Annotated in this window: 36 protein-coding genes (1 of these 36 running past the window's edge); 19 read left to right on the top strand and 17 right to left on the bottom strand. The window is 75.9% G+C overall.

Features of this window, described 5'->3' with window-relative positions; translation table 11 throughout:
- The 3 genes from ACWEQL_RS10005 to ACWEQL_RS09995 form a co-directional block, all read left to right on the top strand.
- Positions 1-352, top strand: partial view of an acyl-CoA carboxylase subunit beta gene (locus ACWEQL_RS10005; RefSeq protein WP_452149713.1) — the final stretch only. 1,247 nt of this gene lie to the left of the window's left edge; only the last 352 of its 1,599 coding nucleotides appear in the window; its start codon lies beyond the left edge, outside the window; it ends in the stop codon at positions 350-352.
- Positions 353-465: 113 nt separating this feature from the next.
- Positions 466-2,502, top strand: a complete 2,037-nt coding sequence (locus ACWEQL_RS10000) for an acetyl/propionyl/methylcrotonyl-CoA carboxylase subunit alpha (RefSeq protein WP_452149712.1) — start codon at positions 466-468, stop codon at positions 2,500-2,502.
- Positions 2,503-2,522: 20 nt separating this feature from the next.
- Positions 2,523-3,773 carry an acyl-CoA dehydrogenase family protein gene (locus tag ACWEQL_RS09995; protein ID WP_452149711.1) on the top strand — a complete coding sequence of 417 codons (1,251 nt, stop codon included), beginning with the start codon at positions 2,523-2,525 and terminating at the stop codon, positions 3,771-3,773.
- Between the two features lie 88 nt (positions 3,774-3,861).
- On the opposite strand, the gene ACWEQL_RS09990 is transcribed toward ACWEQL_RS09995, so the two are convergent.
- The gene (locus ACWEQL_RS09990) at positions 3,862-4,563 is read right to left on the bottom strand and encodes a class F sortase (RefSeq protein ID WP_452149710.1); all 702 of its coding nucleotides are present in this window, start codon (positions 4,561-4,563) and stop codon (positions 3,862-3,864) included.
- Positions 4,550-5,338 carry a hypothetical protein gene (locus ACWEQL_RS09985; RefSeq protein WP_452149709.1) on the bottom strand — a complete coding sequence of 263 codons (789 nt, stop codon included), beginning with the start codon at positions 5,336-5,338 and terminating at the stop codon, positions 4,550-4,552. Before ACWEQL_RS09985 ends, ACWEQL_RS09990 begins: the two co-directional genes overlap by 14 nt.
- A 209-nt stretch (positions 5,339-5,547) precedes the next feature.
- On the opposite strand from ACWEQL_RS09985, the gene ACWEQL_RS09980 reads away from it, so the two are divergent.
- The 3 genes from ACWEQL_RS09980 to ACWEQL_RS09970 all read left to right on the top strand — a co-directional run bounded on the left by ACWEQL_RS09980 (position 5,548) and on the right by ACWEQL_RS09970 (position 10,468).
- The gene (locus tag ACWEQL_RS09980) at positions 5,548-7,131 is read left to right on the top strand and encodes a 4-coumarate--CoA ligase family protein (RefSeq protein WP_452149719.1); all 1,584 of its coding nucleotides are present in this window, start codon (positions 5,548-5,550) and stop codon (positions 7,129-7,131) included.
- 55 nt (positions 7,132-7,186) lie between these two features.
- On the top strand, positions 7,187-7,807 hold the full coding sequence (locus tag ACWEQL_RS09975) for a TetR/AcrR family transcriptional regulator (protein ID WP_452149708.1): 621 nt from the start codon (positions 7,187-7,189) through the stop codon (positions 7,805-7,807).
- A 180-nt stretch (positions 7,808-7,987) separates the two neighbouring features.
- Complete coding sequence (locus tag ACWEQL_RS09970) at positions 7,988-10,468, top strand: SpoIIE family protein phosphatase (protein WP_452149707.1); 2,481 nt, start codon at positions 7,988-7,990, stop codon at positions 10,466-10,468.
- Positions 10,469-10,490: 22 nt separating this feature from the next.
- Here ACWEQL_RS09970 and ACWEQL_RS09965 read toward each other — a convergent pair whose 3' ends face one another.
- The 7 genes from ACWEQL_RS09965 to ACWEQL_RS09935 all read right to left on the bottom strand — a co-directional run bounded on the left by ACWEQL_RS09965 (position 10,491) and on the right by ACWEQL_RS09935 (position 17,536).
- Positions 10,491-12,074, bottom strand: a complete 1,584-nt coding sequence (locus tag ACWEQL_RS09965) for an MFS transporter (protein WP_452149706.1) — start codon at positions 12,072-12,074, stop codon at positions 10,491-10,493.
- Positions 12,071-12,808 carry a TetR/AcrR family transcriptional regulator gene (locus ACWEQL_RS09960; RefSeq protein ID WP_452149705.1) on the bottom strand — a complete coding sequence of 246 codons (738 nt, stop codon included), beginning with the start codon at positions 12,806-12,808 and terminating at the stop codon, positions 12,071-12,073. Before ACWEQL_RS09960 ends, ACWEQL_RS09965 begins: the two co-directional genes overlap by 4 nt.
- A gap of 230 nt (positions 12,809-13,038) precedes the next feature.
- Positions 13,039-13,431, bottom strand: a complete 393-nt coding sequence (locus tag ACWEQL_RS09955; RefSeq protein WP_452149704.1) for a cell division protein SepF — start codon at positions 13,429-13,431, stop codon at positions 13,039-13,041.
- 268 nt (positions 13,432-13,699) lie between these two features.
- Entirely contained in the window at positions 13,700-14,215 is a 516-nt protein-coding gene (locus ACWEQL_RS09950) for a DinB family protein (RefSeq protein ID WP_452149703.1), read from the bottom strand.
- 154 nt (positions 14,216-14,369) lie between these two features.
- Positions 14,370-15,161, bottom strand: a complete 792-nt coding sequence (locus ACWEQL_RS09945) for a TVP38/TMEM64 family protein (protein WP_452149702.1) — start codon at positions 15,159-15,161, stop codon at positions 14,370-14,372.
- A gap of 122 nt (positions 15,162-15,283) precedes the next feature.
- On the bottom strand, positions 15,284-16,186 hold the full coding sequence (locus ACWEQL_RS09940) for a dienelactone hydrolase family protein (protein WP_452149701.1): 903 nt from the start codon (positions 16,184-16,186) through the stop codon (positions 15,284-15,286).
- A 99-nt stretch (positions 16,187-16,285) separates the two neighbouring features.
- Positions 16,286-17,536, bottom strand: coding sequence for an MFS transporter (locus ACWEQL_RS09935; protein ID WP_452149700.1), 1,251 nt, complete (start codon positions 17,534-17,536; stop codon positions 16,286-16,288).
- Positions 17,537-17,655: 119 nt separating this feature from the next.
- On the opposite strand from ACWEQL_RS09935, the gene ACWEQL_RS09930 reads away from it, so the two are divergent.
- The 8 genes from ACWEQL_RS09930 to ACWEQL_RS09895 all read left to right on the top strand — a co-directional run bounded on the left by ACWEQL_RS09930 (position 17,656) and on the right by ACWEQL_RS09895 (position 24,602).
- Positions 17,656-18,846: an ROK family transcriptional regulator gene (locus ACWEQL_RS09930; RefSeq protein ID WP_452149699.1), complete on the top strand. Its 1,191-nt coding sequence runs from the start codon at positions 17,656-17,658 to the stop codon at positions 18,844-18,846.
- A 187-nt stretch (positions 18,847-19,033) separates the two neighbouring features.
- Positions 19,034-19,450, top strand: coding sequence for a TOBE domain-containing protein (locus ACWEQL_RS09925; RefSeq protein WP_452149698.1), 417 nt, complete (start codon positions 19,034-19,036; stop codon positions 19,448-19,450).
- 172 nt (positions 19,451-19,622) lie between these two features.
- Complete coding sequence (locus ACWEQL_RS09920) at positions 19,623-20,042, top strand: hypothetical protein (protein ID WP_452149697.1); 420 nt, start codon at positions 19,623-19,625, stop codon at positions 20,040-20,042.
- Positions 20,039-20,815, top strand: a complete 777-nt coding sequence (locus ACWEQL_RS09915) for a glycerophosphodiester phosphodiesterase (RefSeq protein WP_452149696.1) — start codon at positions 20,039-20,041, stop codon at positions 20,813-20,815. Before ACWEQL_RS09920 ends, ACWEQL_RS09915 begins: the two co-directional genes overlap by 4 nt.
- On the top strand, positions 20,812-21,984 hold the full coding sequence (locus ACWEQL_RS09910; RefSeq protein ID WP_452149695.1) for a winged helix DNA-binding domain-containing protein: 1,173 nt from the start codon (positions 20,812-20,814) through the stop codon (positions 21,982-21,984). The genes ACWEQL_RS09915 and ACWEQL_RS09910 overlap by 4 nt, the downstream gene beginning before the upstream one ends.
- 66 nt (positions 21,985-22,050) lie before the next feature.
- Complete coding sequence (locus tag ACWEQL_RS09905; protein ID WP_452149694.1) at positions 22,051-23,142, top strand: AI-2E family transporter; 1,092 nt, start codon at positions 22,051-22,053, stop codon at positions 23,140-23,142.
- Between the two features lie 111 nt (positions 23,143-23,253).
- Positions 23,254-24,195 carry a Vgb family protein gene (locus tag ACWEQL_RS09900; RefSeq protein ID WP_452149693.1) on the top strand — a complete coding sequence of 314 codons (942 nt, stop codon included), beginning with the start codon at positions 23,254-23,256 and terminating at the stop codon, positions 24,193-24,195.
- Positions 24,196-24,224: 29 nt separating this feature from the next.
- Positions 24,225-24,602, top strand: a complete 378-nt coding sequence (locus tag ACWEQL_RS09895; RefSeq protein ID WP_452149692.1) for a hypothetical protein — start codon at positions 24,225-24,227, stop codon at positions 24,600-24,602.
- Here the strand turns inward: ACWEQL_RS09895 and ACWEQL_RS09890 are convergent.
- The 6 genes from ACWEQL_RS09890 to ACWEQL_RS09865 form a co-directional block, all read right to left on the bottom strand.
- Positions 24,582-25,187, bottom strand: a complete 606-nt coding sequence (locus tag ACWEQL_RS09890; RefSeq protein WP_452149691.1) for a GAF domain-containing protein — start codon at positions 25,185-25,187, stop codon at positions 24,582-24,584. The genes ACWEQL_RS09895 and ACWEQL_RS09890 overlap by 21 nt on opposite strands.
- Entirely contained in the window at positions 25,184-26,212 is a 1,029-nt protein-coding gene (locus tag ACWEQL_RS09885; protein WP_452149690.1) for a S8 family peptidase, read from the bottom strand. The genes ACWEQL_RS09890 and ACWEQL_RS09885 overlap by 4 nt, the downstream gene beginning before the upstream one ends.
- A complete protein-coding gene (locus ACWEQL_RS09880) occupies positions 26,209-29,703 on the bottom strand; it encodes an adenylate/guanylate cyclase domain-containing protein (protein WP_452149689.1) in 3,495 nt (1,164 codons plus the stop codon). The genes ACWEQL_RS09885 and ACWEQL_RS09880 overlap by 4 nt, the downstream gene beginning before the upstream one ends.
- 37 nt (positions 29,704-29,740) lie before the next feature.
- Positions 29,741-29,941 (bottom strand): aroma-sacti cluster domain-containing protein, encoded by a 201-nt coding sequence (locus ACWEQL_RS09875; protein WP_452149688.1) that lies wholly within the window; start codon positions 29,939-29,941, stop codon positions 29,741-29,743.
- Positions 29,941-30,735 carry an iron-containing redox enzyme family protein gene (locus ACWEQL_RS09870; protein ID WP_452149718.1) on the bottom strand — a complete coding sequence of 265 codons (795 nt, stop codon included), beginning with the start codon at positions 30,733-30,735 and terminating at the stop codon, positions 29,941-29,943. The genes ACWEQL_RS09875 and ACWEQL_RS09870 overlap by 1 nt, the downstream gene beginning before the upstream one ends.
- Positions 30,736-30,911: 176 nt before the next feature.
- Positions 30,912-31,997 carry a radical SAM protein gene (locus tag ACWEQL_RS09865; RefSeq protein ID WP_452149687.1) on the bottom strand — a complete coding sequence of 362 codons (1,086 nt, stop codon included), beginning with the start codon at positions 31,995-31,997 and terminating at the stop codon, positions 30,912-30,914.
- A 516-nt stretch (positions 31,998-32,513) separates the two neighbouring features.
- Between ACWEQL_RS09865 and ACWEQL_RS09860 the strand changes: the two genes are divergently transcribed.
- From ACWEQL_RS09860 to lanKC, 3 genes are all read left to right on the top strand, one after another.
- Entirely contained in the window at positions 32,514-32,684 is a 171-nt protein-coding gene (locus tag ACWEQL_RS09860; protein WP_452149686.1) for a hypothetical protein, read from the top strand.
- 340 nt (positions 32,685-33,024) lie between these two features.
- On the top strand, positions 33,025-34,275 hold the full coding sequence (locus ACWEQL_RS09855; RefSeq protein WP_452149685.1) for an MFS transporter: 1,251 nt from the start codon (positions 33,025-33,027) through the stop codon (positions 34,273-34,275).
- 136 nt (positions 34,276-34,411) lie between these two features.
- Positions 34,412-37,054 (top strand): class III lanthionine synthetase LanKC, encoded by a 2,643-nt coding sequence (lanKC, locus tag ACWEQL_RS09850; protein ID WP_452149684.1) that lies wholly within the window; start codon positions 34,412-34,414, stop codon positions 37,052-37,054.
- On the opposite strand, the gene ACWEQL_RS09845 is transcribed toward lanKC, so the two are convergent.
- Together ACWEQL_RS09845 and ACWEQL_RS09840 are read right to left on the bottom strand one after the other, a co-directional pair.
- Positions 37,015-38,868 (bottom strand): BTAD domain-containing putative transcriptional regulator, encoded by a 1,854-nt coding sequence (locus ACWEQL_RS09845; protein WP_452149683.1) that lies wholly within the window; start codon positions 38,866-38,868, stop codon positions 37,015-37,017. The genes lanKC and ACWEQL_RS09845 overlap by 40 nt on opposite strands.
- A gap of 343 nt (positions 38,869-39,211) precedes the next feature.
- On the bottom strand, positions 39,212-42,331 hold the full coding sequence (locus tag ACWEQL_RS09840; protein ID WP_452149682.1) for an AAA family ATPase: 3,120 nt from the start codon (positions 42,329-42,331) through the stop codon (positions 39,212-39,214).
- A 559-nt stretch (positions 42,332-42,890) separates the two neighbouring features.
- Here ACWEQL_RS09840 and ACWEQL_RS09835 point away from each other — a divergent pair.
- Both ACWEQL_RS09835 and ACWEQL_RS09830 read left to right on the top strand, forming a co-directional pair.
- Entirely contained in the window at positions 42,891-56,162 is a 13,272-nt protein-coding gene (locus ACWEQL_RS09835; protein ID WP_452149681.1) for a MupA/Atu3671 family FMN-dependent luciferase-like monooxygenase, read from the top strand.
- The gene (locus tag ACWEQL_RS09830; RefSeq protein WP_452149680.1) at positions 56,159-57,610 is read left to right on the top strand and encodes a condensation domain-containing protein; all 1,452 of its coding nucleotides are present in this window, start codon (positions 56,159-56,161) and stop codon (positions 57,608-57,610) included. The genes ACWEQL_RS09835 and ACWEQL_RS09830 overlap by 4 nt, the downstream gene beginning before the upstream one ends.
- Positions 57,611-57,671 lie beyond the last annotated feature (61 nt).

Here is a 57,671-nt window from a genome sequence, read left to right as displayed (position 1 = left end):
GCACTACGGGATGTGCGGGCGGGCGTACGACCCGCGGTTCCTGTTCGCCTGGCCGAGCGCCAAATCGGCGGTGATGGGCCCCCAGCAGCTCGCGGGGGTGCTGTCGATCGTCGCCCGGCAGTCCGCCGCCGCCAAGGGGCGGCCGTACGACGAGGACGCCGACGCGGCGATCCGGGCGATGGTCGAGCAGCAGATCGAGGCGGAGTCGCTGCCGGTCTTCCTCTCCGGGCGGCTGTACGACGACGGGGTGATCGACCCGCGCGACACCCGGACGGTGCTCGGCCTCTGCCTCTCCGCGATCCACAACGCGCCCGTGGAGGGCGCGCGCGGCTACGGCGTCTTCCGGATGTGACCGGTGCGGGGGAGACGGCGGGGAGGGGCCGGGAGACACGCCGGGAAGCACCCGGGAGCACGCCGGGGAGCAGCCGGGAGAGACGGTACGGACGGACGAGGAGCACCCACCACATGATCACCACCCTGCTGGTCGCCAACCGCGGCGAGATCGCCCGCCGGGTCCTGCGTACCTGCCGCGACCTCGGCATCGCCACCGTGGCCGTGCACTCCGACCCGGACGCCGACGCCCCGCACGTGCGCGAGGCCGACACCGCCGTACGGCTGCCGGGCGCGGCGCCGGCCGACACCTACCTGCGCGGCGACCTGATCGTCCGGGCCGCGCTGGCCGCGGGCGCGGACGCCGTCCACCCGGGGTACGGATTCCTGTCGGAGAACGCCGAGTTCGCGCAGGCCGTCCTCGACGCCGGGCTGACCTGGGTCGGCCCGCCGCCCGCCGCCATCGCCGCGATGGGATCCAAGACCGCCGCCAAGGCGCTGATGGCGGCCGCGGGCGTGCCCGTGCTCACCGCGGTCGCCGAACCCACCGAGGGCGACCTGCCGTTGCTGGTCAAGGCGGCCGCGGGCGGCGGCGGACGCGGGATGCGGGTGGTCCGCCGGCTGGACGAGCTGGCCGCGCAACTGGACGCGGCCCGGGCGGAGGCGGCCAAGGCCTTCGGCTCGGACGAGGTGTTCTGCGAGCGCTACCTGCCGCGCGGCCGCCACGTGGAGGTCCAGCTGCTCGCGGACGGGCACGGCACCGTCTGGGCGGTCGGCGAGCGTGACTGCTCGCTCCAGCGGCGTCACCAGAAGGTGATCGAGGAGGCGCCGGCACCCGGCCTGCCGGAGGCGGTCCGGGCCGAGCTGCACGCGGCCGCCGTCACCGCGGCCCGCGCGATCGGCTACACCGGCGCCGGCACCGCCGAGTTCCTGCTGGAGGACGACGGGCGCTTCCACTTCCTGGAGATGAACACCCGTCTACAGGTGGAGCATCCGGTGACCGAATGCGTCACCGGGCTCGACCTGGTGGCCCTCCAACTGCGGGTCGCCGAGGGCGAACCACTGCCCGACGCGACCCCGCCGGCCCCGCGCGGCCACGCCATCGAGGCCCGGCTGTACGCGGAGGACCCGGCGGCCGACTGGCGGCCCCGTACCGGCACCCTGCATCTGCTCGAACTCCCGGGCACCATAACCGAGTTCACCACCGCGGCGGAGCGCGACAGCGGTGTGCGGCTGGACTCCGGGGTCACCGCCGGCTCCGTCATCGGCGTCCACTACGACCCGATGCTCGCCAAGGTCATCGCCTGGGCGCCCACCCGGGCGGCGGCCGCCCGCCTGCTGTCCACCGCGCTCGCCCGCGCCCGGATCCACGGGCCGGGCACCAACCGGGAGTTGCTCACCGCGGTGCTGCGTCACCCGGAGTTCCTGGCGGGCCGGGTGCACACCGCCTTCCTCGCCGACCACCTCCCGGAGCTGGTCAAGACCGCTCCCGACCCGCTGCCCGCGCTCGCCGCCGCCCTCGCCGACGCCGCCGCGCGCCGCTCCGCCCTGCCCTCGGGCTGGCGCAACCTGCCCTCGCAGCCGCAGGTCAAGCGCTACGCCGAGGCGGACGCCGGCCGCAGCGGTGTCACCGGCCGCGGCGGCGACGGCGGTAGGGATGCCACCGGGTACGAGGTGCGCTACCGCCTCACCCGTCGGGGCCTGGTCGCGGACGGCCACCCGGACACCGTCCTGGTCGAGCACACGCCCACCCGGGTGGTGCTGGAGGTGGCCGGCCTGCGCCGCACGTACGAGATCGCGGTGTACGGCGACCGCGTGTACGTGGACTCCCCGGCCGGCGCCACCGCGCTGACCGCGCTGGACCGCTTCCCCGATCCCGCCTCCCACACCGAACCGGGCGCCCTGCTCGCGCCGATGCCCGGCACGGTGGTGCGGATCGCCGCCGCCGTCGGCGACACCGTCACGGCCGGCCAACCGCTCCTCTGGCTGGAGGCGATGAAGATGGAACACCAGGTCACCGCCCCCGCCGACGGCGTCCTCACCGAACTGCGCACCGCCCCCGGTGAGCAGGTCGAACCCGGCGCCCTGCTCGCCGTCGTACAGCCACAGCCACAGCCACAGCCACAGCCAGAGCCAGAGCCATCGACCGGAACACTCCCCGACACCCAGTGACCGCACGGAAGGACCCTCGCATGTCCGCACCGCGCACCACCCCCGAAGCCCCCGAAGCCCCTGAAACCCCCGAAGCCGCCGGAACCCCCGGAACCCCCGGGGACGGCCCCGCCGGCGCCCTGATCGAGACCCCCGAGCGGCGGGCCCTGCGCCGCGCCGTCTCCGACCTCGGCCGCCGCTACGGATCCGGCTACTACCTCGCCAAGGCCCGCGCCGGCGAGCCGGCCGAGGAGCTGTGGGCGGAGGCCGGCAAGGCCGGCTACCTCGGCGCCAACCTGCCCGCCGAGTACGGCGGAGGGGGTGGCGGCATCGCCGACCTCGCGATCGTGCTGGAGGAACTCGGCGCCGCCGGCTGCCCGTTGCTGCTCCTCATCGTCTCCCCGGCGATCTGCGGCACGGTCATCGCCCGCTACGGCACCGAGGAGCAGAAGCGCCACTGGCTGCCGGGCCTGGCCGACGGCACCCGCCGGATGGCCTTCGGCATCACCGAACCCGACGCCGGCTCCAACTCCCACCGCATCACCACCACCGCCCGCCGCGACGGCGAGGACTGGCTGCTCACCGGCCGCAAGGTCTTCGTCTCCGGCATCGACCACTGCGACGCGGTGCTGTTCGTCGCCCGCACCGAGGACGCCGCCACGGGCCGGCTCCGGCCCTCCCTGTTCATCGTCCCGCGCGAGGCGGCGGGCTTCGAGTACCGGCCGATCCCGATGGAACTCGTCGCCCCGGAGAAGCAGTTCCAGGTGTTCCTGGACGATGTGCGGCTGCCCGCCGAGGCCCTGGTCGGCGATGAGAACGCCGGACTGCTCCAGCTGTTCGCGGGCCTGAACCCCGAGCGCGTCATGACCGCCGCGTTCTCGCTCGGCCTGGCCCGCCAGGCGCTCGACAAGGCCGTCGACTACGCCCGCACCAGGAAGGTCTGGTCCACCCCGATCGGCGCCCACCAGGGGCTGGCCCATCCGCTCGCCCGGTGCGCCATCGAGATCGAACTCGCCCGGCTGATGACCCAGAAGGCCGCCCTGCTCTACGACGCCGGTGACGACCAGGGCGCCGGTGAGGCCGCCAACATGGCCAAGTACGCGGCCGGCGAGGCCGCCGCCCGTACCGTCGACCAGGCCGTGCAGACCCTCGGCGGCAACGGGCTCACCCAGGAGTACGGGCTGGGCGCGCTGCTCGCCGCCACCCGGGTCGGCCGGGTGGCCCCGGTCAGCCGCGAGATGGTGCTCAACTACGTGGCCCAGCACACCCTGGGCCTGCCCCGCTCGTACTGAGCCACCCGGCACACCCCGGACCCGCCCCGGCAACGGCCGAAGCCGAGGCCGGACAGGGACGAGGCCGGACAGGGACGAGGCCGGAGGCTCAACCCCGGACGGAGGTGAGATGCGCGAACACCACGGTGTTGGACGTGTAGCCGGTGCGCCGGTCGAAGGCGCCGCCGCAGGTGATCAGCCGCAGTTCGGGACGCGGGGTGTCGCCGTACACGGCGGTGTCCGGGAAGGAGCCCTTCGGGAAGACCTGGACGGCGTCCACCGTGTACACGGCGGTGCGGCGGTCCTTGCGGACGACCTCGACGGTGTGGCCGCGGCGCAGCAGCCCCAGCCGGTAGAAGACGGCCGGGCCGGAGCGGGTGTCGGCGTGGCCGACGGCGATCGCGTTGCCGGGGCCGCCGGGCGCCGCGCCGTCGCGGTACCAGCCCACCAGGTTGCGCTGGTCGACCGGCGGGGTGGCGAGGTGCCGGGCCTGATCGAGGCCGAGGGCGGTGACCGGCGCGTCCACCTTGATGGCGGGGATCCGGACGCGGGTCGCGGGGGAGTCCGGCAGCGGCGGCGGGCCGGGTTCCGGCTGCCGCACCGGCACCGCGCCGAGGGCTCCCGGGGGTGTCGCGGGCGCCCCCGGGGCGGCGGCCCCGGCGGGGGCGGGGGGCTGTGGGGGCCCGCCGTCCCCGCCGGCGCCGTCCGTCACCAGCCAGGCCCCGGTGGCGACGGCGACGGCGACGGCCCCGACCGTGAGACGGCCGGGGCCGGAGCCGGGGCGCCGGCGGCGCTGGTCAGGACGTGCCATCGCCTGCCGAGCGCCGGCGCAGCGTCCGGACGGCGAAGGCGGTGGCCGCGGCCAGCAGCGCCGCGCCGCCCAGCACCTGGGCGGTGTCCGGTCCGGACGTGCCGCCGCCACCGGTGCCGACCCCGCCGACCGGCGCGGGCCTGGGCGAGTGGGTGGCCCAGGGGACTGAGGGGGAGGGCGAGCCGGACGGCGAGGGGGAGCCGGAGCCGGAGGCGGACGGCGAGGGGCGGGCCGATCGCGTGGGCGGGGCGCTGGTCGTGGCGCTCGGGCTCGGGGGGTTGGAGAACCGCGTCGGGGTCCCCGAGGGCGCGCTGCTCGCGCAGTTCACGTCGAACACCTTCTGCTTGGCCGCGCCGTTCTCGCCGACGAAGGTCCACTCCAGCTTGTAGTGGCCGTCCGGCAGCGAGTAGGTGCTGCTGGCCCCGGAGCCGCCGGTCAGCACCACGGCGCCGCCGAGCACCACGGCGTTGCCGGTCGGCGGCTGCTGCGAGATGGTCCAGGTGACGAGCTCGATCGTGTCGAAGTCGAACGCGGCCAGGTAGAACCGGCAGACCTTCGGGTCGTTGTTCCGGCTGTTCGGCGCGGTGGCGCTGTCATGGATCTTGACGTCGCCGTTGTCGCCCGGGGCGGCGGAGGCCGTCGGTACCGGTCCGAGGGTGAGGGCCGCGGCCGTCGCGCCGACGAGCGCCAGCCGGGGCGCCAAGGCGCGGGTACGGGTACGGGTACGGGTGCGGCGGGCCCGGGTGGGACGGGCTCTGGGGAGGGGGTGTTCCACGATCGCTCCAGGGTTCGGGGCCGTGCTCTGGGGAGGGGGCGGACGGCCCGTCGGACCACCGTCCGCCCGGGATCGGGGGGCGGCAAGCGTGCCACGCGCCCCTCCCCGCTCGTTCGTCATATCGGCGCAACGGACGCCCCCTGTCCGGGCGCCCCCGTCACGGGCACTCTTGGACGGCCCGTCAGTTGACCCTAGGGAGGCACACCTTGGTGTTCCGCAGCGAGTTCCCCGACGTCGACCTCGTCGACCTCCCGATCCACGACGCCGTGCTGGGCGGCGCCGAGGCGTTCGGTGATCTGCCCGCCCTGGTGGACGGCGTGACCGGCGAGTCGGTGAGTCACGCCCGGCTCGGCGCCGCGGTGCGCCGGGTCGCCGCCGGGCTGGCCGAGGCGGGGCTGCGCAAGGGTGACGTCCTCGCGCTGTTCAGCCCCAACACCGTCGGCTACCCGATGGCCTTCTACGGCGCCACCCGGGCCGGGGCGACCGTCACCACCGTCTCCTCGCTCTCCACCTCAGGCGAGCTCACCGCGCAGCTGCGCGACAGCCGCGCCCGCTGGATCGTCACCGTCTCGCCGTTCCTGCCGGTCGCCCGCGAGGCCGCCGGCAAGCTCGCCGCCGAGGGCCGTCCGATCGCCGAGATCATCGTCCTCGACGGCGCCGAGGGCCACCGCTCGCTCGCCGACCTGCTCGCCGCGACCGGCCCCGAACCCGAGCCGGCCATCGACCCCGGCGAGGACGTGGCGGTCCTGCCGTACTCCAGCGGCACCACCGGTCTGCCCAAGGGCGTGATGCTCACCCACCGCTCGATCGCCACCAACCTCGCCCAGACCGACGCCCTCTACCGGCCCGCCGTCGGCGAACGCGTCCTCGCCGTGCTCCCGTTCTTCCACATCTACGGCCTCGCCGCACTGCTCAACCAGCCGCTGCGCTGCGGCGCCACCGTGGTGGTGCTGCCCCGCTTCGACCTCGAACAGTTCTGCCGCACCGTCCAGGAGCAACGCGTCGAGGCCCTGATCGTCGCGCCGCCGATCGCCCTCGCCCTCGCCAAGCACCCCGTCGTCGACCGCTACGACCTCTCCTCCGTGCGCTACCTGCTGTGCGCCGCCGCCCCGCTGGACCGCGAGCTCGCCGACGCCTGCGCCCGCCGCCTCGGCCTGCCGCGCCTGCTCCAGGGCTACGGCATGACCGAGCTGTCCCCCGTCACCCACGTGGTCTCCCCGGACGACGCCGACCCGTCGCCCGGCTCGGTTGGCCGGATGGTCCCCTCCACCGAGCTGCGGGTCGTCGCCCTCGACGGCAGCGGCACCGACCTCGGCCCCGGCGAGCGCGGCGAACTGCTGATCCGCGGCCCCCAGGTGATGAAGGGCTACTTCGGCCGCCCCTCCGACACCGCCGCCACCGTCGACGCCGACGGCTGGCTGCACACCGGCGACGTCGGCCACGTCGACGGGCGCGGCTACCTCCACGTCGTCGACCGGGTCAAGGAACTGATCAAGTACAAGGGCTACCAGGTCGCCCCCGCCGAACTGGAGGCCGTCCTGCTCACCCACCCGCAGATCGCCGACGCCGCCGTCATCGGCGTCCCGGACGCGGACGGCACCGAGTGCCCCAAGGCCTTCGTGGTCCGCGCGCCCGGCAGCACCCTCACCGGGCCGGAGGTGACCGCCTTCGTGGCCGGCCGGGTCGCCCCGTACAAGAAGGTCCGCGCGGTGGAGTTCCTGGACGCCGTGCCCAGGTCGCCGGCCGGCAAGATCCTCCGCCGCGAGCTGCGCGCCCGCGGGTCGGCCCGCTGAGCATGGCAGGATCGGGCGCGACCGCGCCCCGCACCGGAACGGACCGCCACCGCCGATGACCGCCCACGCCGCCGCCCGCACCCCCCAGCAGGACCGTAGCCGCGCCACCCGCCGGCGGTTGCTGGCGGCGGCCGTGGACTGCCTCGCCGAGCTCGGCTGGAACGGCAGCACCGTCGCCGTCGTCGCCGAACGCGCCGGAGTCTCCCGCGGCGCCGCCCAGCACCACTTCCCGACCCGCGAGGACCTCTTCACCGCCGCCGTCGAACACGTCACCGCCGAGCGCCTCGCCGCCGTACGGGCCCACGCCGACCACCTGCCCCCGCCCGGACCGGAACGCACCGAGGCCGTCGTCGACATGATCGTGCGCCTGTACACCGGACCGCTCTTCCGCGCGGCCCTCCACCTGTGGGTCGCCGCCGCCACCGAGGAGCCGCTGCGCGCCCGGATCATCGCCCTGGAGGGGCACGTCGGACGCGAGGCCCACCGCGCCGCCGTCGAGTTCCTGGACGCCGACGAACGGACCCCCGGCATCCGGGAGAGCGTCCAGGCCACCCTCGACCTCGCCCGCGGCCTGGGCCTGGCCAACCTGCTCACCGACGACGGTGCCCGGCGAACCGGGGTGATCCGCCAGTGGGCGAGCGTCCTGGAGAGTACGCTGCGGCCGGTAGGCCCATGACGGCCGTCCACCGAGACCGATCGGAAAGTCCCTGACAAAGGGGTCGCCGGGCGGCCGATGTCCGTGCAGTCTGGGAGAAACGACCTCGGCGGGTACGGTACCGCGCGCCACAGGAGACCCCTGGGCCACGCATGGAACCGCCCCCGACCGGGAACGAGTCGAACGGGGTGTTGCCTGATCATGCGCGGATTCGACTGGGACGCCGCTACCGGCGCGGCCGCCGACCGGCCCGGGGAGCGGCCGGGGAGCCACCCGGCACGCCTCGACGGCCACCGCCTGGTCCCCGTCGCCACCGCGCTCCTCCAGGACGACGGAACGATTCTCCACTGGAGCGAGGACGCCGAGGCCCTGCTCGGCTACACCGCCGCCGAGGCCGTCGGCAACCAGGCCGCCCGCCTGCTCGTCGAAGAGGCCGAACGCCCCGGCATCCTCTCCCTCTTCGAACGCATCATGAGCGGCAAGGGCTGGTCCGGCGTCGTCCCCGTCCGCCACCGCGACGGCCACCCCGTCGAGCTGGAGTTCCGCACCTACCCCATCGCCGGCCCCGGCAGCACCCTGCTGCTGCTCGCCACCGCCTCCGACGTCGAGGCCCTGCACCGCGTCGAGGCCGACCTCGCCGTCCTCGACGGCATCTTCGGCCAGTCCCCGATCGGCATGGCCGTCTACGACACCGGGCTGCGCTACGTACGGCTCAACGAGGCACTCGCCCGGATGAACGGCGTCCCCATCGCCGACCACGTGGGCCGGCGGATCAGCAGCGTCCTGCCCGGCATCAACAGCGCCGAGATCGAACAGACCATGAGACAGGTGCTCGCCACCGGCAAGCCCGTGGTCGACGCCCGTTCGCACGGCCGCGTCCCCGGCGACCCCCGCCGCGACCGCGCCTGGTCCGCCTCCTACTTCCGCCTGGAGGACTCCACCGGCCGGGTCTTCGGCGTCTGCTCCTCCATCATCGACGTCACCGAACGCTTCCAGGCCGAGGCCCGCGCCGCCCGCGCCCAGGAACGCCTCGCCACCATCGCCGAGGCCACCGCCCGCATCGGCACCACCCTCGACCTCCAGCGCACCGCCGAGGAACTCATCGAGGCCGTCGTCCCCCGCTTCGCCGACTTCGCCACCATCGACCTGCTGGAACCCGTGCTGCGCGGCGCCGAACCCTCCGCCATCCCCTCCGACCGGCCGATCAAACTGCGCGCCGTCGCCGTCGGCGAGTCCTACGAGTCCGGCCTCACCCACGCCGTCGACACCGTCGGCGAGGTCACCGAGTACAGCCCCGACCGCAGCTACACCCAGTGCCTGCGCAGCGGCCGCCCCCTGCTGCGCAGCCACGTCGACGAGAGCGTGCTGCGCGGCCTGGTCGCCACCGAGGAACGCGTCGCCCCCGGCGTCGAGGCCGGCATCCACTCGTACCTGATGGTCCCGCTGACCGCGCGCGGCATGGTCCTCGGCGGATCCGAGTTCATCCGGATGCGCAACCCCGAGCCGTTCAGCGACGCCGACGTCGCCCTCGCCGAGGAACTCGTCGCCCGCACCGCCCTCGCCATCGACAACGCCCGCCTCTACCGGCGCGAACGCGAGACCGCCCTCACCCTGCAGCGCAGCCTGCTGCCCCAGGAGATCCACCGCACCCTCGGCCTGGAGATCGCCTACCGCTACCTGCCCAGCAGCGTGGTCAGCGAGGTCGGCGGCGACTGGTTCGACGTGGTGCCGCTCTCCTGCGGCCGGGTCGCCCTGGTCGTCGGCGACGTCATGGGCCACGGCATCCGGGCCGCCGCCACCATGGGCCAGCTGCGCACCGTGGCCCGCACCCTCGCCACCCTGGACATGCCGCCCGAGCAGGTGCTCAGCCGGCTCGACGAGACCGCCTCCGGCATCGGCGAAGGCCAGTTCGCCACCTGCATCTGCGCCGTCTACGACCCGCTGGAACGCACCGTCCAGGTCGCCTCCGCCGGCCACCTGCCGCCGGTCTGGGTCGGCCCAGACGGCGTGCCCCGCCGGGTCGACCTGCCGCCCGGCGTCCCGCTCGGCGTCGGCGGCGTCGCCTTCGAGTCCATCGAGTTCACCCTCCCCGAGGGCGGCATGGTCGCCCTCTACACCGACGGCCTGGTCGAGCGGCGCGGCCAGGACCTCGACGCCGGCATCGACATGCTCGCCCGTACGCTCGGCGGCCCCGGCCGCACCCTGGAGGAGACCTGCGACGCCGTCCTCGGCGCCCTGGTCACCGACGGCACCGACGACGACATCGCGATGATCATGGCCCGGGTGCTGCCGCTGCCCGCCGGCCGGGTCGCCACCCTCCCGCTCAGCGGCGGCGGACGGCTGCCCGGCAAGGCCCGCCGTTTCACCCGCGAGACCCTCACCGCATGGGGCCTGTCCCCGCTCTGCGACTACGCCGAACTGCTGGTCAGCGAACTCGTCACCAACGCCCTGCTGCACGCCGACGCCCCGCGCCGGCTGCGCCTGTTCCGCGACCGGGTGCTCACCGTGGAGGTCGCCGACGCCGGCGGCCAGACGCCCCAGCTGCGGCCCTTCGCGGAGCAGGACGAGGGCGGGCGCGGCATGTTCCTGGTCAGCGAGCTGGCCCAGCGCTGGGGCAGCCGGCTGACCAGGGACGGCAAGGTGGTCTGGGCGGAGCTGGAGCTCCCGTTCGGGGCCTCGTAGGCGTGTCCCCCGGCCGGGCCGGTCAGCCGGCCCTCACGGGCGCGCGCTCCCCGGCCGCAGGCTCCCCGGAGCCGGCGGCCGACTCGGGCGCCGCGCCCGGCCGGCCGCGCAGCAGGCGCCGGACCAGGACGGCGGCCGCCAGCAGCAGCGCGCCGGCCAGCAGGGCCGCCACGTTCAGACCGTGGACGAAGGCGTCCCGGGCGCTGTCCAGCAGCGGACCGGCCAGCGGCTGCGGCAGGGCGTGGGCGGCCTCGACCGCGCCGCCCAGCGACTCGACCGCCCGGGCGGCCGAGTCCGGGTCGGTGCCCGCCGGGACGCGCAGCCCGCTCGCGTACAGGGCGGTGGCCACCGAGCCGACCAGCGCGATGCCGAGCGCGGTGCCCAGCTCGTACGCGGTCTCGGAGACCGCCGACGCGGCGCCGGACTTCTCGGCGGGGGCCGCCCGGAGCACCAGGTCGGCGCCGAGCGTGTAGACCACGCCCTCGGCCGTACCGGTGAGCAGGAACGACGCGGCCAGCACCAGGTAGGTGGTGTCCTGCTGCACCCAGCCGAGCAGGCCGAGGCCGACACCCATCACCAGCAGGCCCAGCGTCAGCGCCGCGCGGGCGCCGGTGCGCCGGGCCAGCCGGGCGGTCAGCAGACCACCGGCCACCGCGCCGGCGAAGGCCGGGAGCTCGGCCAGCCCGGCCTGCAGCGGGCCGTAGCCGCGCACCAGCTGGAGGTACTGCGAGGTCACGAAGACCTCGCCGGACAGGCCGACCAGGGCGATCAGCGAGGCCAGCACGGCGGCGGTGAAGCGGCGGTCGCGGAACAGCCGCACGTCCAGCAGCGGGGTGTCCAGCCGCAGCTGGCGGCGGACGAAGAGGGCCAGCGCGCCCGCGCCGACCAGGGCGGCGACCGGTACGTCCCAGCGGCCGGGGCCGTGCGTGGCGACCTCCTTGACCGCGTACACCACGCCGATCACACCGGCCAGCGAGAGCAGCACGCTCAGCACGTCCCAGCGGCCGGGCCGGGGATCCCTGGACTCGGGCAGCAGCCAGCCGCCGAGCACCAGCAGCAGCACGAGCACCGGGATGTTCAGCAGGAAGACCGAACCCCACCAGAAGTGCTCCAGCAGCACCCCGCCGACCACGGGGCCGAGCGCCGCGCCGGCGGTGGCCGCGGCGCCCCAGATGCCGATCGCGGTGGCCCGCTCGCGGTCGTCCGGGAAGAGCGAGCGGATCAGCGACAGGGTGGACGGCATGATGGTCGCCCCCGCGACGCCGAGCAGCGCGCGGGCCAGGATCAGCCAGCCGGGGCTCGGCGCGTAGGCGGCCAGCAGGGACGCGGCGCCGAAGGCGGTCGAGCCGGCGAGCAGCAGCCGCTTGCGGCCGATCCGGTCGCTGAGCGAGCCCATCGAGACCAGCAGTCCGGCCAGGACGAAGGAGTAGGCGTCGCCGATCCAGAGCAGCTGGGTGCCGCTGGGGCGCAAGGTCTCGCTGATCGAGGGGATGGCCAGGGAGAGCACGGTCGCGTCGACGGCGACCAGGGTGACGGCCAGGACCAGGACGGCGAGGCCGGTCCAGCGCCGGTCGTGGCCGCGGGGGGTGTGGACGGTGGTGCTCATGGTGTATCGGTTTCCGGTTCCGTATCCGGTGTGTCGGGGGTCGTGGTGGGGGCGGAGGCCCTGGCGACGGGAGTCGTGGGGGCGGAAGCCGCGGGGGCGGGCGTGGGGACGGGAGTCGTGGGGACGCGGGCCGGGGTGGGAGCCGCGGCGGGGGTCGGCGCGGGATCGGGGGCGGCGGGGCCGGGCGGCCCGGGCCGGCGCAGGGCACCGCCGAGGAAGAGCTCGGCGAGCGAGAACGCGCCGTCGCGGGGTGCGAGCCGGCCGTCCTGGACGGCCCAGCCGACGCCGGCCACCAGGTCGAAGAAGGCCTCGCTGAGCCAGGCGGCCGAGAGCTCGATGCGGAAGACGCCCTGCTGCTGGCCGCGCAGGAACAGCGCGTGCATCCGGGTGATCTGGGACTCCCAGAGCTCGTCGATCCCGGGGTCGTCGTAGAGCTGGTTCTCGCCGGCCAGGAAGGCGCACAGCGCGGCGTCCGGCACGACCGCGTCGACCAGCCGGCGCAGCGCCGCGTGGGCGTCGCCGTCCTCGACGGCGGCGGTGTCCAGTGCGGCGCCGAAGCGGCGCAGGCCGAGCAGGCCGACCTCGCGGATCAGCGCCTCCCGGCCCGGGAAGAGCCGGTGCAGGGTGGCGCGGCTGATGCCCGCGGCGCGGGCGATCTCGTCCAGGTGGGCGGTCGGGCGGCGGGAGAGCACGCCCACGGCGGCTTCGAGGACGGAGTCGCGGTCTGTGGCCATGCGGCAAGTGTAGATCAGATGAGACGTCTATGTCTCATAATAATCGTGGATGCCGCATACGAGTTTGTCGAGTCGATCGCCGGGACGGCGGGAGAGGGGCGGCAAGGACGGAAGGCGGGCGGCGGGAACGGGTAACGAGGACGGGCAGCAAAAAACCGGGGACGGCGGTTGCCGTCCCCGGTCGGGTCACTCGGTGGCGTGCCGGGCTGTGTCCGCTCCGGCCGGCCGCGTCAGCTCTGGTTGTAGAAGCCGGTCTCGTCCATCGGCCGGTCGATGACCATCACCTCGACGTCGGCGGGGGTGAGCAGGAACACCCGGCGGGCGATCCGCTCGATCCCGCCGCGGGTGCCGAAGACCAGTCCGGAGGCGAAGTCGACCATGCGCTTGGCCTCGGCCTCGTCCATCTCGGTGAGGTCCATGACCACCGGGGTGCTGGCGCGGATGTGCTCGCCGACCGTCCGGGCGGCCTCGAAGCCGGTGGGGCGCAAGGAGACGATCTTCGTGGGCGCGGGGGCCGACGGGACCGTCTCCTGGTCCATCCACTCGTCGTCGTACACCGCGGCCGGGTAGTTCCCCGAGGGCATCAGCCACCCGTTGTGGTGCTCGTCGCGAAGTGCTCCCATGCCGCGCCTCCCTGCCTCGTCCCGTACGCGTCCCCCGGGTGCGCGCGTCCTTTTGACACGTCATCCACTCGTCGGAACTGTCCGAGTATCGCACTGATCACCGGTGTCGTGCCCGCTCGCGACCGCCGTAAGAGTCGTGCCGCACCGGAACCCGGGCGAACCCGGGCAACTGTTGCGACGCAACTGCACCACGATCGGTTGCGCGCGTAGACCATATCGGTCGGGGTCACCCCTTAATTGACCTTCTGTCAACAATGGGGAAACGATTTCATTCGCCCGTGGCACCGTCCACGAGCTCGCGCAGCAGATCGGCGTGTCCGTTGTGCCGCGCGTACTCCTCGATCATGTGCACCAGGATCCAGCGGAGGGTGACCTCCTCGCCGTGGCGCTCGCGCTTGCCGACGGTCTCCAGCGGCAGTCCCTCGGCGGCCCGGCGGGCGGCCTCGACCTCGGAGCGCCAGGTGGCGAAGCCCTCCTCGGCGGAGGCGGTGTCGACGTCGTCGAAGTCGCCGTCCGGGTTCTCCTTGCTCCAGTAGAGGCCCTCGGCGAACTTCTCGCCGTGGAGTATCGACCGGAACCAGAACCGCTCCACCTGCGACATGTGCCGGACCAGGCCGAGCAGCGAGAGCGAGGACGGCGGCACCGAGCGCAGCCGCAACTGCTCCTCGGTCAGGCCCTCGCACTTGAGCATCAGCGTGGCGCGGTGGAATTCGAGCCAGGAGACGAGCATCGCCGTCTCGTCCGCGGCGAAGGGGGGATCGATCCGTTCGGTGGTGGTCGTCATGTCGGACATCCTGGCGGAGCATGACATGTCCGTGCGAGTGAATACACCGAAGCGGCGTCAGGAGTCCCGGAGGGCGCGGCGGTCGGGACGCCCCGGTGGATCCCGGGGGGCCCGGTGGCCCCGGTGGTCGGGCGCCCCGGGGCGGGTCCGGCCGTCAGGAGGCCGCGGCTTCGATCCCGGCCCCGGCCCCGGCCCCGGCCCCTGCTCCGGCCTTGCGCCTGCGGGCGGAGCGCCACATCGAGAACAGGCTGAACCCCACCAGCACCGCCATGCCCCCGGCCGCCACCAGGAACGCCGCGGAGCCCGGCTCGCCGGCGCTGGCCGCCGCCACCACGTACACGGAGGTGGTGGGCACCACGCCGATCGCGGTGGCCGCCAGGAACGGCCAGAACCGCACGCCGGAGAAGGCCGCGCCGTAGTTGCCCGCCTGGAACGGCAGCCCCGGCAGCACGCGCAGCAGCAGCACGCTGCGGAACCCGTGCTCGGTGAACCGCCGGTCCAGCCCGGTCAGCACCTTCCCCCGCAGGTACGGGCGCAACGCCTCGCGCCCGAGTCCGCGCCCCAGCCCGAAGGCGAGCGCCGCCCCGAGGGTGGTGCCGAGCACCGCCAGCAGGACGCCCTGGCCGGCCCCGAGCAGCAGCCCGGCCGCCGCGTTGAGCGCGGGCCGGGGCAGGAACAGCAGGGTGGCCACCGCGTACAGCAGGACGAAGACCGGTGCCCCGCCCGGGACGCCCTCGCGCAGCAGGGCGGTCGGGCTCCACAGCAGCAGGGACCCGGCCGCCGCGCCGAGCAGGACCAGCAGCAGCGCCAGCCGGAGCCGTGCCGAGCGGGTGGCCCGGTCCGGCCGGGAGCCGACCGGGCCGGGGCCCTCCGGCATGGCGGGCACCGGCGGGGTGGCCGGGGCCGGTGACGCGGGCGGGGCGGGCGGGGCGGTGGTGTGGGACACCGTTCGAGGTTAACCGGTGGGGTCGGCCGGGCCCGGGGCCGGTTCCGGGCTGTGACCGGGCCGTGGCCGGACCGCGGGGCGAGTCAGGGGTCGGGCCGGGGAGGGCGGATCCGGGAGCGGGGTCAGTGCGCGGCCGCGCCGCCCGGGTGACGCGGGTGGCCGGGGTGGACCGGGCGGCCGGGGCCGGCCAGGAAGTCGAGCAGGCGCCGCCAGGCGTCCTCGGCCGCCCCGGTGTGACCGTCCGTGCGTCCGTCCCCGGGCCCGGCCGTCGGCGCGTCCGGGTGCCCGTCGGCGCCGCGGGCCGTGGCGAGTTCGAAGAAGTTGTGCGGCGCGCCCGGGTAGGTGACGAAGGTGTGCGGGGTGCCGGCCGCCGTGAGCGCCTCGTCGAAGGCGGCCACGGCGGCGGGCGGGATGTGTTCGTCGGCGCCGCCCCACAGGGCGAGGACGGGCGCCGTGAGGCCGGCCGCCAGCTGGGTGGGGCCGGGGGCGCCGTTGAGGGTGTCCGGGAAGCCGTAGAAGCCGACCGCGCCGGCCAGGCCGAAGCGGGGTGCGGCGGCCCGGAAGGCCTGGCGCCCGCCGAAGCAGAAGCCGAGCGCCACGACCTCCGCGGCGCCGGCGGAGCGCAGGTGGTCGGCGGCGGCGGTGATGTCCGCGTCCAGGCCGTCCGGGGTGAGTGCGAGCAGGTGCGGCAGCAGGTTCGGCATGTCGCCGAATTCCGGTCCGCGGTTCTCCGGGTCACGGGTCGCCGGATCGTCCGCGGTGGTGCGGCCGAAATAGTCGATGGCGAGTGCCGGGTGCCCCTGTTCGGCGAGCCGGACGGTGAGGCGCCGGTAGAAGGGGGAAAGTCCCCGGTTATCGGGCAGGACCACCACGGACGGCCCGGCGGGGCGCTCCGGGACGGCCAGGTGGGCGGCGAACGGCGTGCCGTCCGTGGAGGTCAGGGTGAGCGGACCGGCCTGGGGCGGGGCGCCGGGGAGCGGCGGACGGGCAGGGGCCGGGGGTGCGGCGTCGCGGTCGTGGCACATGGGCGTATTCCTTCGCGGGGTCGCGGAAACCGCCGGGTGCGGAATCGGTGCACCCGGCGGTCGGCGATATTAGCGGGGAATTCCCGTGGATTTTCTTCACTATATCGTGGAAAGATCCTTTTTGGAAGGCGTTTCCGATTGCGTTGCGGTCACGCTTTCCGATGCCTTTCCGTCGGCCCGGCGCAGCGCGCCCGCGCCCAGGGTGAGCGCGAAGGCGAGCGCCGTGACCGCGCCGAAGGAGACGGTCAGCGAGGTGGCCTGGGCGAGCGCGCCGATGATCGCGGGGGCGACCAGGCCGGAGGTGTAGGTGACCGTGGCGACGCCGGCGATCGCCTGGCTGGGGTTGCTGCCGATCCGGCCCGCCGCGGCGAAGGCCAGCGGCACCACGACGGCGATCCCGATGCCGATCAGCGCGAAGCCGGGGATCGCCACCGCGGGGCTGTCCGCGGCGACCACCAGCAGCCCGCCGACGGTCGCGATCACCCCGCTGAGCCGGGTCGCCCGGACGGCGCCGATCCGGCGGATCACCGTGTCGCCGGCCAGCCGGCTGACCGCCATGGTGAGCGCGAACGCCGTGTACGAGGCCGCCGCGACGGTGGGGGAGGCGTGGGTGACGTCCCGCAGGTAGACGCCGCTCCAGTCCATCGAGGCGCCCTCGGCGAACACCGCGCAGAACCCGACCAGCCCGATCACCAGCGAGCTGCGTGGGGGCAGGGCGAAGCGCGGCGGGGCCTCGGCCTGCGCGGCCTCCTCGGCGGGCGCCGTCCGCGGCAGTCCACGGCAGGCCAGCAGGCCGGCGGCGAGCAGCACCAGCGAGGTGACCGTGAGCTGGATCCGGGGGTCGAGGTCCTGGTGGGCGGCGAGGATGCCGAAGCCGGAGGCGACCAGCCCGCCCACGCTCCACATCCCGTGCAGGCCGGCCATGATCGAACGGCCGAGCCGCCGCTCGACGTCCACCCCCTCGCCGTTCATCACCACGTCCGCCATGCCCGCCGTCCCGCCGAAGACCAGCAGGGCCAGGCAGAGCGCCGGGAGCGAGGGGGCGAGCACGGGCAGGCTGAGCGCCAGGCACCAGAAGGAGAGCAGCCAGCGCAGCGCGGTCGGGCCGCCGTGGCGGTGCACCAGCCGGCCGGCGAGCGGCATGGCGAGCGAGGAGCCGAGCGCCGGCATCACCAGCGCGAGGCCGAGCTGCCCGGCCGAGAGGTCGAGGCGGTCCTGGATCCACGGGATCCGGGTGACGAAGGTGCCGCTGACCGCGCCGTGCACGGCGAACACCAGGGCGATGCTCACTCTCGCCCGGCGTGCGGACCCGAGCGGGTCCGGTGCGTTCCTGTTCAAGTTCTCGATCATGCGGCGATCCCTCCCGGTCGCGGAAGGCGCGACGGTGCCCTGGGCGCGGCTCCGCGCCTCGGTTCGATAAATTATCAGGAAGGGACCCTGATAGAAACAGTCTGCGAGGATGACCTGCCATGACCACCCCGCGCACGGCCACGCCGAGCACCGCCCGGGCGATCAACGACCGGCTGGCCCTCAACCTGCTCCTCGACCAGGGGCCGCTGACCGCCACCGAACTGCGCGGGCTCACCGGCCTCTCCCGTCCCACCGTCGCCGACCTGCTGGAACGCCTCCAGCGCACCGGCCTGGTCGCCGTCGTCGGCGAGCGCGGCGAACAGCGGCGCGGACCCAACGCCCGCCTCTACGCCCTGGTCGCCTCCCGCGCCCACCTCGCCGCCGTCGACGTGCGCTCCGGCGGCGTCAGCCTGGTCGTCGCCGACCTCGCCGGACGCAGCCTGGCCGGCACCGAACTCACCGTCGACCAGGACGAGGGCACCCCCCGGCAGATCGCCGACCGGATCGTCCGCGCCCTGCTCGACGCCACCCGCGCCGCCGGCGTCCCGCACCTGCACACCGTCGCCGTCGGCGCCCCCGGCCTGGTCGACCACGCCACCGGCCGCCTCAACAGCCCCGGCGAACTCCCCGGCTGGCACGCCGGACTGCTCGCCGCCCTGCGCGAGCTGCCCGACACCGACGTCATCCTGGAGAACGAGGTCAACCTCGCCGGCCTCGCCGAGTACCGCATCGGCGCCGCCCGCGACCGCGACACCTTCGTGCTGCTCTGGCTCGGCAGCGGCGTCGGCGCCGCGGTCATCCTCGACGGCAGGCTCCGCCGTGGCGCGGCCGGCGGCACCGGCGAGATCGCCTTCCTGCCCGTCCCCGGCACACCCGGACTGCCCTCCGACAGCGGCTGCGAGGGCGGCTTCCACAGCCTCGTCGGCTCCACCGCCGTCTGCGAGCTCGCCCGCGCGCACGGCCTGCCCGCCGACCCCGCCGACGACGCCCTCGCCGCCGAGGCCGCCGTCCGCGCCGCCCTCGCGGCCGGGCCCGCCGGCGAGGCCTTCCTGGACGCCCTCGCCGAGCGGATCGCCGTCGGCGCCGCCGCCGTCTGCGTCGTCCTCGACCCCGGATGCGTGGTGCTCGGCGGCGAGGTCGGCCGGGCCGGCGGCGCCGAACTGGCCCGCCGCGTCGAACGGCGCCTGGCCGGACTCAACCCGCTGCGCACCGAGGTCCGCGCGGGCACGGCAGGCGGCGGCGCGATCCTCAGCGGCGCGGTGCTCACGGCGGGCGACGCCGTCCGGCGGGACCTCTTCGGCGAGCCCTGAGGCGGGACGGCGAGACCGTCGTACGGCAGGATGACCGCGTGGGCGCGTGCCCGGGCGGGGTCCGTTCCCGGCCGGTGCGGCGTCCGTTCCCGTACGCTCCCTGCGTTGCGGACCCGTCCGTACCCGTTCTCGCCCGTTCCCACCCGTTCTCATCGGCACCCGGCCGAGCAGTCGTCAGGAGTCGCACATGGGTCAGCCCGAGGTGCCGGTCAACCCGTACCGGATCGGCGAGGCAGCGGCCCTGCTCGGGGTCAGCACCGACACCATGCGCCGCTGGGTGGACGCCGGCCGGGTCGCCGCCGACCGGGACGAGCACGGCCACCGGATCATCCCCGGCGCCCAGCTCGCCGCGTTCGCCCGCGAGCTGGCCCGTCCGGAGAACGCCGAGGCCGAGGGGCGCCCCTCGTCGGCGCGCAACCGGTTCCCCGGCATCGTCACCGAGGTGCTGCTCGGCGACGTCGCCGCCCAGGTCGAGATCCAGGCGGGGCCGTTCCGGGTGGTCTCGCTGATCAGCCGGGAGTCCGCCGAGGAACTCGGCCTGGTGCCGGGCGCGCCGGCGACCGCGGTCATCAAGTCCACCAATGTGATGGTCGAACTCCGCTGACCCGCCGGCCGTTGATCTGCCGGTCGCCGACCTTCACGTCGCCGACCTTCACGTCACCGACCTGCCCACCGCTGATCCACGCGTCACCCGTCAGACGAGCCGGCTCCACGAGCCACCGACGAGAGGCCCGCCCCTGATGCCCCACCCGCCGTTGCCGACCACCCAGAGTGCCGTGCTCGCGATCGAGGCGGTGGCCGCCCGCCACGGCCGCGAGGTCCGCGCCACCCACGACATCGGCCGCGACCGGACCTTCGCCGGGCTCACCGCTCCGCAGGGCCCGGAGCTCGCCGGCCCGGACCTGGCCGCGGTACCCCACGAGGCGCTGCTGGAGATCGCCGGCCGGCCGGAGACCGACGTACGTCTCCTCGGCCACGACGACGCCGTGGTCACCCTCGACGGCATCCCCTTCGACGTCCCGCGCGACAGCGTCCCCGCCTTCCTCGACGCGGTCTGGAGCGGCGACGTCCGCGTCCGTCAGCGCACCTTCCCGCCGTCCGCCACACTGATCGTGTCCGTGGCCGGCGAACCCGACTACCGTGAGGCGATCACCATGCTCCAGCTCACCCCCTGGCTCGCGGGGCTGGTCCGATGAGCGCCGCCACCTCCGCCGCCGCCCCCGTGAAGGCCACCTCCATGGCAGCCACCTCCGCCGGGGCCTCCGTGGGCCCCTCCCGTCCGGTGCTCGCCGTCGCCCACCGGGGCGACCCGTACCGGTACCGCGAGAACACCCTGCCCTCCATCGAGTCCGCGCTCGCCGCCGGCGCCGACGCCGTCGAGGTCGACGTCCAGCTCACCCGCGACGGCGTCCCCGTCCTGCTGCACGACGAGACCCTCGAACGGCTCTGGGAGGACCCGCGCCCGATCCGCCGGGTCACCCTCGACCAGTTGGACGGGCTGCGCCGGGGCCCCCTCGCCGTCCCCACCCTCGCCGAGGCGCTCAAGGCCGTCACCGCCACGCCGCGCGCCCGACTGCTGATCGACCTGGACGACCCGCGCCCCGCCGCGGCCACCTGGGAGGCCGTGACCGGCCTCGGCGCCGAACACCGGGTCGCCTTCTGCGGCCCGGCCACCGCGATGCTCGCCGTCCGCGCCCTCAGCGCCGACGCCGAGATCGCGCTCACCTGGAAGCAGCCCCGGCTGCCCGCCCCGGCCCTGCTCGCCGACCTGCGCCCGCGCTACCTCAACCCGCCGTTCGGACTGGTCACCGCCGATCTCACGGCCGCCGCCCACGACGCCGGCCTCGCCGTCTCCACCTGGACCGCCGACCTGCGCCGCACCATGCGCCGGCTGCGCGCCGCCGGCGTCGACTCCATCACCAGCAACCGGATCGCCGTGCTGCGCTCGGTCCTGGACGGCCGGCGGTGAGCGGCCGCAGGACGGCCGACGGGCCCTCGGCCGCCGCCCCGCCGGTGCTCGGTCCGCGGGCGCTCGGCCGCGCGCTGCTGGCCCGTCAGCACCTGCTCGCCCGGACCGACCTGACGCCGACCGTGATGATCGAGCACCTGATCGGCCTCCAGGCGCAGGCGGTGCCGCAGCCCCCGTACGTCGGCCTCTGGTCCCGGCTGGAGGACTTCCGGCCGGAGGGGCTCAGCGCGCTCCTGGAGGGCCGCGAGGTGGTCCGGATCGCGCTCCAGCGCGGCACCATCCACCTGGTCACCGCCCGGGACTGCCTGATGCTGCGCCCGCTGGTGCAGCCCGTCATCGAGCGCGGGACCCGCGGCGCCTTCGGCAAGCGGCTGGTCGGCGTCGACCTGGCGGGGCTCGCCGCCGAGGCCCGGGAACTCGTCGAGGCCGAGCCGCGGACCTTCCAGCACCTCGGCGCGGAACTCGCGGCCGGACGGCCCGGCGGTGACCCCGCCGCGCTCGCCCAGGCGGCGCGCTGGCTGCTGCCGCTGGTCCAGGTGCCGCCGCGCGGGATCTGGGGCCGCAGCGGCCCCGCCGCCCACACCACCGCCGAGCACTGGCTCGGCCGGCCGCTCGACCCCGAGCCGTCGATCGGCGAGGTCACGCTGCGCTACCTCGCCGCCTTCGGCCCGGCCACCGCCGCCGACCTGCAGAAGTGGTGCGGCCTCACCCGGCTCGCCCCCGTGCTCGCCCGGCTCGCCCCGCAGCTGGTCACCTTCCGCGACGAGCACGGCCGGCTGCTGTACGACCTGCCCGACGCGCCCCGTCCGGACCCGGACACCCCGGCGCCGGTACGGCTGATCGCCCCCTTCGACAACCTGCTGCTCTCGCACGCCGACCGCACCCGGGTGCTGCCCGAGGAATACCGGCGCCGGGTGATGACCCAGAACGGCATCGTCCTCGGCAGCCTGCTGGTGGACGGCCTGGTCGCCGGCAACTGGGAGCTGACGAAGCGCGAGGACGGCGGGTGGGCCGTGGCGATCCGCCCGTACCTGCCGCTGCGGCGGGCCGAGGAGCGGGCCGCGCGCGCGGAGGCGGAGCGGCTGCTCGCGTTCGCGGGTGGGGGTGCGGGTGCGGGTGGGGCCGGGGTCGGGGCTGGGGAGGTTCGGCTGGAGGAGGCGGACGGGTAGGGGAGGGCTTGTGGTGGGGCCAAGAGCTTACGGGCGCTGGGGTGCGTCATGTGCTGATATGTCCGTATGGCAGCCGAACCCGAGCGCGACGACCGCCCGCCCTACACCGGACTGCCGCCCGTCGTCCGGACCGCCGGGGCCTGGTCGGTGGCCGTCATCCTGTTCATCACCGTCGCCTCGCTGGTCGTCTTCGCCTTCGTCGAACTGCGCGCCGCCACCATCCCGGTGGTCCTCGCACTGCTCGGCACCTCGCTGCTCCAGCCCGTGATGCCGTGGATGGTCCGCCACGGTGTCGGCCGCGGCCCGGCCGCCGGGCTCACCTGCGCCGTGCTGGTCCTGGCCGTCGGCGGGGTGATCACCCTGCTGGTCAACTCCCTGGTGCACAGCGCCCCGCAGATCGCCGACGCGCTCGAGGACTCGGGCAGCCGGATCGCCCAATGGCTCGGCCCGCTCGGTGAGAAGCTCCGGCACGCGCTGGAGAACACGCAGGGGGAGACCGACTCGCTGGTCTCCACGGTCGCCGCCGGTGTGCTGTCCGGACTCGGCCTCGTCACCCAGCTGCTCACCGGCGGGGTGCTCGCGCTCGCCCTGGTGTTCTTCTTCCTGCGTGACGGCCACCGCACCGGCGAGGTCGTGCGCGCGCACCTGTCCCCCCGTACCGCCGGGACCGTGATGGCCTGCGGGCAGCGGGCCTTCGACGCGATGGCCGGCTTCATGCGGGGCACCACCGTGATCGCGGCGATCGACGCCACCTTCATCACCATCGGCCTGGCGATCCTCGGCGTCCCCGGGGCGCCCGGCCTCGGTGCGCTGGTCTTCATGGGCGCGTACATCCCGTTCGTCGGTGCCTTCCTCTCCGGCACGGTCGCCGTGCTGGTCGCGCTGGCGGACGGCGGGCTCGGCCTGGCGCTCTGGACGCTCGGCGTGGTGCTGGCCGTGCAGGCCGTGGAGGGCAACGTCCTGCAACCGGTCATCCAGAGCAGGACGGTGGCGCTCCACCCGGCGACCATCATGATCGCCGTGGTGGCCGGCTCCGGGGTCGCGGGCATCCTCGGGGCGCTGTTCGCGGTGCCGCTCTGCGCGGCCGTGGTCGGCGTGGTCTCGGTGCTGCGCGGCGCCGGGGAGGACGAACGGCGGCCCGCGGACGGCAGGGGCTGAATCCGGCTTGCCAAGGAAACTGATTCCGTGTCAGGGTCGGGACGGTCAAGATCATCATCATTGTCGTCGGCGTCGGGACGTTGACGGGAACCGAGCGGGGGGAGACCGCGGATGACCGACGAGGGACGCAAGACCGACGACGTGCGGACGACCGACGACGTGCGGACGATCGAGGAGATCGGCGTCAGCGACGACAAGGCCGGCCCGTACGGCCTGACCGTCGGCCCGGAGGGCGCGCTCTGGTTCACCCTGGTGCACGGTGGGGCCGTCGGCCGGCTGGCGGCGGACGGGACGGTCACGACCTTCCCCTTGGACGAGGCCGCGAGCGGCCCCGCGGTGATCGTGCCGGGGCCGGACGGCGCGCTCTGGTTCACCCGGATGAAGGACCACCGGATCGGGCGCGTCACCGTGGACGGCACGGCCGTGTCCTTCCCGCTGCCGACCCCGGACGCCGGCCCCTTCGGCATCACGGCGGGCCCCGACGGCGCGCTCTGGTTCACCGAGCTGAACGCCGGCCGGATCGGCCGGATCACGGTGGACGGCGAGGTCACCGAGTACCCGCTGCCCGTCGACGGTGCGTTCCCCTCCACCATCACCGCCGGACCGGACGGCGCGCTCTGGTTCACCCTCAACCAGGCCCACGCGATCGGCCGGATCACCGTCGACGGCGAGATCACCGTCCACCCGCTGCCGACCGAGGGCGCGGCGCCGGTCGGGATCACCGCCGGCGCCGACGGAGCGCTCTGGTTCGTCGAGATCGGGGCCGGCCGGATCGGCCGGATCACGGTGGACGGCGAGGTCACCGAGTACCCGCTGCCGGACCCCGCCGCGCGCCCGCACGCCATCACCGCCGACGCCGCCGGCCGGCTCTGGTTCACCGAGTGGGGTGCCAACCGGATCGGCTCCCTCACCCCCGGCGGCGGCATCGGGCAGTACGACCTGCCGACGCCCGGCTCCGAACCGCACGGCATCGCCGTCGCCCCCGACGGCACCGTGTACGCGGCCCTGGAGACCGGCGCGCTCGCCCGGCTGGTACCCGGCCCGACGGCCTGAAGGACGGACGGCCGGAAGGCGGCCGTCTGATGCCGGGGCAGCGCCGGCGCCGGCGCAAGGCGGCGGAGGAGTGGGAGCGGCAGAAGGCCCGCGACACCGCTGCCGGGCCCTGGGAGGTGGTGTTCAGCACCCAGGACGAGGCCGAGTGGGAGGTCTTCCGGCGCCGGATGAACGCGTCCGGGTGGGAGGGCGGGGACGGCACCGAGTGGCGGATCGACGTCTGGTGCGGGCGCCTGACGAGCCCCACCACGTACGTCGCCCGGCGGCGGGCGCTGCCCGGGGCGGGGCTGCCTGACCCGGGGGGTGGCGCCCGGGAGGCTGAGGGTTCGGCGGTGGGCGGCCCGGTGGCAGGGGGCTCGGCGGCCGAGGGTTCGGCGGCCGAGGGCTCAGGGCCGGTCGCGGAGTAGCTCCTCCAGGTCGGCGATCAGGTCGAGGGCGGCGGCGCGCCGGGCCGGTCCCAGCGCGTCGGCCGTCGGGACGGCCGGAGCGCGACGGTCGGCGACCACGCGCAGGGCGGCGGCGGCCTGACGGGCGAACATGGCCAGCAGGTCCAGCTCGCCCAGGCTGGAACGGGCCTGCGGGGCCGGGTCCAGCACCTCCAGCACCCCGAGCACCCGGGTGCCGTGGATCAGCGGCGCCGCCATCAGCGCGTCCGGCACGTACGCGGTCGACTCGGCGAACGCCCGGTCGAAGGAGCGGTCGGCCGTGAGGTCGTCCACCACCATCGGCTCGCCGGAGGAGGCCACCCAGCCGGCGATGCCGCTCGCCGCCGGGAACCGCCGGCCCACCAGCGACTCCTCGCCCTGGCCCGACACCGCCTGGAACACCAGCTCGTGGGCCTGCTCGTCCAGCAGGCACACCGAGCTGGCCCGGGCGCCGAAGATCGCGCGGGCGACGTCCACCACCGACTGGAGCAGCTCACGGGCCAGCGGATCGGGCTCGCCGGGTGCGGACAGGGCTTCGGTCGTGCCGGTCTCGCTTCTACGGGTCATCGGGCCCTGCCTTCCTGGGTCTCATGAGTGCCGGGGGCTTGCGGGGCTTGCGGGTGTTCGGACGCTTCGGGGGTGGGGCCGAGCCTGACGTTGGCGGCGGAGAGGTAGAGCGCGTTCTTCAGCTGGAAGGGCGTCAGCCGCGGGTGCCGGGAGAGGATCCGCGCGCAGAGCCCGGCCACGTACGGGGTGGCGAAGCTGTTGCCGGTCGTACGGATGGTGGCGCCGCCGAGCCAGGGCACCCGGACGTTCTGGCCGGGTGCGAAGAACTCCACCGGCGGCCGCGGGTTGTAGAGGTGCAGCGCCGGGTCGTCCTCCTGGTGGCTGCCGACCGAGATGACCGAGGAGAACCGCCAAGGGAAGCTCTCCACCGGTGTGTTGTGGGCGGAGGCGACGATGGCGGTGCGCCCGAAGTAGGCGTCGTCGGCGAGCGCGTGCAGCTCCTCGACGAAGCGGGTACGGGTGGTCGAGAGACTGAGGTTGACGATGTCGAAGCCCTGGTCCACCGCCCAGCGCAGCCCCGCCAGCAGGACGTCCCCGGTGCCGGAGAAACGCTCCCCGAGCACGCGCACGCTGTACAGCTCGCAGTCCGGGGCGGTGCGGCGGACGATGCCCGCGCAGGCGGTGCCGTGGCCGCAGGAATCACCGGTGTCGGTCGGCTCGACGGAGATCCGCCGCGTCTCCGGGTCCTTGAGCACCACCCAGGAGCCCTGCACCGGGCCGACCAGCGGGTGGTCGCGCTCGACGCCGGAGTCGACCACGCAGACCCGCACCCCCCGGCCGGTGCCCTCCGGGACCGCACCCGTACGGGCGGGCGCGGGCCGCTCGTCGGCGGTCACCGTGATGTCGCCGGGGCGGCGGTCGCGCAGGCTCCAGGTGAGCAGGCGGGGTGGCGGCGACGGGGTTGCCGCTGATGGTTCGGGTGTGGTGGGTGCGGGGGTGGGTTCGGGTTCGGGGGTGGGTGCCAGCGCGGGTTCGGGTTCGGTGGGTCGGGACGGCGGGGCGGTGGCCGGGGCCTCGGTGCTCATCGGGTGGCGTCCTCTCCGTTCGCGTCGGCCGGGGCGAGTCGTTCGGCGCGGCGGACCCCGGGCAGGTGGCCCTTGGCGGCGAAACCCGCCCGGGCCACGGCGGCCTCGGTGGCGGCCTCGGCGGAACGGCCGAGCAGCAGCAGGGCGTGCGCCCGGTCGAGGGCGGCCGTGGCCCGCAGCAGCGGTGAGTCGGTCCGGGAGGCGGCCCGCACCGCCCGTTCGGCGTGGTGCAACGCCGGTGCCGCCTCGCCCCGGGCGGCGGCCACCCGGGCCCGCAGACCGTCCAGGTCGATCGCGTCGGCCGGCGACAGGGCGGGCGCGCCGCCGAGCACGGCGAGCCGGTGCGCCGCCCGTTCGGGCCGGCCGGTGTCCAGGAGCAGGCGGGAGGCGTCCAGGGTGATGCCGGTGAGCAGCCCGCCCGCGAGGCCGCCCAGGCCGCCGAGCCGGTGACCGGCCTCGGCGGCCCGGTCGAGCAGATCGAGCGCGTGCTCGGGACGGTCGGCGAGCGCGGCCACCGTGGCGCCGAAGACCGGCATGAAGACCAGTGCCTCCGCGTACCCGAGCTGCTCGGCCAGTCGCCCCGCATCGGCGAGCCGCGCCTCGGCCTCGCGGGGACGGTCCTGCAGGGCGAGCAGGACGGCCAGCGGGCAGTTGAGGGTGGCCCGGACCGCCCGCCGGCCGGTGCCGTGCTCGGCGAGCAGCGCGCGGCAGCGGGCGGTGGCGGCGGTGACCGGTTCGGGGCCGCGCCAGAGCGAGACGGCGACCGCACCGAGGGCGGCGGCCCGCTCCGGCTCGGCATCGGCGCGTACGGCGTGGGCGAGCGCACGGGTGAGCAGGCGGTCGGCCTCACCGTGCCGGCCGGCGAGCTGGTGCTGCTGGGCGAGCCGCAGGCAGGCGCGGGCCTGGCCGGTGTCGTCGCCGGCGGCCTCGAACACGGGGAGGACGGCGCGGGCGGTGCGGGCGGGCTCGTCGGGTTCGCTGTCGGTGGCGGGTGGGGTGGGTGTGGTGGGCTCGGCGGGTTCGGTGGGCTCGGGGCCGAGGGCGGCGAGGGTGAGGTGGGCGTGGGCGGTGTCCACGGGGTCGGCGGTGCCGTCGGCCTCCGCGGCGGTGGTGATGACCTGCCGCAGCAGGGCGCGACCCTCGGCGGCACGGCCCAGGGCGATCCGGACCTCGCCGAGACGTCGGAGCACCCCCGCCGCGGCCGGTTCGCCCGGGCGGTGGAGGGCGGCCGCGCGGGCCAACAGGTCGGTGGCCCACGGCAGATCGGCCCGGGCGAGGGCCTGGGCGCCGGCCCGGCCCAGGGCGTGCGCGGCGGCGATGCGCAGGTCCTCGGTGTGCCGGTCGAGCAGACCGAGCTCGACCCGGTACCGATGGGCCCGTTCGAGATGGCCGCCGACCGTGCCGTCACCGCTCGCCCGGACGCCCGGCAACTCGGCGGCGCGCTCGTGTCGTTCGGACCTGGCCCGCTTGGACATGCCCTCGTACGCGACCTCCTGGACGAGCCCGCTGCTGAAGCGGAACGGCGCCCGGGCCCGGCCCGACCGGCTGTGTTCGGTCGGGCGGCCTGGTCCGACCGGGTGGCCGGTGGCCGGGTGGCCGGCTCCGGTCGGGTGGCTGTGTTCGGCGGGGCGGTCGGGTTCGATCAGACGGCCGGGTTCGATCAGGCGGCGCCGGTTGAGGGCGGCGAGTGCGGTCGGCACCCGGTCGCGCTGCCCGGCGAGGGCGCCTCCGGGCCCGCCCTCGGGGCCGGTGCGGGCCAGTTCGGCCAGCTCGCCGGCGGTGAACTCGCGGCCCACCACGGCGGCCAGGTCCAGCGTGGTGCGCTCGGCACGGCCCAGCGCGTCGATGCGGGCGCCGAGCAACGCCTGGACCGTGGTGGGCAGTTCCTCGGCGGCCGGCCCCGGCGAACCGGCCTCGGCGGCCTCGGCGGCCTCGGCCAAGGTGGCCAGCAGCTGTTCGAGGTGAAGCGGATTGCCGCCCGCGCGGTCGAGCAGCCGCGCTGGTACGGCCCCGTGGCACGGGTCCGCGCCGTGGGCGCTCAGCTCGGTCAACTGGGCGGCCAGCATAAGGGATTCGTCCGGGGAGAGACCGAGCAGCGGCAGCGTTCGGCGGCCCGGGCGGACGGCGGGCCGGTCCGGGCGGGTGAGGCAGAGCACCAGCACCGGCGCCTGACCGAGCGAGCCGACCAGCCGGTCCAACACGTCCAGCAGCAGCGCACCGGCCCACTGGCAGTCGTCCACCACCAGCACCACCGGCCGTTCGGTGGTCGCCAGTTGGCGCAGCACCGTGAGCAGGGCGACGCAGGTGTCGTCCAGGGACGGGTTGGGGGCGCCGTCGTGGAGCAGCCCGGTGGTGAGCAGGGCCAGCGCCTCGGCCGTCTCGGTGGTGAGCAGGGCCAGCGCCTCGGCCGTCTCGGGGGCGGTCGCGGTGGGAGGTGTGGGCAGGAGGGCGCGTACGGCGTCGGCGAGCGGGGCGAGGGTGGCGTGGTCCCCGTAGGCGCGGCACCGCCCGGCGCCGTGTCGGGTGGAGCGACCGCCGCCGTGCTCCAGCCACTGGCGCACCAGCCGGGTCTTTCCGATGCCCGCCTCACCGCCCACGGTGAGCAGCTGAGCACCCTGCTCCCCGACCGCGCGGGCCAGGACGGCGTCCAGCGCGGCGAGTTCGCGGCCCCGTCCGACGAACGGCAGGTCGAAGCGGCGCAGCAGTTCCGGATCGTCCGCGCCCAGGCCGAGCAGCCGGTACGCGGTGACCGGCTCGGCCTTGCCCTTGAGTCGCAGCGGCCCGACCTCCTCGACCACCGCGGCCGCGCCGGCCGCGCGCAACGTCTGCGGACCGATCAGGATCTGCCCGGCGCCGGCGTGCTGCTCGAGTCGTGCGGCGACGTTCACGGTCTCGCCCGAGATCAGCGCCTGCCGGGTCGACGCGTCCGAACCGGCCACCACCCGGCCGGTGTTGACCCCGATCCGCACCGCCAGACGCACCCCGAGGGCGGCGTCGAGCTCGGTGTTGAGGTCCTCCAACGACTCCAGCATCGCGAGCGCCGCCGCGAGTGCCCGCCGCGCGTCGTCCTCGCGGACCACCGGCACGCCGAACACCGCCATCACGGCGTCGCCGATGAACTTCTCCAGGGTCCCGCCGTGGGACTCGATCTGGCGGTGCATCAGCTCGAAGTAGCGCAGGGTCACGCCGCGCAGGGTCTCCGGGTCGAGGGCTCCCGAGAGCGCCGTGGAACCGACCAGGTCGCAGAAGATCACCGTCACCAGCTTGCGCTCCTCGCCGGCGGGCGGGGACGCGGGTGGGTAGACGGGTGCGGGCGTGGACGGGGTGGCTGTGGCGGGGGATGTGGCAGCGGGTGCGAGAGTGGGTGCGACGGTGGCGCTGCCGCCCGGCCGGGGGGCGGGCGAAAGGCCGCTGGGGGTGCCGCAGGACGGGCAGAACCGTGCCTCGGCCGGCAGGGGCTGGGCGCAGGACGAGCAGATCGGGCAGGGCATGGCGGTGTCCTTCGGGGCGGCGTCCGTCTCGGTCCGGTCAGAAGAGCGCTCCACCGGCGATCTCGCTGTGCGCCTGCACCTCCGGCCCGGCGTCGTCCAGCCGGTGCTTGAGGTCGAGCAGCAGCTCCAGCTCTTCGGTGCTCAGCGCCCGCAGGACGTCGAGCTGGTCGTCGGTGAGGGCGTCGAGGGCGAAGCCGGCCGCACGCAACTGGGCGAGCGGGATCGTGGGTTCGGACATCACGGGCCTCCTGTCAGGACGGTCGGGCCGGTCGGGCCGGGTGGGTGTGCCGGGCCGGGTGGGCCGGTCGGGCCGAGCATGGTCGCTGGGGTGGCGGGGGCCGGCGGGCCTGCCGGGCCGGTCGCCAGGCGGGTGAACAGGCGGGTCAGCGTGGCCGTGGTGTGCAGGGCGCTGACGGCGACGGCGCTCTCATGGGCGGCGGTCAGCGGGAGGCGGTCGAGGAGCGCGTACAGGTCCCGCAGGTGGCCCTGGTCGAGCTGGGCGTGGTCGCGGACGGTGCGGAAGGCGGCGTCCGGCAGGCCGGTCGCGGCGGCCAGGGCGGGGGCGAGCCCCGGCGAGGGGGCGTGACCCTCCAGGACGGCCAGGTAGCCGAGCAGCGCCACCGGGTGGTGGTGGCGCACCCAGTAGTACTGGGCGCCGGCGAGCGCGGCGACGGCCGCGGGCGGGACCCGGGTGAGCGGTGCGGTCGGATCGGCCCCGGCGGCGGCCAGGTCGTCGAGCAGCCAGTCGTCGTGGCCGCGTTCCTCCTCGGCATGCCCGGCGAGGTAGCGGGCCAGCGGCGTTGCCACCGGATCGCCGTCGGCGGCGAGCCCCTCGCATTGGTGGGCGGCGGTGAGGAGGAGCGGGACGGAGGCCCGGATCACCGTGTGCATCGCCACGAGGTAGTCGATGTACCGGGCCGCCGGCTCGGGGGCCTGCCAGAGGGCGACGGTCGCGGCACGCAGCGCGGGGGCGGCGAGGGTGAGCTTGGCGTTCAGGCGTTGGGAAACGGTGAGGGGGGCGTGAGCGTTCACGGGGTTGGCGACGTTCACGATCGGGTCGGCGTTCACGTAGCTGTCAGCGTTCACGGTGGGGTTGGCGTTCATGGAACCACTCACGTTCACGGAATCGCTTCCGTTCACCCTCCCCGCGACGTTCGCGCAATCGGCAGCATTCACGGAATCGTGAATGCCGCCGCGACCGTCGCCGTTCACAGCGGCCGCCCGGCGGGTGCCGAGGCGGGCAGTGCGACCAGGTCGGCGTACCGGGCGCAGCCGTGGCGGCGCATCAGGGCGATCGGGCCGGCCTCGGTCTGCTGCCGGGTGGCGGTCAGTTCGAGGAGCGCGCCCGCGGGGCCGCCGCCCGTACGCTCCACGGCGTGCAGTAGTTCGGGGTGGTCACCCAGGGCGCGGCACCCTGCGCAGTACCCCTCGGGTGCGGCGACATCACCGAAGCGGTGGTACAGCTGGGCGGGCCCGATGGCGCGGAGCATCCGGAGGGCGGGGGAGGTGAGGGCCCGGCGGCGGAGTTCGGGCCAGCCGTCCTCGGCGATGTGGCCGAGGCGCAGGTGCGCGGGGGCTGGTCGGAGGTCGACGGTCCGCTGGTTGCAGCAGGCGAGGACGGTGCCGTCGAAGGCGACCGTCGGCCAGGCGGCCATCGTGCAGGGGAGCACGAGGGAGGCGTCCGGCGGGGGCAGGGCGGGGGTGGCCCAGGAGGCGGCCCGGCCGAGCGGGCGCACCTCGTTGACCAGCATCGGCACCCGGTCGGCGAACTCCCGGCGGATGTCGGCGGTGACCTCGGCCAGGTACGGGTCCGCGGGGCCGGTACCCGCGAGGTGGAAGCTGACCGCCACGCCCGCCCGGCGGATCCGGTGCAACGTCCGGAACACCGCCGCGCGCGGGACCTCGCGTTCGTGGAAGGCGTCCAGGCTGGCCGAGAAGTGGTCGACCGCCGTGACCGCGTCGAGCACGCGGTCCGGCACCCGTCCGTCGCGGGCGAAGAACATGCCGCTGAGCAGCGCGGTCCGGGTGCCGACGCGGCGGGCGGTGCGGGCGAGGCGGGCACAGAGGTCGGGGCGGAGCAACGGTTCGCCGCCGGTCAGCAGCATCACCTCGGGCCGGTCGTCCGGGGTGAACGAGTCGGCCAGGGCTTGGAGCCGTCCGGCCGGGAGCTGTTCGCCGGTCAGGTCCGAGGAGGTGGAGCAGTGCGCGCAGCTGAGCGGGCAGCGCCGGGTGAGGGTGACCAGCAGTCCGGCCGCCGGAACGGGCCGCAGTCCGATGAGTTCGGCGAGCTCCATGCGGACCGCCTCCTCCGGGCGTGATCGGACGGCGTGATCGGACGGCGTGATCGGACGGGCGTGGCCATTCGGACGTCACCGCACAGGCCTCGGCTGTACCGCGCGCGGTCATACGGCGCATGCTCGCAAGCTCACCCGACCAGCCTGTGGCCGGCCGGTTCGGGGCCGGTTCGACGGCGCCTCGGTTCCGCCCGGGCATCGGTATGTCCGCAGGTGGCGGCCGGTTCGACGGCGGGTCGTCGAGCACCGCGGCCCGCTCACCCGGGCCCCTCCGCTCGCACCGGCCGCCGCAGCCCCGGGAGTCGCGCCCGCAGGACCGTCACTGACATGTCCCGGCATGTCCCGGCTGGGCCGATACCGGTCGCATACCGGTGGTGTGCCGGTTCCGGGGCGGGCCTGCCTAGCTTCGTTGTCAGCGGCAGGCACCCGCCGGCCGCTCCGGAGCACCGGGACCGCCCGATCGGGCCGACCGGCCCGGGAGTCGGAGCGTTCGACCGCGACTGGACGGAGACCACCATGGCCGAGAACACCAAGCCCGCCGCCGGTGACGAGAACGAGGAGACCGAGACCCCCGAGGTGCAGGCCCACGCCGCCTCGGTCCTCGACCTCCAGGCGCTGAAGAACCACGTCAAGGACCTGGACGGCAGCTGCGTCAGCGTGCTGAGCGTCGTCCTCTCCGACTCCTGAGCCCTGAGCCCCGAGCCCCGAGCCCCGAGCCCTGAGCCTTGAGCCCTGAGCCTTGAGCCCTGAGGCTCGACGGAGCCCCGGCGCCCGCGGGCCCGGACCGGCCGCTCCCGCGGACCTCACCGGATCTGACCGTCCGGTGCGGTCCGCGCGGGGCGGCCGCGGCCTTCCGTAGGCCCGGCGGGGTTCGTACGGCGATGGCGACGGCGGCCCGGCGCGGGGGCGGTGGAGCAGTGCCGCCCCGGCCGCGGGCCGCCCGCGCGCGTTCGCGCGTCCGCGCCACCCCCCAGCACGTGAACGAGCACCACACCGACCAGCGCGCCCGCGCCCCCGGAGGGATCCGTTGACGGCCACCTCGCTCGGTAGCATCCGAGACTTCCGCCTGCTCTGGATCGGCGGTCTGGCCGCCTCCCTGGGCACCCAGATGTCCGCCATCGCCCTGCCGCTGCTCGTGCTGCGGCAGACCGGTTCGGCGGTGCAGGCCGGCGCGATCGGCACGGTGTCGATCGGCGCCCTGCTGGTCACCATGCTGCCCGGCGGCGTGCTGGCCGACCGGATCGAGCGGCGCCGGCTGATGCGCCTGTGCGACGTCGGCAGTCTGCTGGCGGTCGCCGCCCTGGTCGTCGCGGTGCTGAACGGCAGCGCCCCGCTGGCCCTGGTGCTGCTGGTCGCGGCCGCCGGAGCGGTGATCAACAGTTTCTACGCGCCCGCCGCCATGGGCCTGTTGCGTGCGATCGTACCGGCCGAGCTGATGGGCACCGCCTCCTCCCGGCTACAGGCCAGGAACGCGGCCGCCCGGCTGACCGGGCCGCTGATCGGCGGCGCCCTGTTCGCCTGGGACCCGGTCGTGCCCTTCGTCGCCGAGGGGATCGGCCTGCTGCTCTCCACGGTCTGCGTCGCCCTGATGCGGACCCGCTCGGCCGCCGCCAAGCGGGCCGGATCGCCGTTCAGCCGGAGCGAGTTGACCGCCGGGCTGACCTTCCTCTGGGAGTTCCCGTACCTGCGGACCGTGCTGCTGGTCTTCGGCCTGGGCATGAACTTCGCGTTCGGCGCGATGACCTTCGCCGCGCTCGCGGTCGCCTCCGACGGGGGCCGCTCGGGCATCGGCGGCGGCACCATCGTGTCGTTCACCGCCGCCGGTTCGCTGGCCGGGGCGCTGCTCGCGCCCAAGGTGAAGGCGCAGGCCCGGACCGCCCCGCTGGTCGCCGCCACCTGCTGGGCCTGCGCCGGCACCGCCGCCGTACTCGCGGTGGTCCAGCACCCGCTGCTGATCGGCGTGTTGTGCGGTGCGTGCATCTGCCTTTCCTCGGTGGCCAGCATCGGGTTCCTGTCCACCCTGCTGCTCGCCACCCCGCCGGACCGGGTCGGCCGGGTGCAGAGTTCGGCGGGCTTCCTGTCCACGCTGGTCCAGCCGTTCGGGCCGCTGGTCGGCGGTGCGCTGCTCGGCGGGTGGGGCCTGACCACCACCTTCGGCCTGCTCGGGGCCGTGTTCGCGCTGTGCGCGGCGGTGGTCAGCTGGGCGCCGTCCGCGCGGCGCGGCCCGGGTGAGGCCCCGGCGGAGGCCCGGACCGGCGAGGCCCTCCCGACCCCGTGACCCTACTGGCGGCCCGTGGCCCGACCGGTGCACCCGTGACCCCCACGACCGCACCGCCGACCGTACCGGCGACCGCACCGCCGACCGTACCGGCGACCGCACCGGCCACCCCATCGGCGACCGAAGGAGACCTGCCGTGACCGGCATCCAGGAGACCCAACTCCACTGCGTCGCCGACCCGCTGTACTACGAGACCCCTGACCGGATGGACGACCTCGCCGACCGCTACCCGCTCGACCGCGCGGCACCCCCCGACGGCTGGCGCCGCGACCGGCAGGGGCTGTGGACCTCGCTGCGCCCGGTCGACGCGCAGGTGGCCGAACAGGGCTGGAAGATCCACCTGTCCACCGTCCCCGACGGTGCCGAGCACACCCTCGCCGAGACCCTGCGGATCTGCCTCGCCCATCGGGTGCCGTTCAAGTTCCTGCGTGGCGGACGCGCTCTGCGGCTGGCCAACGCCAAGTACGCCTCGCGCGGCTCGGCCGGCAAGTTCGTCACGGTCTACCCGGCCGGCGAGGAGCAATTCCTCGCACTGCTCGACGAGTTCACCGAGGCCCTGGACGGCCGCCCGGGGCCGTACATCCTCAGCGACCTGCGGATCGGACGCGGACCGGTGCACGTGCGCTACGGCGCCTTCGTCGAGCGGTGGTGCCCCGGCGAGGACGGGCGGCCGGTGCCGGCGCTGCGCGCCCCCTCGGGCGAGCTGGTGCCGGACCGCCGCGAGCCCGCCTTCCGGCTGCCCCCGTGGGTCACCGTGCCGGACGGGCTGCGCCCGCACCTGGCCGCCCGGGCGGCGGCCCGCGACGACGACTTCCCGTACGTGGTCCGCGAGGCGCTCCAGTTCTCCGCCGCCGGTGGCATCTACCTGGCCGATCACCGTGACACCGGCGAGCGGGTGGTGCTGCGCGAGGCCCGGCCGCACAGTGGGCTCGACCCGGCCGGGACGGACGCGGTCACCCGGCTGCACCGGGAGTACCGGATGCTGCGACGGGTGGCCGGCCCGGACTGCGTGCCCCGGGTGCACGAGGTGCGCACGGTGTGGGAACACCACTTCCTGGTCGAGGAGTTCATCGAGGGCACCCCGCTGTTCGACGCGGTCGTCACCCGCTACCCGCTGGTGCGGCCGGACGGCACACGGGGCCAACTGCGCGCGTACACCGACTGGGTGGGCGGTGTGGTCGACGGGCTGGCCAAGGCGATCGGGGCGCTGCACGAACGCGGTGTGCGGTTCGGCGACCTGCACCCGGCGAACGTGGTGCTGCGGCCCGACGGTTCGCCGGTGCTGGTGGACTTCGAGTACGCGGCCGACCTCGCGGACGAGGAGGTGCCCCGGGCCGGCGCGCCCGGTATGCAGGCGCCGCCGGAGCTGGACGGGGCCGACGCGGACCGCCACATGCTCTGGGCCACCTGGCTGATGATGCTGATGCCGCTGATGGAGCTGGTCGAACGGGAGCCCGCCAAGGCGGACCGGATCGAGGCCTGGGCCCGGCGGCGGTTCGGCCTCGGGCCGGACGCCGGACCGCCGAGGCCCCGGCCGCGCGCGGCCGCCGCCCCGGAGCGCGGCGGCGAGCGGATCATCGACGAGCTGTTTGAGGGGGACGCCCCCGACTGGCCGGCGATCCGTGCCGGGCTCCTCGCCGGCCTCCACTCCGCCGCGACCCCCGGGCGGCCGGACCGGCTGTTCCCCGGGGACCCGGCCGGGGCCGCGGCCGGCGGAGTCGACGTCGCCCACGGCGCGGCCGGTGTGCTGTACGCGCTGCACCGGACGGACGCGCCGATCCCCGAAGCCTGGACGGACTGGCTGGTCGCCGCCGCCCGCCGGGCCCGACGGGCGGCCGGCGGTGGCCTCTACGACGGGCTGCCGGGCGTCGCCGTGGTCCTGGACCGGCTGGGCCGCAGGGAGGAGGCCCGTGAACTCCTGGACCGCTGCCTCGCCCTGCCCACCCCGCCCGCCGTGCCCGGACTGTCCGGCGGCCGGGCCGGTCTCGCCCTGGCCCGGCTGCGCCTGCTCGCCGAGGGAGACCCGGTGCCCGGCGAACTCCTCGACCTGGCGCGGCATTTGGACGCACTCGCCGGCGGTGATCCGGTGCCCGGCCTCTGCCCGCCGTCCGGGGCCGGTCTGGTGCACGGCTTCGCCGGCGCGGCCCTGCTGGACCTGGAGCTGTACGAACGCACGGGCGAGACCTGGCTGTTGGCCGCCGCCGGACGGGCGCTGGCGGCCGAGGCCGGGTGCTGCGTGACCATGCCGGACGGTTCGGTGCAACTGCGCGACGGCCAGCGGCACCTGCTCTACCTGGACGGCGGCAGCGGCGGCCTCGCCCTGGTCGCCCGGCGCCACCTCGCCCACCTCTCCCACCTCGCGCATGCCTCTTGTGAGGCCGGGGCCGAGCTCGCGGCCCTGTTGCCCGGGGTGCGGAGCGGCTGCGGGATGGAGTTCGTCCGCGAGCCCGGCCTGTTCCATGGGCGTGCCGGGCTGCTGGCCGCCCGGCACGCCCTGGGTGCGCCGTCGGACGGCGAGTCGTCCACGGGCCTGCCGGGCGCCGGGACGGTGGACCCCGGGACGGTGGACTCCGGGACCGTGGACCCCGAGACGGTGGAATCCGTCCGCCGGCTGGCCTGGTACCTGGTGGCCAGGGACGGGCGGCTGCTCGTCCCCGGCGCGCGCCTGCGCCGATTCTCGGCCGACCTGGCGACCGGCACGGCCGGGGTGCTGCTCGCGCTGCACTCCGTGCTGGACGCTCAACCGGTCGGACTGCTCGGGGCGTTGACACTGGAGTGAGCGTCGGCGGACCGTTCCTGGGCGTGCAGCCGGGTCAGCCGGGGCAGCGCGTACAGGGCCGAGTGCGCGGTCACCTCGCCGGACGGGGAGGTCACCGCGCCGGTGTCGGTCAGGGCCTCCAGGGCCCGCAGCGCGGCTCGCTCCGGCAGCCCGAGCGCCTCGGCGGCCTCGGGGAGGGTGAACAGGTCCGGCAACGGCAGCGCGGCGAGCCGGGCGAGGGTGCGGCGGTCCGGTTCGGCGAGGTCGCGCCAGCCGGATTCCAGCCGCGGCCGGACCGCCACGTCGCCGGCCACCAGCTCGTCCAGCGCCGCCGCCGGATCGGCGAGCCGCTGCGCGTACTCGGCGAGCGGGAGGTGGCGCAGCACGGCCAGCCGCATCCCGGCGACCCGGACGGCCAGGGGCAGCAGGCCGCAGGCCTCCACGACCCGGGTGGCGGCGGCCCGGTCGGTGCCCAGGCGTCCGGGGCCGACGATCCGGGCCAGCAGGTCCAGTGCCTCGGGTGGCGAGAACGGCGGGACGGTGAGCCGGTGCACCGGGGAGAGTCCGGCGAGCTGGCCGCGGGAGGTCACCACGGCCGCGGCGGGGCCGGTGGCGGGCAGCAGCGCGCGCACCGCGGCCTCGTCCGGGGCGTCGTCGAGGATCAGCAGCAGGCGCCGTCCGGCGAGCGAGGCGCGCCAGAGCGCGGCCGCCTGCGACGGGTCGGCCGGAGTACCGGCCCCCGCTCCGGCGCCCGGCCCGGCCCCCACCTCTCTCAGCTCGGCCAGGACCTCGGCGAGTGGGCGGGGCGTGCCGTCCTCGGCGCGCAGCCGTACCAGCAGCCGGCCGTCCGGGAAGCGGCCGGCGAGCAGCTGGGCGGCGCGCACGGCCAGCGCCGTCTTGCCGATGCCGGCCGGGCCGGCCAGGACGAGCGTACGCGGGCCGCCGTCGGTGCCCAGCGCGCCCAGCAGCTCGCGCAGTTCCTCCGCGCGGCCGGTGAAGTCGGGGGTGTCGGCGGGCAGGACGCAACGGCCGCCGGCGGGGCCGGCGGCCCGGCCCCGGGCCAGCAGCGAGCGGTAGAGGGTGGCCAGCGCGGGGCTCGGTTCCAGCCCCAACTCGCGGGCGAGCAGCTGGCGGTGGCCGTCGAAGACGGCGAGTGCCTCGGCCTGGCGGCCGCACTGGTGGAGGGCGGTCATCAGGGCCGCCTGGAGGCGTTCGCGCAGCGGGTGGAGTTCGGCGAGCTCGGTGAGCTCCTCGACCACGGCGGCGGCGTTTTCCAGTGCCAACTCGGCCTCGGCCCAGTCCTCGTGGACGCCCAGACAGCGGGACTCCAGCCGTTCGGCCTCGGCCTCGACCGCGGGGGAGCAGCGCAGCTCGGGCAGCGGCGGGCCCTGCCGGAGGTCCAGTGCCTGGCGTAACAGGGAGGCGGCGGTGGCGAGTTCACCGGCATCGGCGGCGGTGCGGCCGGCCCGGACCAGGGCGCGGAAGCGCAGGACGTCCAGCTCCGGTTCGGCGATCCGCAGCAGGTAGCCGCCCGCGTGGTGCACCAGGCGTTCGGGTCGGCCGTCCTCGCGGCCGAGCAGGGCGCGCAGGGCGCTCACGTACACCTGGAGGTTCTTGCGCGCGGTGCGGGGCGGTTCGTCGGGCCAGACGGCGTCGGTGAGCCGGTCCACCGGGACGACGGTGTTGGCTCTGCTCAACAGGACGGCCAGTACCAGGCGTTGTTTGAGCGGCCCGAGCGGCAGTGGCCGGCCGGCGGACTCGCCGGCGAGCGGGCCGAGGACGGCGAAGCGCAGGCCGGCGGGTGCGGGCCCGGACGCGGGCACGAACGCGGTCATGGGTACGGGCGCGGTGACAGGTGCGGCCAGTGGGCCGGGACGGTGGGTGAGCGGCATCGGCAGGCCTCCGGACCGGGGAAGAGGGGGAGCGCTGCGGGAGGGACGGCATGACCGTCGGACCCCGATGGTCCTCGCGTGCCGCGCGGCCGGTCATCGGTGCGGTGCCCGTATGTTCCGCCGCCCGGCCCGGCCGAAGCGGGCCGGGCGCCCCCATTGTTGCGTCCCGTGCGGCCGCCCCGGTGAGGAGGGGACCGGCCGCGCCGATGCCCGCCCGGAACGACCCCGAACGACCCCGAACGGCCTCGAACGGCCTCGAACGAGCCGGACGCCCCGGACTCGGGAACTAGGCCCCCTCGTACGACTCGAAGGGGGAGCCGGGGCCGCGCAGTTCGCCGGCGAGTTCGCAGAGCGCGGCGCGGTCGCGGCGGCCGGTCTTGCCGAGCAGGTTGGCGATGTGCTTCTCCACCGTTCTGGGGGAGATCGACAGCCGGCGGGCGATCTCCTGGTTGCCGGGGCGCTCCGGCAGCAGGACGAACACCTCGTACTCGCGCAGCGTCACGCCGTGCGCCCGCAGCCGGGCCGGGATCTGGTCCCGCCCGCCGCGGTGCTGGGCGACGCTGGCGCCGGCCCGGCGCAGCAGGGCGCGGCAGGCGCCGGCCACGGGCTGGATCCCGGCGGCGTGGAAGTACTCCTCGGCGGTGCGCAGCCAGGCCACCGGGTCGCCCCAGCCGTCGGCGAGCGCGGCCTCGGCGGCCAGCCGCAGGCCCAGGTGGTGGGCGAGCGGGAACAGCGCCGCCGTCTCCCGGGTGGCGGCGACCGTCCGGGCTGCCTCCTCGGCGCGGCCCTCGCGGCCCAGCAGGACGGCCTCGGCGAAGCGCAGGAACTGCCGGTTCCAGGCGAGCCCGGCGGCGGGGGAGGCGTGGACCTCCGCCAGTTCGGCCCGTCCGTAGGCGCCGGCCGTGACCTCCAGCAGCGGGTGCAGCCCGTACCGGCCGGCCAGGTAGAAGACGCTCGGGTGGCGCCGCTCCCAGGCGAGGCCGGCCGCCAGCTCGTCGCGGGCCCGGGCGCGGTCCTCGGCGAGCAGGGCGCCGACGCCGCGGCAGAGTCCGAGCTGCAGCGGCATCAGGAAGGAGTCCTCGCCGCCGGCCTGCCGGAACCGGGCCAGGCGTTCGGCGGTCTCCCGGCCGTTGCCCTGGTGGGCGGCCAGGGTGGCGGAGGCGAGCAGCAGGTAGCGGTGGGCGGCCAGGTTGCGCAGCCGGGCGGTGGCGTCCAGACACCGGTCGACGATGCCGCGCGCGGTCGCCCATTCGCCGCGCAGCACGGCGTTCATGGCGAGCAGCCCGTCCAGGGTCTGGGTGAGCACGATCGCGCCGAGCCCCTGGGCGGCCTCGCGGGCCTGCGCCAGCCGGGTGCCGTCGCCGGTGCGCATGAAGGCGTTGGCGCCCAGGCGCAGCAGCGCCTCGACCCGCCACACCGGCAGGGCGTGGGTCTCGGCGACGGCCAGCATCCGCTCCAGGCACTCGTCGGCGGCGTCGAAGCCGCGTTCGCGGGCCAGCAGGGCGAGCAACTGCCAGGCCTGGCAGGCGAGGACGGGCCGGCCGGCGCGTTCGGCGACCTCGGCGGCGTGCCGGGCGATCCGCTCGGTCTCGGCGAGGCCGGCACGTCCGCCGGAGCTCTGCCCGGGGAGCAGGTCGAGGTGGCCCTCGATGACGGCGAGCGCGGCGTCCTGCTCGGGTCGCGGGTCCGGTCCGAGCAGGGCGCGGGCGGCGGCGACCTGGCCGACCGCCTCGGTGGTGCGTTCGGCCATCACGGCGGCCCAGGCGAGCCTGGTGTGCAGGTCGATCCGGCGGTCGAGGCCGCCACCGGGTCCGTGGTCGGGTCCGCCACCGGGCCCGCGGTCGAGGCTGCCACCGGGCCCGTGGTCGGGTCCGCCGCCCGGCCCGCCCGGCCCGCCCGCGGGTCCGTGATCGGTGCCGGGGCCGGTGGCGCGGTCGCCTCCGTGGCAGGCCCCCCGATCGGCGCCGCGATCGGTGATCCGGGCGGGCGGGAGCGTACGGACCAGGTCGAAGGCCCGGTCGAGCTGCCCGGCCTCGGCCAGGGCGAGGATCAACTCCTCGCTGAACGGCCGGCGCTGGGTGTCGGTGGCGAGCTCGTGGGCCCGTTCCAGCAGGACCACCGCGGAGACCGCCGAACCCGCCTCGCGCAGCTGCCGGCCGGCCTCCGCGAGGTGCCCGGCGGCGCCCGCCCGGTCGCCCCCGGCGAGCAGCAGCCCGGCGACCAACTGGCGGCGTTCCTCGCCGAGTTCGGGATCGGAGCTCTCGATGGCGAGGGCCGCCCGGCGGGCCACCGCGGCGCGCTCGGCGGGCGCCAGGGCGGCGGTCAGGGCGTCGGCGGTGAGCGCGTGCCGGAAGGCGTAGCGGTCGGGGGCGGCGCCGTCCGGCGCGATCACATTGGCCTCGAAGGCGGACCGCAGGTGGCTGAACAGCGCCCGGTCCTCGTGGCCGGTGATCAGCTGGACGGTGGCGACCGAGAACCGGCTGCCCAGGGTGGCGGCGACCAGCAGCAGTTCGCGCACCTGCGGGTCGAGCCGCTCCAGCCGCCGGGCCCAGCCGCGCACGATGGTGCTGGGCACGCTGTCGCCCAGCCGGCCGGTCACCACCCAGCCGTGGTCCTTGCGGCACAGCGCGCCCGATTCGAGCATGTCGGCGAGGAGCTCCTCGACCAGGTACGGGCTGCCGTCGCCGCGCTCCGCCAGCCGTTCCAGCACCTCGGCGGGCACCTCGGCCGGGTCGGACTCCAGGCAGGCGGCGGCCAGCGCGCGGACCTCGGCGGCCGGCAGCGGCCGCAGTTCGGCCACCGCGGCGGTGCGGCGCAGCTCGGCGGCGCGGACCAGGTCGAGCGCGGCCCCGGCCTCCGGCCGCAGCGTGCCGACCAGCAGCACCGGCAGGTCGGCCAGGTTGTCGACGAGGTACTCCAGCACCGCCACGGTCTCCGCGTCGGTGTCGTGCAGGTCCTCCAGCAGCAGCAGGCAGCCGTGCTCCCGGCCCAGGACGGCGAGCAGCCGCAGCAGCGCCTCGGCGAGCTCGACCACCGAGTCGGGGTAGCCGGGCGGCTGCCCGGCGGTGCCCCGCCATTCCGGCACCAGGCGCGCCAGCGCGGGCCGGTACGGGTCGAGTTCGGGATCGGCGGGCGGGCCGGCGGCCCGGAACCGGGAGGACAATGCCTCGATCAGCGGCCGCAGCGGGGTCACCGTCCCGGTCGAACTGCCCCGGCCGCGCAGCACCGGCAGCCCGGATCCGTACGCCTGGTAGGCGCAGTCGCCGGCCAGGCGGGACTTGCCGATGCCCGCCTCGCCGACCAGGAAGACCGCGCCGCCCGACCGCTGCCGGGCGGCGCCCAGCGCGCCGCCGAGCAGGGCGAGCTCGGCCGCGCGGCCGACGGTGATCGGTGACGTGGTCCGCATGGCCGCAGGCTACTTGACGGTTCTTCCGATCTGTAGAGTGTCGATTCGGCCACTGCCCGGACACGTGGTGGTCACGCTTCCGCCATAACCGGTGGGGCCGGGTCCCGTGGGCCCGGCCACGGCCCGGGTGCGGGCGGCCCGGGCCCCTTTCCGCGGGCGGACCGGATCCGGCCACGCCGGCCGTCCGGAGTGATCGAAAATGGAGCCGTAGGGTTCGAGGACGAGCCCAGGGCGTGTCTTGTGGATCTTGTCGGATAGGCCGCGGCGTTGGGGTGCGTGCATCGCAAGGCGGAGGAGGGAGCCACTGCGGAGCATTGGCGACCGACGACAACGCGGCGAGGTGCGTGCCCCGGCGTCGCGGACCCGGCAGTGATCCGCAAGACACGCCCTGGCCCTTCCACCGCCCGACTTCGCGGACCCGCCCCCGGCGGCCCACCGCCGCTCCGCCCTGCCCGCGACCGCACCGCCCCCGTCCCGGCCCCGCCCCCGGGCGGCACCCACCGCTCCGCCGTGCCAGCAGTACCCCTCCCGCTCACGAAGCCTAGGAAAGGTACGACCCATGAGCACCACCGGCCCCGACCGCCCCCGCCCCGAAGCGCTGGAGGGCAGGTTGCTGCTCCACCCGGACCTGGCCGACTGCGCCGTGGTCCCGGCCGAGGACGGCGGACCGACCGTCCACCTGGTGCCCGCCGGGGAGGGCGGGACGGCGGGCCTGCTGCGCCGGGTCGCCGCGCAGTTGCTGGAGGTCGCCCCCGGTGCCGAGGTGCGGCTGGTCGACGGCATCCCGCGGACGGCCGACGGCCTGCCGGACGCGACCGCGCTGGCCGCCGCCCGCGACGTCCGGGACCACCCCCGGCCCGCCCGCGCGCACCTGAGCCGGTTCACCGCGGACTGGCGGCCGTTCGGGGTGGAGCGGAGCGCCGCCGCGCCCGCCGGCGAGGCCGTACCGGCACCCGCCCCGGAGGGCGAACCCGCCGTCGCCGCCGGACCGCCGCTGCGCCCGCTGCCCGACGCGCCCGCCGACCTGCCGGACGCCCTGCTGCGCGCCGCCGAGCGCCACCCCGACCGCGGCCTGCACCTGGTCCGTCCCGACGGCGGCGCCACCACCCTGCGCTACCCGGAGCTGCTGGACCGCGCGCTGCGGGTGCTCACCACCCTCACCGAGGCCGGTCTGCGCCCGGGCGACCGCGCGATCCTCCAGGTGCCGGACATGGAGCAGTACTTCCCGGCGCTGTGGGCCTGTCTGCTGGGCGGGATCCTGCCGGTGACGGTGGCCCGGCCCCCGGACTACGACCACCCCGGCCCGGTGCTGGAGAAGCTGGTCAACGCCTGGGAGACGCTGGAGCACCCGCCGGTGCTGGCCGCCGGCCCGGCCGTCCCCGGACTGGCCGGCATCGGCGCGCTGCACCCGGCCGCCGCCGGCCTGCGGGTGATCCCGGTCGACCGCGGCGCCGGCGCCGCGCCCGCCGTCCCGCACGGGCGGAGCGGGGAGGTCGCGATCCTCCAGCTCTCCTCGGGCTCCACCGGCCGGTCCAAGGCGATCCGGATCACCCACCACGGCATCCTGGAGTACGTCGCGGGTGCCTGCCAGGAGGGCTTCGCACCCGGCGACGCCACCGTCAACTGGCTGCCGCTGGACCATGTGGCGGGCCTGCTGATGTTCCACCTGCGGGACGTGGTGATGGCCTCCGACCAGACCCACATCCCCACCGAACTCGTCCTCGCCGAACCGCTGCTGTGGCTGGACACGCTGGAGCGCCGGGGCGCCGCGCACTCCTGGTCGCCCAACTTCGGCTACCGGCTGGTCGCCGAGGCGTTGCGGGCGGTCCCGGAGCGCCGCTGGGACCTCTCCGCGGTCAAGTCGCTGATCAACGCGGGCGAGCAGTGCACCGAGTCGGTGGCCGACGAGTTCCTGGCCCGCCTGGCGCCGTCCGGCCTGCGTCCCGAGCACCTGCTGCTGGGCTGGGGCATGGCCGAGACCTGCACGGTCATCACGTACAAGCGGTACGGCGAGCCGGGCGCCGTGCAGCCGCTGGCCACCGACTCGCTGACCGGCGCGCTGCGGCCGGTGGGCGAGGACGAGGACGGGCCGGTCACGCGCTTTCTCAGCATGGGACGGCCGGCGGCGGGCGCGCGGATGCGGGTGGCGGACGAGCGTGGCGGGGTGCTGCCGGAGCTGCGGATCGGACGGTTGCAGGTCTCCTCGGCGAGGGTGACGCCCGGGTACCTCAACAACGAGCGGGCGAACCGGGAGGCGGCCACCGCCGACGGCTGGTTCGACACCGGTGATCTCGCCTACGTCCGGGACGGGGAGGTGATCCTGACCGGCCGCCGCAAGGAGATCATCATCATCAACGGCGTCCACCACTTCTGCCACGACCTGGAGGACGTGGTCTCCGCGGTGGACGGCGTGCTCTCGGGCCACGTCGCCGCCTGCGGCGTGCCGGACGAGCGCAGCGGCAGCGAGCAGCTGGCCGTGTTCTTCGTGCTCGCGCCGGGGGCCGGCGAGGGCCACCGGGTGGCGGCCGCCGTCCGGGCCGAACTGGCCGGGCGCTTCGGGCTGTCGGCCGCCGTGGCGCTGCCGGTGCCGGCCGCGGACTTCCCCCGGACCACCAGCGGCAAGATCCAGCGCACCGCGATCCGGGGGCGGCTGCTGGCCGGGGACTTCGACGGGCTGCTCACCGCACTGGACCTCGCCGAGGGCAACGCCCGGACGGTACCGGACGTGGTCCGGCGGCTGGTCTGGGAGCCGCGCCCGGTGCCGGAGCCGGCCCCCGTACCGGCGGAGACGATCCTGCTCGTTGGCCCCACCGGCCCCGGCACGCTCTCCGACGCGCTGGCCGCGGTGCTGCCCGACGCCGTCCAGGCCCGGGGGGACGGCGCGGACCCGGCCCGGCCCGAGGACTGGACCGCGCTGCTGGCCGCACTGGACTCGGACGGCCGCCGCCCCGCCCGGGTGCTGCACCTGTGGGCGACCGCGCCTGAACCCGACCCCGGGCGGTGCGGCGAGTCCCTGCTCGCCCTGGTCCGCGCGCTCGCCGCCCGGTACGGCACCGGGGAGGCCTCGGGCATCGCGCTGACCACCGTCAGCGCCGGCCTGCACGCCCTCGCCGATGGCGAACTGCCCCACCCGCCCGCCGCGTTGACCGCCGCCCTGAGCGCCGCCGTCCGGGCCGAGCGGCTGCTCGCCGACGCCCGCCACCTGGACCTGCCCGCCGGGACGGAGCCGGATCCGCGGGCGGTGCTCGCCTTCCTCGCCGACCCGCGCCGCGAGCCGGAGGCCGCCTGGCGCGGCGGCCGCCCGTACGTGCCCCGGCTCGGCCCGGTGACCCCGGAGGCCCCGGTGACCCCGGCGGACGCCGCGGCCCCGGAGGAGCCCGCCGCCGAGGGCGCGACGGGCTCCCGGCTGCTCACCCCCGGCGCCCGCTTCCTGGTGACCGGCGGCCTCGGCGGGATCGCTGGCGAACTGCTGCCGGAACTGCTGCGCCGACACGGCAGCCGGCTGCTGCTGGTCGGGCGCACCGACCCGTACGCGGACACCCCGGCGGCCGGGCGCCGTCGGGCCGCGCTGGAACGGCTCGCCCGGGCGGGCGGCCAGGTGGCCTACCGGCAGGTCGAACTGACCGACCGCCGGGCGCTGGAGGCCGCCGTGGCCGAGGCCGAACAGGCCTGGGGCGGCCCGCTGGACGGCGTGCTGCACCTGGCCGGCGACTACCGGATCGGCCTGCTGGAAGGCCTGGACCCGGCCCGCTGGCGGGCGGCGCTGCACGCCAAGACCGAGGGCACCGAGGCGCTCGCGGAGCTGGTCCGGGCCCGGCCGGGCACCGAGTTCATCGCCTACTCCTCGCTCATCGGCCTCCAGGAGGTGGTCGGCTCGGCCGGGTACGCCGCGGCCAACCGCTACCTGGAGACCGCGGTGGAACGGCTGCGGCGCGAGCACGGCGTGCGGGCCTGGACGGTGTCCTGGGGCCTGTGGAGCGGCGTCGGGATGAACCGCGAGGAGTCCCACGACCGGGCGGCCGCCGAGCGCGGCATCGCGGTGCTCGAACCGGCCGAGGGCCGACGGCTGGCCACCGCGCTGCTGGCCGGCCCGCCCGGGCACCGGTACGCCGGGCCCGACACCGGCCGTCCGGCCGCCCGGCGCCGACTGCTGGCCGACGTCCCGCGGCTGGTGTCCGGGGAGCCGGAGCCCGCCACCGCCGGGCCCGTACGGCAGCAGGCGGCTCCGGCCGCGGCCCCGATCGCGCCGCTGGAGCTGCGGCGCAGCGTGCTGGAGACCTTCGAGCAGGTGCTCGGCGAGTCGGTCGACCCCGGCCGGGCGTTCCACGAACTCGGCCTCGGCTCGGTGCAGTTGATGCGGGTGCACGCGGCGCTGACGGCCGGGCCGGCGCCCGGCCTCCCGCAGACCGCGCTGTTCCGCCACCCCACCGTGGACGCGCTCGCCGCGCACCTGGCCGGCGGGTCCGGCGAGGCGGCACGGCCCGCCGGCGCGACGGGTACGGCGGCGGAGCGCGAGGTGCCCGCCGACCGCCGGGTGGCGGTGGTGGGCCTGGCCCTGCGTTTCCCCGGCGCCGACACCCCCGAGCAGTACTGGCGCAACATCGTGGACGGCGTGGTCAGCACCACCCGCTACACCCCCGAGCAGCTGGCGGCCGCCGGCATCCGCCCCTCCGAGTACCGGCACCCGGACTTCGTGCCGGTCACCGCACCGATCGAGGACATCGGCCACTTCGACGCGGAGGCCTTCGGGATCAGCGCCGCCGAGGCCGCGCTGATGGACCCGCAGCAGCGGCTGCTGCTGGAGACCTGCGCCCGCGCCCTGGACGACGGCGGCTACGGCGACAGCGACCCGGACACCCGGATCGGGGTGTTCGCCGGCACCGGGATGACGCTGTACTCGCTGCGCACCTACCTCCAGCACGCGGTGGGCACCGCCGCCGACCCGGAGCGCCCGGTGGAGGCGTTGCAGGTCGCCATCGGCAACCAGGCCGACTTCGCGGCCACCCGGGTCGCGTACCGGCTCGGCCTGACCGGCCCGGCGGTCGGCGTGCAGACCGCCTGCTCGACCTCGCTGGTCGCGGTGCACCTCGCGGTGCAGTCGCTGCTCACCGGGGACAGCGACCTGGCGCTGGCCGGCGCCGCGGCGCTGCACATCCCGCAGGCCGCGGGCTACCGCTACCAGGAGGGCTCGATCCTGGCACCGGACGGCGTCTGCCGGGCCTTCGACGAGCGGGCCGGCGGCACGGTCGGCGGCAACGGCGTCGCCGCGGTGCTGCTCAAGCGCCTGGACCGGGCGCTCGCCGACGGCGACACCGTGCACGCGGTGATCCTGGGCTCGGCCGTCAACAACGACGGTGCGGGAAAGGTCGGTTACACGGCGCCGAGCGTGGACGGCCAGGCCGCGGTGATCGGCCGGGCGCTGGACGTGGCCGGGGTGCCCGCCGACAGCATCGGCTACGTCGAGGCGCACGGCACCGGCACCGCCCTCGGCGACCCGATCGAGGTGCAGGCGCTGACCCGCGCCTTCCGCTCCCGCACCGACGCCACGGAGTTCTGCGCGCTCGGCTCGGTCAAGCCCAACATCGGGCACCTGGACACCTGCGCGGGCCTCGCCGGGCTGATCAAGGCGGTGCTGGCGCTGCGGCACGGCACCATCCCGCCGCTGGCCAACCTCACCCGGCCCAACCCCGCGCTGGGCCTGCCCGGAAGCCCGTTCACGCTGCCCGACGGCGCGGCCGACTGGCCGCAGGGCCCGGCGCCGCGCCGGGCCGGGGTCAGCGCGCTGGGCGTGGGCGGCACCAACGCCCATGTGGTGCTGGAGGAACCGCCCACCGCGGCGCCCGCCACGCCGCCGGCCGAGGGCGCGCCGGCGCCGGTGGCCCTGCCGCTGTCGGCGCGCGACCCGAAGGCGCTGGCCGAACTGGCCGGCCTGATGGCCGAGCGGCTGCGCGGCGGACCGGCCGTCCGCCCCGCCGATCTGCAGCTCACCCTGGGCGCCGGCCGCCGTCCGCTGCGCCACCGGCTGGCCGCGGTCGGCGACGGCCCGGCGGAACTCGCCGACGCGCTGGCCGCGTTCGCCGCCGGACGGCCGTCCGGCCCGGGCCACGTCTCGGCCGACGCCGGGCGCAGCGCTCGGGCGCCGGTCTGGCTGTTCACCGGGCAGGGCGCGCAGTACCGCGGCATGGCGGCCGGGCTGTACGAGGCGTACCCGGTGTTCCGGGAGGTGCTGGACACCTGCGAGCGGCTGCACCGGGAGGCCTGGGGCGAGGCCCTGCTGCCGCTGCTGCTGGAGCCGGACCCGGACTTCGTCTGGGGCACCGAGGCCGTGCAGCCGGCGCTGTTCGCGGTGCAGGCCGCGTACACGGCGCTGTGGGAGTCGTTCGGGCTGCGGCCGGCCGCGGTGGCCGGGCACAGCGCGGGCGAGTACGCGGCCGCGTACGCCGCGGGGGCCTTCGACCTGGCCGACGGGCTGTTCCTGGCGGGGGTGCGCGGGCGGCTGATGCGGCACACGACCGAGCCGGGGGCGATGACGGCCGCGGCGGTGTCCGTCGAACGGCTGGCGGGCCTGGCACAGTGGCTGCCCGGGGTGGACCTCGCGGTGGTCAACGGCGCCGGGCAGTGCGTGCTGGCCGGACGGACCGGCGACGTGGTCGCGGCGGAGGCGGTGCTGGCGCTGGAGGGCGTCGGCACCGAACGGCTGGCCGCCGACCGGGCGTTCCACTCCCGGCTGATGGACCCGATGCTGGACGCCTTCCGCGGCCGGCTCGCCCAGATCGCCTTCCGCCCGCTGCGGGTGCCGCTGGTGACCAACCTCGGCGGCGCGGTGCTGGCGCCCGGCACGGTGCCGGACGCCGAGCACTTCGTGCGCCAGACCCGGGAGACCGCGCGCTTCGACCTGGTGCTGGCGGAGCTGGACCGGCTGGGTCACCGGGTGTTCCTGGAGGTCGGCCCGCACCACACGCTCAGCGGGCTCGGCCGGCGGGAGCTGGCCGGGGCGGTGTTCGTGCCCAGCGGCCGGCGCGGACGCGACCCGGAGCGGCAGCTGCTGAGCGCGCTCGGCTCGCTCTGGACGCACGGCGTGCCGGTGGACTGGGCCGCGAGCGCCGCCGCCCGGACCCGGCCGGACGGGCCGGCCCGGCGGATCCCGCTGCCGGGGCGGCCGCTGCGGCGGACCCACCACTGGTTCGGCGCGACCGGAGGCGCGCCGCTCGCGGTGGCCGCGCCGCCCGTGCCGCCCGCGCCCCACGCCGAGCCCGTACCCGCATCCGTGCCACCTGCCGTACCCGTACCGCCCGCCGTACCCGATCGCAGTGACCTGGAGGAGCACGTCATGACCGACACACCCGCGCCGACCGCCCCGGCACCGGCGGAGCAGGCGGCCGCGCTGATCCTGCGCCGGGTCGTCGAGCAGACGGCCCGCCAGCTCGGCGTGGGCGAGGAGGCGGTGGGGGCGGAGGACCCGTTCTTCGACCTCGGCGCCGACTCGCTCTCGATGATCAACATGATCCGTGACCTGGAGCGGGCCTTCCAGGTGCGGGTGTCCATGCGCGAACTGTTCGAGGACGCCGACACCCCGGCCCGGCTGGCCGGGCTGATCGCGGGACGGATGGGACCGGAGGCGCTGGCCGCCCTGGCGCCGGCGCCCGCCCCGGTCGCCGCTGCCGCTGCCGCTGCCGCCACTGCCGCCACTGCCGTCGCCGTCGTCGAGCCCGTTGTGGCGCCTGTGGTGGAGCCCGCCGCCGCCCCGGTCGCGGTCGCCGCCGCCCCGGTCGAAGCCGTCCCGCCGCCGTTGCCCGTGCCGAATGCCCCGGCGCCGTCCGCACCCGCCGCCGCGGTCGTACCCGCGCCCGCGGCCTCCGGTGAGGCCGGGGCGGTGATCGACCGCCAGCTCACGCTGCTCGGCCAGTTCTCCGAGCTGATGGCCAACCAGCTCACCCTGCTCTCCGGCGGCACGCCCGCCGCACCCGCCGTCCCGGCCCAGGCCCCGGCCGCCGTCCCCGTGGCGCAGCCCGCCGCCGAGGCCCGGCCGGTCGCCCCGCAAGCCGCCGTACCGCCCACCGCCGTACCGCAGCAGCAGCCCGCGGCCCCGCAGGTGCACGGCCCCCGGGTGACCGTCGCGCGGGACTCCGGGATGGCCGCCGGCGGGCTGAGCGAGGAGCAGCGCCGGCACCTGGACGACCTGGTCGGCCGGTTCACCGCGCGGACGGCCGCGTCCAAGGCGCTCACCCAGCGCCACCGCCGGGTGCTCGCGGACAGTCGGGCCGTGGTGGGCTTCCGCTCGGCGACCAAGGAGATGCTGTACCCGCTGGCGGCCCGCCGGGCGCACGGCTCCCGGATGGAGGACGTCGACGGCAACGAGTACGTCGACATCACCATGGGCTTCGGGGTGCTGCTGTTCGGGCACGAGCCGGAGTTCGTCCGGGAGGCGGTGCACGAGCACCTCTCCGGCGGCCTGCGGCTGGGCCCGCGCGGCGCGGAGACCGGTGAGGCGGCCGAGCTGCTGGCGGAGCTGACCGGGACGGAGCGGGTGGCCTTCGCCAACTCCGGTACGGAGGCGAACGCCGGCGCGATCCGGCTGGCCCGGGCGTACACCGGGCGGGACAAGATCGTGATGTTCGAGGGTTCGTACCACGGGCACTTCGACCACACCCTGGGCCGCTCGGTGGGCCGCGGCGCGGACCGCGAGACCGTGCCGGTGTCGACCGGTGTCCCGGGCAGCGCCGTCTCCGACCTGATCGTGCTGAAGTACGGCGACCCGGAGAGCCTGCGGGTGATCGAGGAGCTGGGCGACCGGATCGCCGCCGTACTGGTCGAGCCGGTGCAGAGCCGCCACCCGGCCCGACAGCCGGCCGAGTTCGTGCGCGGGCTGCGGGAGCTGACCGCCCGCCGGGGCATCGTGCTGGTCTTCGACGAGATGCTGACCGGCTTCCGCCCGCACCTGCGCGGCGCGCGCGGCTTCTGGGGCGTGGAGCCGGACCTCTCGACGTACGGCAAGGTGCTGGGCGGCGGGTTCCCGATCGGGGCGATCGCCGGGCGCGCGGCGGTGATGGACGGCATCGACGGCGGCTTCTGGCAGTACGGGGACGCCAGTTACCCGCCGAACGACACCACCTTCTTCGGCGGCACGTACATCCAGCACCCGCTGTCGATGGTGGCCTGCCGGGCGGTGCTGCGGCACTTCAAGGAGCAGGGCCCGGGCCTTCAGGAGCGGCTGAACGCCCGCACCGACGAGCTCGCCACCACGCTCAACCGCTTCTTCGCCGAGGAGGAGTTCCCGCTCTCGCTGGCGCACTTCGGCTCGCTGTTCCGCTTCGAGCCGCGCGCCGACATGGAGCTGCTGTTCCCGCACCTGCTGACCCGGGGCGTCTACATCTGGGAGTGGCGCAACTTCTTCCTCTCCACCGCGCACTCGGACGGTGACGTGGAGTTCGTGATCGACGCCGTCCGCGAGTCGCTGCGGGACATGCGGCGCGGCGGTTTCTTCCCCACCGCCCGGCCCGTCCCGGTGCCCGCACCGCGACGTGAACTCCCCACCGCCGCCGCGGAGTCGGCGCCCGCCGTGAAGTCGGCACCCGCTGTGGCACGGCCGGCGGCCCCGGCGCCCGCCCCGGCCGGCGACCCGGACCGCCCGGTCGACTTCAGCCTCTACTTCTTCGGCGACTACCCGCTCGACACCGCGCCCGAGGACCGCTACCGGATCGTGCTGGAGAGCGCCCGGTTCGCCGACCGGAACGGCTTCCACTCGGTCTGGCTTCCCGAGCGGCACTTCCACTCCTTCGGCGGGATCTTCCCCAACCCCTCCGTGCTGGCCGCCGCGCTCGCCCGGGAGACCGAGCGGATCCGGCTGAACGCGGGCTGCGCCGTGCTGCCGCTGCACCACCCGGTGCGGGTGGCCGAGGAGTGGTCGGTGGTGGACAACCTGTCCGGCGGGCGGGTCGGCCTCGGCTGCGCCAGTGGCTGGCACCCCAACGACTTCCTGTTCTTCCCCGACCGCTACGGCACCCACAAGCAGCTGATGCACCGTCAGATCGACACCGTGCGGGCCCTGTGGCGCGGTGAGCCCTACCGCGGCCGCGCCGGCAACGGCGAGGAGATCGAGGTGCACCTGCACCCGAAGCCGCTGCAGGACATGCCGCCGATGTTCACCGCGATCGTCGGCAACCCGGACAGCTTCCGCGAGGCCGCCCGGCACGACCTCGGGGTGATCACCAACCTGATGACCCAGAGCGTCGAGGAGCTCGCCGCCAACGTCGCCCTCTACCGGCGGACCCGGGCCGAGCACGGCCTCGACCCCGAGGCCGGCCGGGTGGTGGTGCTGGTGCACACCTACCTGGGCGCCGACCTCGCCACCGCCCGCGAGCAGGCCTACCGGCCGTTCTGCGGCTACCTCCGCTCCTCGCTCTCGCTCTTCGGCCAGGTCGCCAACAGCCTCGGCCTGACCCTGGACTACGAGAACACCCCCGAGGACGACCTGGAGTTCGTCCTGGAGCGCGCCTACGAGCGCTACTGCGCCTCCCGCGCGCTGATCGGCACCCCGGAGAGCGTCGGCGGCGTCCTGGACTCGCTGCGCGCGGCCGGCGCCGACGAGATCGCCGCCTTCGTCGACTTCGGCCTCTCCCCCGAGCTGGTCGCCGGCGGCCTGCCGCACCTGGACGCGCTGCGCCGCGCCACCGCCGAGCCCCGCGAGCGGCGCGCCCCGCTGTCGTACGCGCAGCAGCGGATGTGGTTCCTGCACCGGATGCTGCCCGACAGCTCCCGCTACAACGAGGTCAAGGCGATCGCCCTGGACGGGCCGGTCGACCGGACGGCGCTGGCCGCGGCCGTCCGCGCCCTGACCGAGCGGCACGCCGCGCTGCGCACGGTCTTCCGCGAGGAGGGCGGCGAGCCGTACCAGGTGGTGCTGCCGGTCGCGGACACCCCGCTGGAGGTGTCGGACGCCCCGGCCGGGCAGAACGCCGAGGAGGCCGTCCGGGCGCTGGTCGCCGAGGAGGGCGCGCACCTCTTCGACCTCGCCGAGGGGCCGCTGCTACGGACCCGGCTGCTGCGGCTCGCCGAGGACCGCCACGTACTGGTGCTCTCCATGCACCACATCGTGATCGACACCCTCTCCGCCGTGGTCATCACCCGCGAGCTCGGCGAGCTGTACCGCGCCGCGCTCGCCGGCCGGCCCGCCGAGCTGCCGGAACTCGCGACCAGCTACGCCGAGTTCGCCGTCCGCGAGCGGGCCCGGGTGGCCGAGGGCGCGCACGCGCAGAGCCTGGCGCACTGGCGCGAGGTACTCGGCGGCGAACTGCCGGTGCTCGCCCTGCCCACCGACCGCCCGCGGCCCCCGCTGCCGGACGGCCGGGGACGCGCCTACGTCCGCCTGCTGCCCGCCGAACTCTCGGCCGGCGTACGGGAACTGGCACGCTCCCGGCGCTCCACCCTGTTCATGGTGCTGCTCACCGCCTTCGCCGGGGTGCTGCACCGCTTCAGCGGTCAGGACGAGATCCTGCTGGGCACCCCGGTCGCCAACCGCGACGAGGGCACCGAGGACCTGGTCGGCTTCTTCGTCAACACCCTGGCGCTGCGCCTGGACCTCTCCGGCGAGCCCGAGTTCGAGAAGCTGCTCGCCCGGGTCCGGGCCACCGCGCTGGACGCCTACGAGCACCAGCAACTGCCCTTCGAGGTGCTGGTGCAGGAGCTCAACCCGGAGCGGGACACCAGCCGCAACCCGCTGTTCCAGGTGATGGTGGAGTTCGAGAACCACGCGCTCTTCGAACTCGACCTGCCCGGGGTCACCGCCCGTCCGCTGGACGACGTCGTCGACAAGGCCGGCTTCGACCTCACGCTGTTCCTGACCAACCTGCCCGAGGGCATCCGCTGCCACGTCGAGTACGCCACCGCGCTGTTCGACCGGGAGAGCGTGGACCGGCTGCTGGCCGCGTTCGAGCAGGTGCTCGCCGCCGCCGTCGCCGACCCGGGCCGCCCGCTGGCCGAACTGCTGCCCGGCGGCGGGGAGGTGACGGCTCCCGTGCCCGCCGCCACCGTGTCCGGCGCCACCGCGCCCACCTCGTCCGTCCTCGCCGCGTCCGTCCCGCTCGCCGAGCGGCCGGCCCGTACGGCGGCGGCCCATCCGGAGCGCACCGCCGTCCTCACCCCCGACGGCACCCTCGTCACCTACCGCCGACTCACCGACCGCGCCGAGGAACTGGCCGCCCGGCTGGCCGCCGCCGGAGTGGGCGCGCGGACCCCCGTCGCCACCCTGCTGCCCCGCTCCGCCGACCAGGTCGCCGCCCTGCTCGCCGTGCTGCGCCTCGGCGCGGTGCACGTACCGATCGACCCGGTCAACGGCCCCGAGCGGTGCCGGCTGATCGCCCGGGACAGCGGCGCGCCCGTCCTGCTCACCTCCGCCGGCGCCGACCGGCTCGGCATCACCCTGCCGGCCGTCCTGGTCGAGGACGACAGCCCGGTGCCGCCGGCCCCGCCCGCCGTCGACCCGGACCCCGAGTCGCCCGCCTACTGCCTCTACACCTCGGGCACCACCGGCCGGCCCAAGGGCGTCCTGATGCCCTACCGGGGCCTGGCCGCGCTGATCGACTGGAACACCGCCGACCACGGCCCGCTGCGCACCCTGCAGTACGCCTCCTGCGGGTTCGACGTCTCCGTCCAGGAGGTGCTGACCACCCTGTCCGGCGGCGGCACCCTGATCCTGCTGGACGAGGAGACCCGCTACGACGCCAAGGCCCTCGCCGCACACCTCCGGGCCACCCGCACCGAGCGGATCCACCTGCCGCACACCACCCTCACCGGCCTGCTGGACGCCCTCGCCGAGGACCCCGTGCCCGACCTGCGCGAGATCGTCTCCGGTGGCGAGCAGCTGCTGCTCACCCCCGCCCTGCGGGACTTCCTGCGCCGCCACCCGGACTGCCGGCTGTTCAACCACTACGGCCCCACCGAGACCCACGCCGTCACCACGGCCGAGCTCACCGCCGACGGCCCCGACCACGCGCCGATCGGCCGGCCGGTGCCCGGCAGCCGCATCCGGCTGCTCGACCGCGCCGGCCGGCCGGTGCCGGACGGCGCCGTCGGCGAGATCCACGTGCTCGGTGAGCAGGTCGGTCTCGGCTACCTCGGCCGCCCCGAGGAGACCGCGGCCAAGTTCCTCGCCACCCCGGACGGGCTGAGCTACCGCACCGGGGACCTCGGCCGGCTGCGGCCCGACGGCAGCCTCGACTACCTCGGCCGGATCGACGAGCAGGTCAAGATCCGCGGCTACCGGATCGAACCGGGCGAGGTGGAGAACGTGCTGTGCGCCCTCCCCGGCGTCCGCACCGCCGCCGTCACCCCGCAGCACGGCCCGCGGGGCACCGCGCTCGCCGCGTACGTCGTCCTGGAGCCGGGCACGGTGCCCGGCGAGGTCCGGGACGCGCTCGCCGACCGGCTGCCCGAGCACATGGTGCCCCGGCTCTGGGCGGCCGTGGACACCGTCCCGCTGACCCGCAACGGCAAGCTGGACCGCGACGCCCTGCCGCCCGCCGCCCCGATCGGCGAGGAGCGGGCCGTCGCCCCGGCCACCGACCTGGAGCGGCGGCTCCAGCAGCTGTGGGCGGAGGAACTCGCGGTGCCCGCCCCGGGGGTGGAGACCTCCTTCTTCGACCTCGGCGGGCACTCACTGGCGGCCACCCGCCTGCTCAACCGGGTCCGCGAGGAGGCCGGTCTGGAGATCGGCGTACTCGACTTCTTCCGCCGCCCGACCGTCCGCGGCATGGCCGACCGGGCCCGCACCGCGGACCACACGGCGGCCACCCCGGCCGGCGGCATCGGCGGCTACGAGGCGGGTGAACTGTGAGCGGCGACCTCACGAAGCTGGCCGCGCTGCTCGACGAGCGGGAGGTCGTGCTCAGCACCGAGGGCGGACGGCTGCGCTACCTGGCGCCGCCCGGGGCGATGGACGCCGAACTGACCGCCCTGGTCAAGGACTCGCGGGACGAGCTGCTCGCGACGCTGACCGGGGACGGCGCCACGGAGGCCGCCGGGCCGGCCGGGATCGCCCAGGCCCGGATGTTCCGCGGCCACGCGCGGGCCGCCGACCCGAGCCTGTGGAACATCACCCTGCGGATCACCCTGCGCGGCCGGCTCGACCCGGACCGGCCGGCCGCCGCGCTCACCGCCCTGGTGGCCCGCCACCGCAGTCTGCGCACCCGCTTCACGGACGGCGCGCTGGGCCTGCTGCAACAGGTCCGGCCCGCCGGGCCGCTCGCCCTGCCGCTCACCGACCTGACCGGCCTCCCCGCCGCCGAGCGGGAGGAGGCCGTCGCCGGGGCCACCCGGACCGAGGCCGGCACGCCGTTCGACCTCGCCGAACCGCCGCTGCTGCGGGCCCGGTTGCTGCGGCTGGCCGCCGACCACCACGTCCTGCTGCTGACGATCCATCACATCGCCCTGGACGGCTGGTCGCTGGCCACCCTGCTGGCGGACTTCGGCACGCTCTACCGCGACCCGGCGGCGGCGCTGCCGGACCCCGGCTCGATGCTCCAACACGCCTGCTGGGAACGGACGGTGGTGACCCGGGAGGCCGTCCGCCGGGCCACCGACCGGTACGCCGAGCGGCTGGCCGGACTGCCCCTCACGGTGCCGATGCCGACCGACCGGCCGCGCCCCGAACGGCGGTCCGGCCACGGCGGCATCCTGCGGTTCCGGGTGGACGCCGCCGCCACCGAGGCGCTCAACCGCTGCGCCGCCCGGCGCTCCACCACCCCGGCGGCGGTGCTGCTGGCCGCGCTCGGCGACCTCCTCGGCGAGGTCACCGGGGCGGCGGAGACCCTGGTCATGCTCTCCACGGCCAACCGCCGCCGCCGGGAGCACGAGCGCGTGGTCGGGCTGCTCACCACCAACCTCCCGGTCCGGCTGCCCAGCCGCTCCCCGGACGGCTTCGCGGGCCTGATCGACCTGGCCGGCCGGGCCCTGGCCACCACCCTGGACGACGCGGAGGTCCCGTTCGGCCTGGTCACCGAGCCGCTGCGGGAGCGGGGGCTGGCATTGCCGCCGTCCTTCCCGCAGGTGCTGCTGGCCGTGCAGACCACCCCGTCCCCGGTCCTGGAGCTCCCGGGCCTGGACGTCCTGGTCGAGGACATCCCCGGCACCGCGGCCCGCGCCGACCTGCTGCTGATGTTCACCCCCGCCGACGGCGGCCTCGACGGCCTGGCCGAGTACGACGCCGACCTCTTCGACGAGGCCACCGTCCGGAGCTGGCTCACCGGCCTGACCCGGCGGCTCACCGGGCCGCTGCCGGGGTGAGACGGCGCTGCCGGCCCGGCGCACCCGGGTGCGCCGGGGCCGGGGCCGCCGATGCGAAGAA

The organism is Kitasatospora sp. NPDC004240 (assembly GCF_053603215.1).
The sequence above is the reverse complement of the archived record's forward strand: the minus strand, read 5'-3'. Positions and strand labels throughout refer to the sequence as shown.

Bases quoted from the DNA above. Each gene is read 5' to 3' on its own strand.
- ACWEQL_RS09835 (WP_452149681.1), top strand. From the start codon at position 42,891: ATGAGCACCACCGGCCCCGACCGCCCCCGCCCCGAAGCGCTGGAGGGC.
- ACWEQL_RS09880 (WP_452149689.1), bottom strand. From the start codon at position 29,703: ATGCCCTGCCCGATCTGCTCGTCCTGCGCCCAGCCCCTGCCGGCCGAG.
- ACWEQL_RS09845 (WP_452149683.1), bottom strand. From the start codon at position 38,868: ATGACCGCGTTCGTGCCCGCGTCCGGGCCCGCACCCGCCGGCCTGCGC.
- ACWEQL_RS09840 (WP_452149682.1), bottom strand. From the start codon at position 42,331: ATGCGGACCACGTCACCGATCACCGTCGGCCGCGCGGCCGAGCTCGCC.
- ACWEQL_RS09900 (WP_452149693.1), top strand. From the start codon at position 23,254: ATGACCGACGAGGGACGCAAGACCGACGACGTGCGGACGACCGACGAC.
- ACWEQL_RS09930 (WP_452149699.1), top strand. From the start codon at position 17,656: ATGACCACCCCGCGCACGGCCACGCCGAGCACCGCCCGGGCGATCAAC.
- ACWEQL_RS09990 (WP_452149710.1), bottom strand. From the start codon at position 4,563: ATGGCACGTCCTGACCAGCGCCGCCGGCGCCCCGGCTCCGGCCCCGGC.
- ACWEQL_RS09940 (WP_452149701.1), bottom strand. From the start codon at position 16,186: ATGTGCCACGACCGCGACGCCGCACCCCCGGCCCCTGCCCGTCCGCCG.
- ACWEQL_RS09860 (WP_452149686.1), top strand. From the start codon at position 32,514: ATGGCCGAGAACACCAAGCCCGCCGCCGGTGACGAGAACGAGGAGACC.
- ACWEQL_RS09905 (WP_452149694.1), top strand. From the start codon at position 22,051: ATGGCAGCCGAACCCGAGCGCGACGACCGCCCGCCCTACACCGGACTG.
- ACWEQL_RS09915 (WP_452149696.1), top strand. From the start codon at position 20,039: ATGAGCGCCGCCACCTCCGCCGCCGCCCCCGTGAAGGCCACCTCCATG.
- ACWEQL_RS10000 (WP_452149712.1), top strand. From the start codon at position 466: ATGATCACCACCCTGCTGGTCGCCAACCGCGGCGAGATCGCCCGCCGG.
- ACWEQL_RS09895 (WP_452149692.1), top strand. From the start codon at position 24,225: ATGCCGGGGCAGCGCCGGCGCCGGCGCAAGGCGGCGGAGGAGTGGGAG.
- ACWEQL_RS09890 (WP_452149691.1), bottom strand. From the start codon at position 25,187: ATGACCCGTAGAAGCGAGACCGGCACGACCGAAGCCCTGTCCGCACCC.
- ACWEQL_RS09950 (WP_452149703.1), bottom strand. From the start codon at position 14,215: ATGACGACCACCACCGAACGGATCGATCCCCCCTTCGCCGCGGACGAG.
- ACWEQL_RS09865 (WP_452149687.1), bottom strand. From the start codon at position 31,997: ATGGAGCTCGCCGAACTCATCGGACTGCGGCCCGTTCCGGCGGCCGGA.
- ACWEQL_RS09955 (WP_452149704.1), bottom strand. From the start codon at position 13,431: ATGGGAGCACTTCGCGACGAGCACCACAACGGGTGGCTGATGCCCTCG.
- ACWEQL_RS09960 (WP_452149705.1), bottom strand. From the start codon at position 12,808: ATGGCCACAGACCGCGACTCCGTCCTCGAAGCCGCCGTGGGCGTGCTC.
- ACWEQL_RS09885 (WP_452149690.1), bottom strand. From the start codon at position 26,212: ATGAGCACCGAGGCCCCGGCCACCGCCCCGCCGTCCCGACCCACCGAA.
- ACWEQL_RS09925 (WP_452149698.1), top strand. From the start codon at position 19,034: ATGGGTCAGCCCGAGGTGCCGGTCAACCCGTACCGGATCGGCGAGGCA.
- ACWEQL_RS09970 (WP_452149707.1), top strand. From the start codon at position 7,988: ATGCGCGGATTCGACTGGGACGCCGCTACCGGCGCGGCCGCCGACCGG.
- ACWEQL_RS09995 (WP_452149711.1), top strand. From the start codon at position 2,523: ATGTCCGCACCGCGCACCACCCCCGAAGCCCCCGAAGCCCCTGAAACC.
- ACWEQL_RS09965 (WP_452149706.1), bottom strand. From the start codon at position 12,074: ATGAGCACCACCGTCCACACCCCCCGCGGCCACGACCGGCGCTGGACC.
- ACWEQL_RS09975 (WP_452149708.1), top strand. From the start codon at position 7,187: ATGACCGCCCACGCCGCCGCCCGCACCCCCCAGCAGGACCGTAGCCGC.
- ACWEQL_RS09935 (WP_452149700.1), bottom strand. From the start codon at position 17,536: ATGATCGAGAACTTGAACAGGAACGCACCGGACCCGCTCGGGTCCGCA.
- ACWEQL_RS09875 (WP_452149688.1), bottom strand. From the start codon at position 29,941: ATGTCCGAACCCACGATCCCGCTCGCCCAGTTGCGTGCGGCCGGCTTC.